At 71.5% G+C, this 57671-nt stretch carries 47 protein-coding genes and 2 tRNA genes (1 of these 49 cut by a window edge); 11 read left to right on the top strand and 38 right to left on the bottom strand.

Going from position 1 to position 57671, the window contains the following annotated elements; translation table 11 throughout:
* The 4 genes from hemW to lepA form a co-directional block, all read right to left on the bottom strand.
* Positions 1-155 carry the beginning of a radical SAM family heme chaperone HemW gene (gene hemW / locus ABZ876_RS25740; RefSeq protein ID WP_361785660.1) on the bottom strand. 1078 nt of this gene lie to the left of the window's left edge, so only the first 155 of its 1233 coding nucleotides appear in the window; the start codon lies at positions 153-155; the stop codon falls past the left edge of the window.
* 48 nt (positions 156-203) lie between these two features.
* Positions 204-2153 (bottom strand): SpoIIE family protein phosphatase, encoded by a 1950-nt coding sequence (locus tag ABZ876_RS25735; protein ID WP_361785657.1) that lies wholly within the window; start codon positions 2151-2153, stop codon positions 204-206.
* Positions 2154-2448: 295 nt separating this feature from the next.
* The gene (locus ABZ876_RS25730) at positions 2449-4323 is read right to left on the bottom strand and encodes an AMP-binding protein (RefSeq protein WP_361785654.1); all 1875 of its coding nucleotides are present in this window, start codon (positions 4321-4323) and stop codon (positions 2449-2451) included.
* Positions 4324-4558: 235 nt separating this feature from the next.
* The gene (gene lepA / locus ABZ876_RS25725; RefSeq protein ID WP_361785651.1) at positions 4559-6427 is read right to left on the bottom strand and encodes a translation elongation factor 4; all 1869 of its coding nucleotides are present in this window, start codon (positions 6425-6427) and stop codon (positions 4559-4561) included.
* A gap of 333 nt (positions 6428-6760) precedes the next feature.
* Here lepA and rpsT point away from each other — a divergent pair, with 333 nt between their 5' ends.
* Positions 6761-7027, top strand: coding sequence for a 30S ribosomal protein S20 (gene rpsT, locus ABZ876_RS25720; RefSeq protein ID WP_361785648.1), 267 nt, complete (start codon positions 6761-6763; stop codon positions 7025-7027).
* A 204-nt stretch (positions 7028-7231) separates the two neighbouring features.
* On the opposite strand, the gene holA is transcribed toward rpsT, so the two are convergent.
* From holA to leuS, 8 genes are all read right to left on the bottom strand, one after another.
* The gene (gene holA, locus ABZ876_RS25715; RefSeq protein WP_361785645.1) at positions 7232-8221 is read right to left on the bottom strand and encodes a DNA polymerase III subunit delta; all 990 of its coding nucleotides are present in this window, start codon (positions 8219-8221) and stop codon (positions 7232-7234) included.
* Positions 8222-8420: 199 nt separating this feature from the next.
* Entirely contained in the window at positions 8421-8666 is a 246-nt protein-coding gene (locus ABZ876_RS25710; protein ID WP_361785642.1) for a hypothetical protein, read from the bottom strand.
* Between the two features lie 148 nt (positions 8667-8814).
* A complete protein-coding gene (locus tag ABZ876_RS25705; RefSeq protein WP_361785639.1) occupies positions 8815-9651 on the bottom strand; it encodes an arylamine N-acetyltransferase in 837 nt (278 codons plus the stop codon).
* A gap of 4 nt (positions 9652-9655) precedes the next feature.
* A complete protein-coding gene (locus ABZ876_RS25700) occupies positions 9656-12316 on the bottom strand; it encodes a ComEC/Rec2 family competence protein (RefSeq protein ID WP_361785636.1) in 2661 nt (886 codons plus the stop codon).
* The gene (locus ABZ876_RS25695; protein ID WP_361785633.1) at positions 12313-13350 is read right to left on the bottom strand and encodes a ComEA family DNA-binding protein; all 1038 of its coding nucleotides are present in this window, start codon (positions 13348-13350) and stop codon (positions 12313-12315) included. Before ABZ876_RS25695 ends, ABZ876_RS25700 begins: the two co-directional genes overlap by 4 nt.
* 132 nt (positions 13351-13482) lie before the next feature.
* Entirely contained in the window at positions 13483-14328 is an 846-nt protein-coding gene (locus ABZ876_RS25690) for a DegV family protein (RefSeq protein ID WP_361785630.1), read from the bottom strand.
* 72 nt (positions 14329-14400) lie between these two features.
* Positions 14401-15153: a hypothetical protein gene (locus ABZ876_RS25685; RefSeq protein ID WP_361785627.1), complete on the bottom strand. Its 753-nt coding sequence runs from the start codon at positions 15151-15153 to the stop codon at positions 14401-14403.
* A gap of 142 nt (positions 15154-15295) precedes the next feature.
* The gene (leuS, locus tag ABZ876_RS25680; protein ID WP_361785624.1) at positions 15296-18178 is read right to left on the bottom strand and encodes a leucine--tRNA ligase; all 2883 of its coding nucleotides are present in this window, start codon (positions 18176-18178) and stop codon (positions 15296-15298) included.
* A 492-nt stretch (positions 18179-18670) separates the two neighbouring features.
* Between leuS and ABZ876_RS25675 the strand changes: the two genes are divergently transcribed.
* Positions 18671-19996 (top strand): cytochrome b/b6 domain-containing protein, encoded by a 1326-nt coding sequence (locus tag ABZ876_RS25675; protein WP_361785621.1) that lies wholly within the window; start codon positions 18671-18673, stop codon positions 19994-19996.
* Positions 19997-21613 (top strand): NADH-ubiquinone oxidoreductase-F iron-sulfur binding region domain-containing protein, encoded by a 1617-nt coding sequence (locus ABZ876_RS25670; RefSeq protein ID WP_361785618.1) that lies wholly within the window; start codon positions 19997-19999, stop codon positions 21611-21613.
* A 150-nt stretch (positions 21614-21763) separates the two neighbouring features.
* Here the strand turns inward: ABZ876_RS25670 and ABZ876_RS25665 are convergent.
* The 3 genes from ABZ876_RS25665 to ABZ876_RS25655 form a co-directional block, all read right to left on the bottom strand.
* Positions 21764-21836: transfer RNA gene (locus ABZ876_RS25665), tRNA-Ala, on the bottom strand.
* Positions 21837-21996: 160 nt separating this feature from the next.
* Positions 21997-22230: a hypothetical protein gene (locus ABZ876_RS25660; protein WP_016643127.1), complete on the bottom strand. Its 234-nt coding sequence runs from the start codon at positions 22228-22230 to the stop codon at positions 21997-21999.
* Between the two features lie 3 nt (positions 22231-22233).
* Positions 22234-22407, bottom strand: a complete 174-nt coding sequence (locus tag ABZ876_RS25655) for a hypothetical protein (protein WP_361785615.1) — start codon at positions 22405-22407, stop codon at positions 22234-22236.
* 579 nt (positions 22408-22986) lie between these two features.
* Between ABZ876_RS25655 and ABZ876_RS25650 the strand changes: the two genes are divergently transcribed.
* Together ABZ876_RS25650 and ABZ876_RS25645 are read left to right on the top strand one after the other, a co-directional pair.
* A complete protein-coding gene (locus tag ABZ876_RS25650; protein ID WP_361785612.1) occupies positions 22987-23364 on the top strand; it encodes a hypothetical protein in 378 nt (125 codons plus the stop codon).
* Positions 23365-23691: 327 nt separating this feature from the next.
* Positions 23692-24591, top strand: a complete 900-nt coding sequence (locus tag ABZ876_RS25645) for a beta-propeller fold lactonase family protein (RefSeq protein ID WP_361785609.1) — start codon at positions 23692-23694, stop codon at positions 24589-24591.
* Between the two features lie 104 nt (positions 24592-24695).
* Here the strand turns inward: ABZ876_RS25645 and ABZ876_RS25640 are convergent.
* From ABZ876_RS25640 to ABZ876_RS25610, 7 genes are all read right to left on the bottom strand, one after another.
* Positions 24696-24768: transfer RNA gene (locus ABZ876_RS25640), tRNA-Ala, on the bottom strand.
* A 119-nt stretch (positions 24769-24887) separates the two neighbouring features.
* Positions 24888-25556 carry a histidine phosphatase family protein gene (locus ABZ876_RS25635; RefSeq protein ID WP_361785607.1) on the bottom strand — a complete coding sequence of 223 codons (669 nt, stop codon included), beginning with the start codon at positions 25554-25556 and terminating at the stop codon, positions 24888-24890.
* Positions 25553-26011, bottom strand: coding sequence for a ribosome silencing factor (rsfS, locus tag ABZ876_RS25630; RefSeq protein ID WP_361785604.1), 459 nt, complete (start codon positions 26009-26011; stop codon positions 25553-25555). The genes ABZ876_RS25635 and rsfS overlap by 4 nt, the downstream gene beginning before the upstream one ends.
* 108 nt (positions 26012-26119) lie before the next feature.
* On the bottom strand, positions 26120-27898 hold the full coding sequence (locus ABZ876_RS25625) for a LytR C-terminal domain-containing protein (RefSeq protein WP_361785601.1): 1779 nt from the start codon (positions 27896-27898) through the stop codon (positions 26120-26122).
* 16 nt (positions 27899-27914) lie between these two features.
* Positions 27915-28577, bottom strand: a complete 663-nt coding sequence (gene nadD, locus ABZ876_RS25620; RefSeq protein WP_361785598.1) for a nicotinate-nucleotide adenylyltransferase — start codon at positions 28575-28577, stop codon at positions 27915-27917.
* Positions 28578-28659: 82 nt separating this feature from the next.
* Positions 28660-28815 carry a hypothetical protein gene (locus ABZ876_RS25615; RefSeq protein ID WP_311699005.1) on the bottom strand — a complete coding sequence of 52 codons (156 nt, stop codon included), beginning with the start codon at positions 28813-28815 and terminating at the stop codon, positions 28660-28662.
* Between the two features lie 148 nt (positions 28816-28963).
* Positions 28964-29116: a hypothetical protein gene (locus ABZ876_RS25610; protein WP_361785594.1), complete on the bottom strand. Its 153-nt coding sequence runs from the start codon at positions 29114-29116 to the stop codon at positions 28964-28966.
* Positions 29117-29226: 110 nt separating this feature from the next.
* Between ABZ876_RS25610 and ABZ876_RS25605 the strand changes: the two genes are divergently transcribed.
* Positions 29227-30414, top strand: a complete 1188-nt coding sequence (locus tag ABZ876_RS25605; RefSeq protein ID WP_361785591.1) for a M48 family metallopeptidase — start codon at positions 29227-29229, stop codon at positions 30412-30414.
* 5 nt (positions 30415-30419) lie between these two features.
* Here ABZ876_RS25605 and ABZ876_RS25600 read toward each other — a convergent pair whose 3' ends face one another.
* The 14 genes from ABZ876_RS25600 to ABZ876_RS25535 all read right to left on the bottom strand — a co-directional run bounded on the left by ABZ876_RS25600 (position 30420) and on the right by ABZ876_RS25535 (position 49776).
* Positions 30420-31487: a hypothetical protein gene (locus ABZ876_RS25600; protein WP_361785588.1), complete on the bottom strand. Its 1068-nt coding sequence runs from the start codon at positions 31485-31487 to the stop codon at positions 30420-30422.
* Between the two features lie 121 nt (positions 31488-31608).
* Entirely contained in the window at positions 31609-32247 is a 639-nt protein-coding gene (locus tag ABZ876_RS25595) for a hypothetical protein (protein WP_361785585.1), read from the bottom strand.
* Positions 32248-32340: 93 nt separating this feature from the next.
* Entirely contained in the window at positions 32341-33627 is a 1287-nt protein-coding gene (locus ABZ876_RS25590; protein ID WP_361785582.1) for a glutamate-5-semialdehyde dehydrogenase, read from the bottom strand.
* 60 nt (positions 33628-33687) lie between these two features.
* Positions 33688-34173: a hypothetical protein gene (locus ABZ876_RS25585; RefSeq protein WP_361785579.1), complete on the bottom strand. Its 486-nt coding sequence runs from the start codon at positions 34171-34173 to the stop codon at positions 33688-33690.
* 131 nt (positions 34174-34304) lie between these two features.
* Positions 34305-35411 (bottom strand): glutamate 5-kinase, encoded by a 1107-nt coding sequence (gene proB / locus ABZ876_RS25580; protein WP_361785576.1) that lies wholly within the window; start codon positions 35409-35411, stop codon positions 34305-34307.
* 198 nt (positions 35412-35609) lie between these two features.
* Positions 35610-36806, bottom strand: a complete 1197-nt coding sequence (locus tag ABZ876_RS25575; protein WP_361785573.1) for a glycosyltransferase — start codon at positions 36804-36806, stop codon at positions 35610-35612.
* Between the two features lie 217 nt (positions 36807-37023).
* Positions 37024-39123 (bottom strand): hypothetical protein, encoded by a 2100-nt coding sequence (locus ABZ876_RS25570; RefSeq protein WP_361785570.1) that lies wholly within the window; start codon positions 39121-39123, stop codon positions 37024-37026.
* Between the two features lie 204 nt (positions 39124-39327).
* Positions 39328-40827 carry a bifunctional cytidylyltransferase/SDR family oxidoreductase gene (locus tag ABZ876_RS25565; protein WP_361785567.1) on the bottom strand — a complete coding sequence of 500 codons (1500 nt, stop codon included), beginning with the start codon at positions 40825-40827 and terminating at the stop codon, positions 39328-39330.
* Between the two features lie 329 nt (positions 40828-41156).
* Positions 41157-42593: a GTPase ObgE gene (gene obgE / locus ABZ876_RS25560; protein ID WP_361785564.1), complete on the bottom strand. Its 1437-nt coding sequence runs from the start codon at positions 42591-42593 to the stop codon at positions 41157-41159.
* Between the two features lie 131 nt (positions 42594-42724).
* On the bottom strand, positions 42725-42979 hold the full coding sequence (gene rpmA, locus ABZ876_RS25555; protein WP_023550764.1) for a 50S ribosomal protein L27: 255 nt from the start codon (positions 42977-42979) through the stop codon (positions 42725-42727).
* 14 nt (positions 42980-42993) lie between these two features.
* Positions 42994-43314 (bottom strand): 50S ribosomal protein L21, encoded by a 321-nt coding sequence (gene rplU, locus ABZ876_RS25550; protein WP_028422127.1) that lies wholly within the window; start codon positions 43312-43314, stop codon positions 42994-42996.
* 362 nt (positions 43315-43676) lie between these two features.
* Positions 43677-47582 (bottom strand): Rne/Rng family ribonuclease, encoded by a 3906-nt coding sequence (locus ABZ876_RS25545; RefSeq protein WP_361785561.1) that lies wholly within the window; start codon positions 47580-47582, stop codon positions 43677-43679.
* Between the two features lie 259 nt (positions 47583-47841).
* A complete protein-coding gene (locus tag ABZ876_RS25540; RefSeq protein ID WP_361785558.1) occupies positions 47842-48618 on the bottom strand; it encodes a TIGR03936 family radical SAM-associated protein in 777 nt (258 codons plus the stop codon).
* Positions 48619-48666: 48 nt separating this feature from the next.
* Positions 48667-49776 (bottom strand): hypothetical protein, encoded by a 1110-nt coding sequence (locus ABZ876_RS25535; RefSeq protein WP_361785892.1) that lies wholly within the window; start codon positions 49774-49776, stop codon positions 48667-48669.
* 31 nt (positions 49777-49807) lie between these two features.
* On the opposite strand from ABZ876_RS25535, the gene ABZ876_RS25530 reads away from it, so the two are divergent.
* The 3 genes from ABZ876_RS25530 to ABZ876_RS25520 all read left to right on the top strand — a co-directional run bounded on the left by ABZ876_RS25530 (position 49808) and on the right by ABZ876_RS25520 (position 52645).
* A complete protein-coding gene (locus ABZ876_RS25530) occupies positions 49808-50134 on the top strand; it encodes a hypothetical protein (RefSeq protein ID WP_361785555.1) in 327 nt (108 codons plus the stop codon).
* Positions 50134-51465, top strand: a complete 1332-nt coding sequence (locus ABZ876_RS25525; RefSeq protein WP_361785552.1) for a GAF domain-containing SpoIIE family protein phosphatase — start codon at positions 50134-50136, stop codon at positions 51463-51465. The genes ABZ876_RS25530 and ABZ876_RS25525 overlap by 1 nt, the downstream gene beginning before the upstream one ends.
* Before the next feature lie 163 nt (positions 51466-51628).
* Positions 51629-52645: an MASE1 domain-containing protein gene (locus tag ABZ876_RS25520; protein WP_361785550.1), complete on the top strand. Its 1017-nt coding sequence runs from the start codon at positions 51629-51631 to the stop codon at positions 52643-52645.
* Between the two features lie 44 nt (positions 52646-52689).
* On the opposite strand, the gene ABZ876_RS25515 is transcribed toward ABZ876_RS25520, so the two are convergent.
* Entirely contained in the window at positions 52690-54183 is a 1494-nt protein-coding gene (locus tag ABZ876_RS25515; protein ID WP_361785548.1) for an alpha/beta hydrolase, read from the bottom strand.
* 262 nt (positions 54184-54445) lie between these two features.
* Positions 54446-55093: a hypothetical protein gene (locus ABZ876_RS25510; RefSeq protein ID WP_361785545.1), complete on the bottom strand. Its 648-nt coding sequence runs from the start codon at positions 55091-55093 to the stop codon at positions 54446-54448.
* A gap of 3 nt (positions 55094-55096) precedes the next feature.
* Here ABZ876_RS25510 and ABZ876_RS25505 point away from each other — a divergent pair, with 3 nt between their 5' ends.
* Both ABZ876_RS25505 and ABZ876_RS25500 read left to right on the top strand, forming a co-directional pair.
* Positions 55097-57355 carry a hypothetical protein gene (locus tag ABZ876_RS25505; RefSeq protein ID WP_361785542.1) on the top strand — a complete coding sequence of 753 codons (2259 nt, stop codon included), beginning with the start codon at positions 55097-55099 and terminating at the stop codon, positions 57353-57355.
* A gap of 69 nt (positions 57356-57424) precedes the next feature.
* Positions 57425-57671: hypothetical protein (locus ABZ876_RS25500; protein WP_361785539.1), on the top strand; the 247-nt coding region annotated here is incomplete at its 3' end.

Here is a 57671-nt window from a genome sequence, read left to right as displayed (position 1 = left end):
GTGTACGTGTTGAAGTCGCAGTAGCCGCAGCGCGTCGCGCAGTACGGCACGTGGAGGTAGAACCCGAGGGGGCGCTCGGCGGCCCCGGCGAGCGCGTGCGCGGGCAGTGCGCCGTCGTCGGGGACGGGCTCGCCGTCGGGGAGTGCGGAAGGCATGTCCTCCATTGTCCAGCACCGCGGAAGTGACCGTATTGGTCCGGCGCCTCACTCCGCGCGCAGCACCAGCAGCGCGAGATCGTCCTCCGGCGGCTGGCCCCCGAACTCGTGGACCAGCGTCCGGATCCGCTCCGCGATCATCTGGGCGCTCATCCCGGCGCAGCCGGCGAGCGCCGCCGCGAGCCCGTCCCCGTCGTCGAACTGGCGCGACCCGCTGCGCCGCTCGGTCACCCCGTCCGTGACGCACAGGAGCGTGTCGCCGGGGTGCAGCTCGAAGGTCTCGCACACGTACATGACGTCCTCGACGACGCCGAGGAGGGTCTGCGGCTGTGCCACGAACCGCACGTCGCCGTCCGGCCCCAGGAGCAGCGGCAGCGGGTGTCCGGCGGAGGCGAGTGTGCAGCGCACCCCGCCGTCGAAGGGGGCCAGCTCGCCGTAGAGCAGGGAGAGGAAACGCGCGTGGGGGCCGCCGTCGGCGACCGGCACCGGGGCGCCCGCCGCCACGAGCGCCCGCGCCGCCGCGTCCGCCGCCTCCGTCGCGTCGTCGAGGAGGAGCTGGTTGAGGCGGTCCAGGACGTCGGGGACCGCGTAGCCCTCGCGGGCCAGCAGCCGCAGCCAGGGGCGGGCCAGTCCGATCACGACCGCCGCCTCCGGGCCCTTGCCCTGGACGTCGCCGAGCGCGAAGCTCCACCGTCCGTGGCCGGCCGGGAAGAGGTCGTAGAAGTCGCCGCTGGGGCCTCCGCCCTTGTCGCACGGCTCGTACACGAGCGCACTGCTCACTCCGGGGATCTCGGCGACGGCCCCGGGCAGCAGTCCCCGTTGCAGCACCCTGCTGATGGTGGCCTGGCGCGCGTACTGCCGGGCCGCCCCGATGGCGAGCGCCACCCGGCGGCTGAGGTCCTCGACGAGCCCGGTGACCTCGTCGGGAAAACGCAGTAGTCCCGCCCGGCCGATCACGAGCGTGCCGAGCGGGCGGCCGCCGGCGATCAGCCGGTAGGCCAGTGCCGCACCGGTCGCGCCGCGCGGGCCGAGCGCCTCCCCGGGCCAGGGCACGGGCACCGCTCGGGACCGCACCGACTCCGGCAGCCGCGGCGGGTCCTTCTCCAGGGTCCGGCGCAGCTCCTCGATGCGGTTCTCGCTGCCGTGCCAGACCCGGGCGAGACGCGGCCCGGTGGCGACCGCCGTCTCGGGACCGTGCCAGCCGGTCGCCTCGTCCTCGAGCCACACCGCACACCAGTCGGCGAGCCGCGGCACGAGGAGCTGCCCGGTGAGCGCGGCGACCAGGTCCTCGTCGAGCTGTCCGGCGAGCAGATCGGACGCCTCGGCGAGGAAGGACAGGGCGCCGTGGCCCCGCCAGTCACGGTCGGGAACGCCGCGTCCGGGCTCGGCGAAGGCGGTGAGTTCGGGCCCCGGGATCTCGGCCGCGCTCGGCCCGCGGTCCAGGGCGCCCTCACCGGCGTACGCCTCGACGCCGCCACAGACGGCCGAGACGCCGTCGAGGGGCAGCTGTGCCCAGACGGTCTTGGTGGTGGTGCGGTAGGTGATGCCCCAGGCCGTGGCGAGTGTGGCGACCAGGCGCAGACCGCGGCCGTACTCGGGTATGCCGTAGGAGCCTTCGGTGACGTCGTCCCGTACCGCGCGCGAGGGGTGGTGGTCGGAGACCTCGACGACAAGGCCGGGCGGTTCGTCCTCCACGTCGTGGAGGCAGCAGACGATGTCGATGTCCGTACCCGCGTGCACGACCGCGTTGGTGACCAGTTCGCTGACCACGACCAAGGCGTCGTCGACCAGCCGCTCGGTGAAGGTGTCGGGTTCGGCCGCCTCGGCCCACGCGCGGAGGGCGGCGCGCACGAAACGGCGGGCGGCGCCCGGCGCGAGGGGGCCGCCGGGCAGCGTGGTACGCACCACCGTGTGCAGCCCCGCGCCCTCGTGCCCCTCGGGCACAGGGGTGTCAGGGGCACGGGAGATGGTCTCCCGTTGCGTGGGAATGGCCCCCATGGACGGCTCCCCGAGCATTCCGACGAACTCCGACGAATACGCCTCAGGCGATGCGGACAGAGTGACAGACCGGCCACGCTCATAAGCACGGAGTTACCGAAGTGGGCCGCCATGAGTGAGAACAGTGCTACAGATGTGCTCGAAGACGGACAGATTCGAGCAACGGATCTGCGTCCTGTGCTCGACCGCTGATCACCGCCCGGGGAGACGGCTTCGAAAGGGGTCGCCGGCGACGGGGAAAGCACGGTGGTCGCGGCCGGGGCTACGCCCCGCGGCCGCGACCACCGTGCACCGGCTACGCCTCGCGCGTGCCCGCGTACATCTCGTCGATGAGGTGCTTGTACTCCCGCTCCACCACCGGCCGCTTCAGCTTCAGGCTCGGGGTGATCTCACCGTGCTCCACATCGAGATCGCGCGGCAGCAGCCGGAACTTCTTGATGGTCTGCCATCGCTGGAGCCCGGCGTTGAGTTCCCGGACGTAGCCGTCGACCATCTCGACCGTGACGGGGGCGGCGACGACCTCGGCGTACGTCTTGCCCTCCAGACCGTTCTCCTTCGCCCACTCGAGAATCGCGATCTCGTCCAGGGCGATGAGCGCGGTGCAGAAGTTCCGGTCGGCGCCGTGCACCAGGATGTTGGAGACGTACGGGCACACCGCCTTGAACTGCCCCTCGACCTCGGCGGGCGCGATGTACTTGCCGCCGGAGGTCTTGATGAGGTCCTTCTTGCGGTCGGTGATGCGCAGATAGCCGTCCGGGGACAGCTCGCCGATGTCACCGGTGTGGAACCAGCCGTCAGCCTCCAGCACCTCGGCGGTCTTCTCCGGCAGCTTGTGGTAGCCCTCCATGATGCCGGGGCCGCGCAGCAGGATCTCGCCGTCGTCCGCGATACGCACCTCGGTGCCGGGCAGCGGCTTGCCGACCGTGCCCGTGCGGTACGACTCGCCCGGGTTCACGAACGAGGCCGCGGAGGACTCGGTGAGGCCGTAACCCTCCAGGACGTGGATGCCGGCGCCCGCGAAGAAGTAGCCGATCTCGGGCGCGAGGGCGGCCGAACCGGAGACACAGGCCCGCAGCCGGCCGCCGAACGCCTCGCGGATCTTGGCGTATACGAGGGTGTCGGCGACCTTGTGCCTGACGCCGAGGCCGAAGGGCACGGAGTGGGTGCCGGTGCGCCGGAAGTTGTCCTGGCTGACCTTGGCGTACTCGCGGGCGACCTCGGCGGCCCACTGGAAGATCTTGTACTTGGCCCCTCCGCCCGCGCGGGCCTTGGCGGCGACGCCGTTGTACACCTTCTCGAAGATGCGCGGCACGGCCGCCATGTACGTCGGCTGCACCACCGGAAGGTTCTCGATGATCTTGTCGACGCGGCCGTCGACCGCGGTGACATGTCCCACCTCGATCTGGCCGGAGGTGAGCACCTTGCCGAAGACATGCGCGAGGGGCAGCCACAGATACTGCACGTCGTCGCCGCCGACCAGCCCGGTCGCGGCGATCGCCTTCGCCATGTACGCCCAGTTGTCGTGCGGCAGACGCACGCCCTTGGGTCGGCCGGTGGTGCCGGAGGTGTAGATGAGGGTGGCGAGCTGGTCCTGGGTGATCGCGCCGACCCGCTCCTTGATCAGCTCGGGGTGCTTCTCCAGGTAGGCCGCGCCCCGGGTCTCCAGCTCGGCGAGGGTGAGGACCCAGTCCCCGGACTCGACGCCTGCCGGGTCGATGACGACGACGTGGTGGAGGTCGGGCAGCTCGGAGCGCTTCTCGAGGGCCTTGGCCAGCTGGTCGGCGTTCTCCGCGACGAGGACCTTGCTCCCGGAGTCGCAGAGGATGAAGGCCGACTCCTCGGCGTTGGTCTGCGGATAGATGGTGGTCGTGGCCGCGCCCGCGCACATGATGCCGAGGTCGGCGAGGATCCACTCGATACGGGTCGAGGAGGCGAGCGCGACGCGCTCCTCGGGCCGCACGCCCAGCTCGATCAGCCCCGCGGCTATCGCGTGGACCCGCTCGGCGGCCTGGCCCCAGCTCAGCGACCTCCACTCGTCGGAACCCTCACCGGAGGAGGCCGGGACGGGGTAGCGGTAGGCCTCGGCGTCCGGTGTGGCAGCCACACGCTCCAGGAAGAGGGCCGCGACAGACGGCGGACGGTTCTCGATCAAAGTCTGTGTGTGGCTCACGACATCCTCCGGGCCCGCGACGGTGCGGGTGGCTCATTTCTGCTGTTTCTACTCGCCGCTGTTGTTTAACTCGCGAGTAACCATCGAGCAGGCATCAGAGTAGAGCCCGACCAGCCGGTTTGTAAGAGGCGACGACCCTTTGCTTTGCACGCGATGCCACGCCACGTACGCGCCGGGGCCCGCCGCACTGCATGCGACGGACCCCATTGCTCCCGGTTTACCCTGCTCCCGGGGACTACTTCTTGCCCTTGGCCGACCCCGCGCTGTCATCGCTGGAGAGCACCGCGATGAATGCCTCCTGCGGAACTTCCACGGAACCCACCATCTTCATCCGCTTCTTGCCCTCCTTCTGCTTCTCCAGCAGCTTCCGCTTACGGGAGATGTCACCGCCGTAGCACTTGGCGAGGACGTCCTTGCGGATGGCGCGGATGGTCTCGCGGGCGATCACCCGGGAGCCGACCGCGGCCTGCACCGGCACCTCGAAGTTCTGCCGCGGGATGAGTTCCTTCAGCTTGGCGACGAGGCGGACGCCGTATGCGTACGCCTGGTCCTTGTGGGTGATCGCGGAGAACGCGTCCACCTTGTCGCCGTGCAGCAGGATGTCCACCTTGACCAGGCTGGAGGACTGTTCCCCGGTCGGCTCGTAGTCGAGCGAGGCGTAGCCGCGGGTCTTGGACTTCAGCTGGTCGAAGAAGTCGAAGACGATCTCCGCGAGGGGCAGGGTGTAGCGGATCTCGACCCGGTCCTCGGACAGGTAGTCCATGCCGAGCAGGGTGCCGCGGCGGGTCTGGCACAGCTCCATGATCGCGCCGATGAACTCGGTGGGCGCGAGGATCGTGGCCCGCACGACCGGCTCGTAGACCTCGGCGAGCTTGCCCTCGGGGAACTCGCTCGGGTTGGTGACCGTGTGCTCCTCGCCGTCCTCCATGATCACGCGGTAGACCACGTTGGGCGCGGTGGCGATCAGGTCGAGCCCGAACTCGCGCTCCAGCCGCTCGCGGACGACGTCGAGGTGGAGGAGGCCGAGGAAGCCGACCCGGAAGCCGAAGCCGAGGGCCGCGGAGGTCTCCGGCTCGTACACGAGCGCGGCGTCGTTGAGCTGGAGCTTGTCCAGGGCCTCGCGCAGGTCGGGGTAGTCGGAGCCGTCGAGCGGATACAGGCCCGAGAAGACCATCGGCTTCGGGTCCTTGTACCCGCCCAGGGGCTCTACGGCGCCCTTGGCCTGGCTGGTGATGGTGTCACCCACCTTGGACTGGCGGACGTCCTTCACACCCGTGATCAGATAGCCCACCTCGCCGACCCCGAGCCCGTCGGCCGGCAGCATCTCGGGCGAGCTGACGCCGATCTCCAGCAGCTCGTGGGTCGCGCCGGTGGACATCATCTTGATGCGCTCGCGCTTTTTCAGCTGTCCGTCGATGACACGGACATAGGTGACCACGCCGCGGTAGGAGTCGTACACGGAGTCGAAGATCATGGCCCGGGCGGGTGCGTCAGCGACGCCCACCGGCGCCGGGATCTGCTCGACCACCTTGTCCAGCAGCGCCTCGACGCCGAAACCGGTCTTGGCCGAGACCTTGAGCACGTCGCCGGGCTCGCACCCGATCAGGTTCGCGAGCTCCTCGGCGAACTTCTCGGGCTGCGCGGCCGGCAGGTCGATCTTGTTCAGTACGGGGATGATCGTGAGGTCGTTCTCCATCGCCAGGTAGAGGTTGGCGAGGGTCTGGGCCTCGATGCCCTGGGCGGCGTCGACGAGGAGGATGGTTCCCTCGCACGCGGCGAGCGACCGCGAGACCTCGTAGGTGAAGTCGACGTGCCCCGGGGTGTCGATCATGTTCAGGATGTGCGTGTTGCCCGGATCGTGGGTCGGGGCCCACGGCAGACGCACCGCCTGGGACTTGATCGTGATGCCGCGCTCGCGCTCGATGTCCATGCGGTCGAGGTACTGAGCGCGCATCTGCCGCTGCTCGACGACGCCGGTCAGCTGGAGCATCCGGTCGGCGAGCGTGGACTTGCCGTGGTCGATGTGCGCGATGATGCAGAAATTGCGGATCAGAGCCGGGTCGGTACGGCTCGGCTCGGGCACATGGCTAGGGATCGCGGGCACGCAGGGTCCTGATTCTTGAGGCGTCCGCAGCGTCTGCGGTCTCGGGTCGGATCGATACGTAGCCTCCATGGTCCCACGCGCGGGAGGCTGCGACCGGTACGGGCCGCACCGGAGCCGACCGGAGCGGCGTGTGGACGGGTGACCGCGCGGGCCGCCCCGGGTTCGCGCGGGGGCCTGGACGGGTTTGCCCGAGACCGGTTTGGGCGGGCCGGAAAGCGGCTGGTAGCCTGGGTGGCTGTGTCTCATGCCCTCTCAGCGCGAGACACGTCTTCAAGAAATCACCGGCGCGTGGAACAGCCCGTTTCGCGTGCCTGAACCTGTAAAGGCTCATTCGTGGCGAACATCAAGTCCCAGATCAAGCGGAACAAGACGAACGAGAAGGCGCGCCTGCGCAACAAGGCCGTCAAGTCCTCGCTTCGCACCGCGATCCGCAAGGCTCGTGAGGCCGCCGCCGCGGGTGACGCCGAGAAGGCCACCGAGCTGCAGCGCGCCGCCGCGCGTCAGCTCGACAAGGCCGTCTCGAAGGGCGTCATCCACAAGAACGCGGCTGCCAACAAGAAGTCGGCGCTGGCTTCCAAGGTCGGTGCCCTCAAGGGCTGACACTTGATTTGACGCCGGAGGGAACCGAGCGGGCCCTCTCTCATCCGCTCCCAGCCGGCACCCCGGGTTCGTACGCGGCCTGCGTTCGCCACGCGGGTACGAACCCACGAGCTTGATTCGAAGGCCCCGCCTCCCGACCTTCCCCAGGACGGACGGCGGGGCCTTCGGCGTGCACGGCATGTGCCCGCGAAAGGACTCGTCGCCCTACGCCCGGCCCCTGAACCGGGCCGCCCTCGCGACCGTGACGACCGCCTTCTCCAGGGCGTACTCGGGGTCGTCACCACCGCCCTTCACACCCGCGTCGGCCTCGGCCACCGCCCGCAGCGCGACCGCCACGCCCTCCGGCGTCCATCCCCGCATCTGCTGCCGCACCCGGTCGATCTTCCACGGTGGCATGCCCAGCTCCCGGGCGAGATCCGCGGGACGCCCGCCGCGGGCCGACGACAGCTTCCCGATCGCCCGCACCCCCTGCGCGAGCGCACTCGTGATCATCACCGGCGCCACCCCCGTGGCCAGCGACCAGCGCAGCGCCTCCAGGGCCTCCGCGGCACGTCCCTCGACCGCCCGGTCCGCGACGGTGAAGCTCGACGCCTCGGCCCGTCCGGTGTAGTACCGCCCGACCACCGCCTCGTCGATCGTGCCCTCGACGTCCGCGACGAGCTGTGACACCGCGGACGCCAGCTCCCGCAGATCGCTGCCGATCGCGTCGACCAGCGTCTGGCACGCCTCGGGCGTCGCCGAACGCCCCTGGGCGCGGAACTCCCCCCGCACGAACGCCAGCCGGTCCGCCGGCTTGGTCATCTTCGGGCAGGCCACCTCGCGCGCCCCCGCCTTGCGGGCGGCGTCGAGCAGGCCCTTGCCCTTGGCGCCGCCCGCGTGCAGCAGCACGAGGGTGATCTCCTCGGCGGGCGAGGCGAAGTAGCCCTTCAGGTCCTTGATCGTGTCGGCCGCCAGGTCGTGCGCATTGCGCACGACCACGACCTTGCGCTCGGCGAAGAGCGACGGACTCGTCAGCTCGGCGAGCGTGCCGGGCTGCAACTGGTCCGAGGTCAGGTCCCGTACGTCCGTGTCGGCGTCGGCGGCCCGGGCGGCGGCCACCACTTCCTGCACGGCACGGTCGAGCAGCAGGTCTTCCTGGCCCACGGCAAGGGTGACGGGGGCGAGAGGGTCGTCATGCGCGGTCTTCTTGGCCATCACGGAAAGCATCGCACGCGCCGCTGACATCGCGGTCCCGTCGCCGCCCCGCACGACCCCGACCCCAGGATCACCGCACGGCCAACCTCCGGATCACCGCACGCCGACTCCCGCATCACCGCACGGCCAACCCCCGGATCACCGCACGCCGACTCCCGCATCACCGCACGGCCAACCCCCGGATCACCGCACGGACGGGCTACGGCTCCTCCCGCCAGCCGTCCCACTCCCCCACGAACGCGTCCAGCGCCTCCGGGTCGAGCAGTTCCTGCTCGTCCCGCAGCACCACCAGCCACTGCGCATCCTCGGCGTCGTCCTCACCGGCCAGCGCGTCCCGTACGATCCGCGGCACCTCGTCGAGGTCGAACCGCTCCCCGAGCGCCTCCGCCGCCTCTTCCGCGGCGTCGCGGTCGGGCAGCACCAGCACATGTCTCACATCGCTCACGGAGACATCTTCCGCTACGCCGGACACCGCCGACGCCTCGGCACCACCCCGCAGTTCCGGCACGCCCGTGCCGCCGCCGCTCACACCGTGCCGCGCGGGGAACGCGCCGCCGCCCGTGCGTTCCCGGCTCCGCGAACCCGCCTCCCGGTCAGCCGTTCGGGCCGCCCTGCCGCACCGTCGGCACCCGGTCCAGGACGATTCCGAACCGCTCCCGGTACATCTCCAGCACCTCCTCGTCACTCGCCAGGTCCGACACCTCCTTCCGCCCGTCCGGGGTCGTCATCGTGACCCGGCGGCCGCTGAGCGTGATCCGCCCTCCGTCCTCGGTGACCCGGGAACAGACCAACGACCGTACGAAGTGCGAGACCGGCGAGGTGGTGTTCCACCAGGCCCCGGCCACGAAGTCCTCGAGCGTCCGCGGGCGCGTCTCCAGCCGGTACTGCGGTGTGCCGTCCCGCAGCACATCGAGGTCTCCGTAGGCCGCACCCCCGCCTTTTCGGGCCCCCGCCACGTCCGCCCCGGCCTCGATCACCCGGAACGCACCGCCCGGGTCGGGCTGCTCGCCCCGCTCCCCGAACGCCAGCGGATAGTGGCTGTGCGCCCCGAACCCCACATCCACCAGCCAGTCGCCCCCGTCCACCGTCCGCACCCGCAGCGCGAGATGGTCGTACGGCACCCCGAGCCGCCCCTCCTCTCCATACACCCGGGCCGCGAGCAGCGTGACATCGAAGCCGAGCGCCGCCAGCAACGCGCCGAACGCACCGTTGAGTTCGTAGCAGAAGCCGCCCCGGCGAGCCCCGACGATCTTGTCGTACAGCCGCTTCTCCTCCAGCACGATCTCCTCGCCGCGATGGATCGACAGGTTCTCGAACGGGACGGTCTTCAGATGACGGAGTTGCAGCTCGCGCAGCACATCGATGGTGGGCCACGCGGGATGGTCCGCCCCGATTCTGTCGAGGTACGCGTCAACCTGTGCGGAATTCACGACCTCAGTCTCTCGCGGCCCTCAGGTCGCCGCCCGCTCCGGCGACCGCGATCGCCCCGTCCCGGTCCGTCCGCAGCACCAGCGCGCCCTCGCCCCGCAAGGCCGCGACCGTGCTCGGCGCCGGATGGCCGTAGGGGTTGTCCCGGCCGCACGAGATCAGCGCGAGCCTCGGCGCGGCCCTCCGTATCAGCTCGGGATCCTGGTACGCCGACCCGTGGTGGGCGACCTTGAGGACATCCACCGGGCCCAGCCCGGCGCCCGCGGGTGATTCCAACAGCTCCTCCTGCGCGGCGGGTTCCAGGTCACCCAGCAGGAGCAGGGTCAGCCCCGCCGACCGTACGAGCAGGGCGACGCTCGCGTCGTTCGGACCGTCCGGCAAGGGCGCCGGGTCCGGCGGAGGCCACAGCACCCGCCACTCGAGGGCCTCGAGGCGGCGGCGCTCCCCGGCCATGGCGCGCGTCAGCGGAATGTGCCGGGCGGCCGCCCGGGCGCGGACGAACGCCACCTGTTCCGGTGGCTCCTCGAACCCGGTCGTCTCGATAGCGCCCACCGAGCGACCGCGCAGCACCCCCGGCAGCCCCGCCACATGGTCGGCGTGGAAGTGGGTCAGCACAAGCAGCGGGATCCGGGTGACACCGAGCGCGGTGAGGCATCGGTCGACCGGCACCGGGTCGGGACCCGTGTCCACGACCACCGCCGTGCCGTGGCCCGCCGCCAGCACGGTCGCGTCCCCCTGCCCCACGTCGCACATGGCGAACCGCCAGCCGGGCGGCGGCCAGCCGGTGATCACCCGCGTCAGGGGCGGTGGCTGTACCACCACGAGCAGCAGCACGACGACGCAGACCCCGGCCGGCCAGGGGTGCCGGAGAAGCCGCCGCCCGGTGAGGACGACGACCGCCGTCACGGCCGCCAGCAGCATCGCCCCGGCCCAGCTGCCGGGCCAGTCCACCGCACCGCCCGGCAGCGATGCCCCGGTACGCGCGATGCCGGCGATCCACTCGGCAGGCCAACTCGCGCACCACGCCAGCCCCTTGGCGACCGGCATCGCCATCTGCGCCGTCGTCAGCGCGGCGAACCCGAGCACGGTGGCCGGTGCCACGGCGAGCTCCGCGAGCAGGTTGCACGGCACCGCGACAAGACTCACACGCGACGACAGCACCGCGACGACCGGCGCGCACAGCGCCTGGGCGGCGGCCGCGGCGGCCGATGCCTCGGCCAGTCGCGGCGGCACACCGCGCAGCCGCAATGCCGCGCTCCAGCGCGGGGCGACCGTGAGCAGGGCACCGGTCGCCAGCACGGAGAGCAGGAAACCGTAACTCCGGGCGAGCCAGGGGTCCCAGAGCACGAGCAGCAGCACCGCCGTGGCCAGCGCGGGAATCAGGGACCGGCGGCGCCCGGTCGCGAGGGCGAGCAGGGTGATCGCCCCGCAGGCCGCGGCCCGCAGCACACTCGGGTCGGGCCGGCACACGACCACGAACCCGAGCGTGAGCGCACCGCCGAGCAGCGCCGTGCCCCGCAGCGGGATACCGAGCCGAGGCGCCAGTCCGCGCCGCTCGGCGCGCTGCGCCAGACCGGCCGGGCCGACGACCAGGGCCAGGAGGATAGTGAAGTTGCCCCCGCTCACCGCGAGCAGATGCGCGAGGTCCGTCCGCTTGAAGGCGTCGTCCAGCTCGGGCGGAACCCGCGAGATGTCCCCGACGACCAGTCCGGGCAGCAGCGCCCGCGCGTCCGGGCCGAGCCCGTCACTGGCCGCACGCAGCCCGGCCCGCATCCGTCCCGCCCACCGTTGCGTCCCGGGCGGGCCGCCCACCACCTGGGGCGGTGCCCCGGCCCGTACGCGCACCACGGCGGCGATGTGATCACCTCCGGTCAGCGCCGGTGCCAGCCGGGCGGCCACCCGTACCCGAGTGGAGGGCAGCAGGGCCAGCCACGGCGACCGCGCGGCTCCCTCGGCGACACCCACCGAACCGCCTGGGCCCGCACGGGTGTTCAGGTCGACGACCATCAGCACCGGCGTCCGGACCGTCATCACGGTCCCGTCCGCCTTGGTCAACCGCCGCACCTCCCCGTCGAGCAGCACGGCGGTCGGAGCCGTGTGGTCCCCCGTGATCCCGGGTCTGCTGAGCCGTGGGTCGGAGGTGACCTCGATGTCCGCGGTGACCTGCGCGCGCTGACCCGCAAGGGCGGGAACGGGCCCTCGTCGCAGATCCGCACCCTGCAAGCCTGCGGAGGCCGCCGCGGCCGCCACGCACAGCAGCGTCGCGGCCGCGGACACCGTCGACCACGGGCCCCGGGGCCGAGGCCCGTCCCCGGCCTGACTCCGTCGCCCCGCCAGCAACGCTCCGGCCACCACCAGGGCGACGACCACCGCACCGGTGACCTGGTCGGCCGGGGCGCCCAGAGCCCAGGCGGCCGCTACCCAGGCCCCCACCGCGGGCGCCACCAGCCGCAGGTCCACCGGCCCCTCCTGCCGGGCATGCGTCTCTCCGAGCCCCCCACGGGCCGCATCGCGCACGGCCGAGGATGCGGGGCCGTCCGGCTCTGGTGACGCCGTCCCCGGACCGGCCGTGGCCGGGTCGCTCGGCGGCGCGCTTGGGACGGCCGGTGCGCGTTCGCTCGGCGGTGTCCTCCGACCGCGTGTGCCGTGGTCTTCCGGGGGCGTCATGGCCGGACGAGATTCCGCAGGTCGGCGAAGCGGCGCTCGCCGATGCCGTTGACGTTGCGGAGTTCGTCGACCGAGCGGAAACCGCCGTGCTGGGAGCGGTAGTCGATGATGTGCTGCGCCAGCACGGGTCCCACCCCGGGCAGTGTGTCGAGCTGGTCCACGGTCGCCGTGCCGAGGGAGACCGGATCTGCGGGTGCCGCCGCCGTGGCGGAGCGACCGGCGCCCGGGGCCGCCGGGCCCGTGCCCGGCGCGGGTGCGGGGCCGCCCACGACGATCTGCTCTCCGTCCACCAGCAGACGGGCTCGGTTGAGGGCGTCGGTGTCCGTGCCCGGGCGCGCTCCGCCCGCCGCCCGCAGGGCGTCCGCGACCCGGGACCCGGCCGGGAGCCTCAGCAGCCCGGGCCTGCGCACCTTGCCGGTGACATCCACGACGACCGCCGCGCCCGCCGCCCCGGCACCGCCCGCAGGGCGGGGACCGGGCGAAGCTCCGGGTGCCGTCGGCCGCTTGGCTTCGAGCGCGCCCGGCGCTCCGTACCGCGCCGCCGCCCGTACCACCTCCGGAGCCCGCACCTGTTGCGGGCGGCCGGACCAGAAGTGCTGCGCGGCGAAGAGCACGGCCACCACGAGCAGCACCCCCAGCGCGGCCACGCTCCTGCGCTCCAGACCGCACCTCGACTGCATCCACAGCGGCATCCGCTCCCGCAGGACCGGCCCGACCCGCTTCCGCCACGCCACGCCGGCCACCGCGCGCTCAGGGGCCGCCGCAGGGCCGTCGCCCTCGCGGATGTCCCGCGGAATGTCCGCGTCCCGGCCCACCCCCGGCGGCCCGTTTCCCCAAGCCTTGCCATCCGTGGGCCCTGGAGCGAAGAGTGCCTCGGCGCGCAGGCGCAGTGCGTCGGCCGACGGGGTCCTGTGGTGCCGTCGTGGATGTCCCCGCGTACGGCGCAGCCGGTGGCGTGTGCGGCCGTCGGAACCGGGGCTGCGGCCCGGCCCACTGGTGGAGACAGCTGTGCGTGAACGTGATCGAAGTGCCATGCGCCGAGGATCGGGCAAACCACCACCCTCGCGATGATCTTGGTCAATACCCGGGGAAAACCTGCCGGTTGTGGATAACTCCGTCACCCACAGGAGGAGCAGTCACCAACGATCGCCCACGCGAGCGCAAAGTCACCGCGGCGACACCACGGCCCCGAGCAGTCCGGGCCCCGTGTGCGCCCCGATCACCGCACCGACCTCGCTGACATGCAGATCGGCCAGCCCGGGAACCCGTGCCCGCAGACGGTCCGCGAGGGCCGACGCCCGTTCGGGGGCGGCGAGATGGTGGACCGCGATGTCGACCTGTCCCCTGCCCGCGCGCTCCGCCACGATCTCCTCGAGGCGGGCGATCGCCTTGGACGCCGTGCGCACCTTCTCCAGCAGTTCGATACGTCCGCCGTTCAGCTGGAGCAGCGGCTTCACCGCGAGGGCGGAGCCCAGCAGCGCCTGTGCGGCCCCGATCCGGCCGCCCCGCCGCAGATAGTCCAGCGTGTCGACGTAGAAGTAGGCGGAGGTGTCCGCGGCTCTCTTCTGCGCGGCGGTGACCGCGTCGTCGACCGTACCGCCGGCCTCCGCGGTCTCCGCTGCGGCCAGCGCACAGAAGCCGAGGGCCATCGCCACCATCCCGGTGTCCACCACCCGCACCGGCACCGGGGCGTCACGGCCGGCGAGCACGGCGGCGTCGTACGTACCGGAGAACTCGGAGGACAGGTGCAGCGAGACGATGTCGCTCGCGCCTCGCTCGGCCACCTGGCGATAGGTTTCGGCGAACTGCTCGGGGCTGGGCCGGGAAGTGGTGACGGACCGTCGCTTCTGCAGGGCCTCGGCGAGGGAGCGGGCCGAGATCTCGGTCCCCTCCTCGAGCGCCTGGTCACCCAGTACCACGGTGAGCGGCACCGCGGTGATGCCGTGGCGCTCCATCGTCCGCGGCGGCAGGTAGGCCGTTGAATCGGTGACGATAGCGACATGGCGGGACATGAGCTGGAGGTTACCTGCCGGAACGCGCGCGCGGCAGCCCGGCCCCTCCGAGCTGGTCGTACCTTGGCGTAATCATGTGGTGCTCTCGGGTCGGGGCTTCTTCTGCCAGGGGTACGCGGCCCGCTGTCCGGGCGGGCTCAGAGACGGCCTGGAGGGCGGGGCCGCATCGTGCGCCGCACGGGACTCGGGCGTCTCCGGCCAGGCCTGGCCGTCGGCGGCCGCGGGCTCGGGCGCCGGCGCCGGCGCCTGCGGCCAGGGCGAAGCCGACGGCGTCGGCCGCTCCTTGGTCCAATGGCGCAGAGCACCCGCCTCCACGTCGATCTGCGCGCTCAGGGTGTCCAGGTCGTCGTCCGCGAACCTGCGTGCCCGGTCGTGTGCCGCCCACCGCAGCGCGTCCGCGGACCGGGTGATCCGCTCGGTGCGCTCGCGCAGATCGGGCAGGCGGGCGGCGAGCGTGCCCCGGTCCGGCTCGGTCTCCAGGCGCCGTAGCTCGGCGTCCAGTTCGTGTCCGTGGGCGCCGAGGCGCTCGAAGAGGCCCAGCGACTCCTTCAGCGACTCGTCCTCGGCGACACCCGCGTGCAGCGCGTCCTGCGTGGCCCGCATGGACGTGCGCAGCGTCAGGCGGAGCTGGGCGAGTTCACCGGCGGGACCCGGCTGGGCGAGGGTCCTGGCACGCAGGGTGGTGTCCTCGACCGTGCGGCGGGCCTGCGCGATCGTCCGGTCCACGCCGCGTTTGGCCGCACGGACCGCCTTCACCGTCGCATACACCCCGAGGGCGACGCTCAGCAGGAACAGGAGCGCGATGACGGTCAAGACGGCTTCCACGACGCTCCTCCTCCGGCCGGCCATGACGGTGGCTGCACCGTTCTTCCACGGTAAACGCAGCGGGCAGGCCCAGGGTTCCGTCGGAACCCCGAACCTGCCCGTAGGGGACTACCCCGACCTCGGCGACACAGCCGCCCAGGCGCTACGCCGTGACGATGTTCACCAGCTTCGGCGCGCGCACGATCACCTTGCGGATCGCGGCACCACCCAGCGCGGCGACCACCTTCTCGTCGGCCAGCGCCGCCTTCTCCAGCTCCTCCTCCACGATCGAGGGGGAAACCTCCAGGCGCGCCTTGACCTTGCCCTTGACCTGGACCACGCAGGTCACGGTCTCGTCCACGACGTACGCCGGGTCGGCGACCGGGAAGTCCCGGTGGACGACCGAGTCGGTGTGGCCCAGCCTGCTCCACAGCTCCTCGGCGATGTGCGGGGCCAGCGGCGCGATCAGCAGCACCAGGGTCTCGGCGACCGGACGCGGCACCGGGCCGCCCGCCTTCGTCAGGTGGTTGTTCAGCTCGGTGATCTTGGCGATGGCCGTGTTGAACCGCAGGCAATCCAGATCCTGGCGCACGCCGTCGATCGCCTTGTGCAGGGCGCGCAGGGTGTCCTCGTCGGGCTCGGCGCCGGCGACGGTGACCTCGCCGGTGGCCTCGTCGACGATGTTGCGCCACAGTCGCTGGAGCAGCCGGAACTGGCCCACGACGGCGCGCGTGTCCCACGGCCGAGACACGTCCAGCGGGCCCATCGCCATCTCGTACAGGCGCAGCGTGTCGGCACCGTACTCGGCGCAGATCTCGTCCGGCGTGACGGCGTTCTTCAGGGACTTGCCCATCTTGCCCAGCAGACGGGAGACCTTCTCGCCCTGGTAGTAGTACGCCCCGTCGCGCTCCTCCACCTCGGCCGCCGGCACCGCGATGCCGCGGCTGTCGCGGTAGACGTAGGCCTGGATCATGCCCTGGTTGAACAGCTTGTGGAACGGCTCGGGCGACGAGATGTGGCCCAGGTCGAACAGGACCTTGGACCAGAAGCGCGCGTACAGCAGGTGCAGCACGGCGTGCTCGGCGCCGCCGACGTACAGGTCGACGCCGCCGTGCGGCATGCCCTCGCGCGGGCCCATCCAGTAGCGCTCGGTCTCCGGGTCGACCAGCTTCTCGCTGTTGTGCGGGTCCAGGTAGCGCAGTTCGTACCAGCAGGAACCGGCCCAGTTGGGCATGGTGTTGGTCTCGCGGCGGTACTTCTTCGGCCCGTCGCCCAGGTCCAGGGTGACGTTGACCCACTCCTCGTTGCGCGACAGCGGGGTCTCGGGCCGGGTGTCCGCGTCGTCCGGGTCGAAGGTGCGCGGCGAGTAGTCCTCGACCTCGGGCAGCTCCAGCGGCAGCATCGACTCGGGCAGCGCATGGGCGACGCCGTCCTCGTCGTAGACGATCGGGAAGGGCTCGCCCCAGTAGCGCTGGCGGCTGAACAGCCAGTCGCGCAGGCGGAAGTTGACGGTGCCCTGGCCGATGCCCTTGCGCTCCAGCCATTCGGTGATGCGCGCCTTGGCGTCGGCGACGTTCAGGCCGTCCAGGGACACGCTCTCACCGGAGGAGTTCACGATCTTCGCCTCGTACGCGACGAAGGCGTCGTCCCAGGTCGCGGGGTCGGTGCCGCGGCCGTCAGTGGGTTCGACGACACAGCGCATCGGCAGCTCGAAGGCGCGCGCGAAGGCGAAGTCGCGGCTGTCGTGCGCCGGGACGGCCATGATCGCGCCGGTGCCGTAGCCCATCAGCACATAGTCGGCGATGAAGACGGGGATCTTCTCGCCGCTGACCGGGTTGGTGGCGTACGCGCCCGTGAAGACGCCGGTCTTGTCCTTGGCCTCGGCCTGCCGCTCGACATCGGACTTCGAGGCGGCCTGGGCACGGTAGGCGGCGACGGCCTCGGCGGGCGTGGCGTGGCCGCCGGTCCACACCTCGTGCGTGCCCTCGGGCCACGCCTCGGGGGTGAACTTCTCGACCAGCGGGTGCTCCGGCGCCAGCACCATGTAGGTGGCGCCGAACAGGGTGTCCTGGCGCGTGGTGAAGATCGTGACGGCTTCGCCGTCGATCGGGAAGTCGACGCGGGCGCCCTCGGAGCGGCCGATCCAGTTGCGCTGCTGGAGCTTGATGGCCTCGGGCCAGTCCAGCCCGTCCAGGTCCTCCAGCAGCCGGTCGGCGTAGGCCGTGATGCGCATGTTCCACTGGCGCAGGTTGGCCTTGAAGACGGGGAAGTTGCCGCGCTCGGAGCGGCCGTCGGCGGTGACCTCCTCGTTCGCCAGGACGGTGCCCAGGCCGGGGCACCAGTTGACGGGCGAGTCGGAGGCGTAGGCCAGGCGGTACTCGCTCAGGATGTCGGCGCGCTCGGCGGCGCTCAGCTCGTTCCACGCCCGCGTGGTGCCCGGGACCGCGCGCTCACCCGACTCGAACTGGGCGATCAGCGCGGAGATCGGGCGGGCCTTGCGGGCCTCCTCGTCGTACCAGGAGTTGAAGATCTGCAGGAAGATCCACTGGGTCCACTTGTAGTAGTCCGGGTCGATCGTGGCGAACGACCGGCGCTTGTCGTGCCCCAGACCCAGCCGGCGCAGCTGCGCCTTCATGTTCTCGATGTTGGCCTCGGTGGACACGCGCGGGTGCGTGCCGGTCTGCACGGCGTACTGCTCGGCGGGCAGGCCGAAGGCGTCGAAGCCCAGGGTGTGCAGGACGTTGTGGCCGGTCATGCGCTGGAACCGGGCGAAGACGTCGGTGGCGATGTACCCCAGGGGGTGGCCGACGTGCAGGCCCGCGCCGGACGGGTACGGGAACATGTCCATGATGTACTTCTTGGGCCGCGCCACCAGCTCGGGGTCGCCGGCCAGGTCACCCTCGGGGTTCGGCGCCTCGTAGGTGCCATCCGCGTCCCAGAAGTCCTGCCAGCGTGCCTCGATGTCGGCCGCCATGGCGGCCGTGTAGCGGTGCGGCGCTGCCTCCGCCGACGCGGCGGCGGTGGCAGCGGGGTTCGTCTCGCTCATGATCCTCAAAGCTCCATCGATCGTCTCTGCCGGCGGCTGCGACATCCAAGAAACGAAAAATCCCCTCGCACAGGAGGGGACGCCGCGCCGATGCCGACCGTCCGGTGCACCGGCGGTCGGGACTGATCAGCGCGGCCCGCTAAGCAGAAGGCGTACGGCACGCATGGCGTCAGGGTACCCCAGCGTCCGAGCGTGTCGCGACGGACTTCGGACGGCGCCCCCGGCGGCGAAGCGGCACACCCGGGCGCGAAGGCGACTGAACCCAACGCGGTGCGAAACCGTACTCACTTACCGACGGTCGAGTTGTGAAGGTCCAGAAAAGCTGAACAACGTTCAATGTTACTTCGCGTAACAACAGCTAATCGGACATCACGACCGCCCCGTTGCCCTCAGATAACAACCCAATAACTCAAACCTCGTACCGCTCGGTTTGGAGCCCCTTTAGAGTGCGGCAGCGGGACCGCCTTCCCGAAACTGTTCGGAGTTGCCCCCATGAACCCTCCACGTAGTAACAGCTCGCTCCCCAAGCCGGGCCGCTCGGCCTACGGCGTGGCGTCGGCTGTGGTACTGCTGCTCATACCCGTCATCGTGCTCGCCGGCGGAAACGCAGTCCGGGACTTCCTCAACTTCGGAGCGGGTGTCCTCTCGCTCGTCTCCCTCAGCTGCTCGGTGATCTGGGGGCTCGTCGCCCAGGACCGGATCTTCCTCAACATCCGCCAGCGGATCGTGGCGCAGGCCGTGCACCGGACGACCGCGGTGGCCTCGATCGCGTTCCTCCTGGTGCACATCACGGTCAAGCTGGCACTCGGCCACACCGTGCTGATCGCCGCGCTGATCCCCTTCAGCCTGGGCGTCAGCGGCTCGGCCGGACTCATCGGCCTGGGCTCCCTGGCGGGACTCCTCATGATCTTCGTGGGCGTCACCGGCGCCCTGCGGAGCAACTTCGCCTCCCCGGCACCGGTCGCCGCGCGCTGGCGGGCGATGCACATGCTGGCCTACCCGTCCTGGTGCGCGGCGCTGATCCACGGCCTGTTCGCGGGACGCGCGGCGAAGCCGTTCTTCATGGTGTCGTACGAGCTGTGCCTGCTCGGGGTCATGGTGGCGCTGGGACTGCGCGCGGCCCCGCGCCCGTTCAAGCGCAAGGTGGCCGACCGCGTCTTCGCGGTCATCGGGACCGGCGACCGGCCGGGGCGTGACGAGCTGGAGGCCAGCCGCGCCCGTAACGCGGAGGCCGCGGCCGCCCTGGCGGGCTTCGGAGCGCGCTCTGCGGGCCGCGGTGGCACCGATGCGGGCCTGATCCCTCCGCAGCCCTCCTCGCCCCGCTATGAGGCCCCTGGGGCCCGCACCATGACCCCCGAGCCGGGCAACGGCTTCGCGGCCGCCTACCGGGCCGTGTCGGGCACCACGCGCGCGCAGGGCCCGATGACACCCGACGCGACCCGGCGCATGGACCTGCCCCTGGACATGCAGGCCACCGAGGCGATGCCCCGGGTCGACGGCGCCGGCAGCACCTCCGGCAGCTGGCCGATCCCCTCGCCGCCGCCCGTGGGCGAGGCGCCCCCCTCGGCGTACGACCCGTTCCAGGACACCGGCTACACCGCCCCGGTCAACGGCTACACCGCCCCGGCCTACGGCAATTCGGGATACAACGCGTACGGCGCGAGTGACATGTACGACACAGGTGAGACGAACGCCGCCTACGGCACGTACAACTCGAACAACACGTACAACAGCGGTCCCGCGACGGAAACGCTTCCTGGCGCCTACGAGACGCCGGGAACCGGCGAACCCTGGAACGCGCCTTCCGGAGGCTTTTAAGTGAACGAGGCCCTGCCCGACGTCCCAGAGGTCCGCGTGGTCGGGCTTCCGCAGCTCACGTCGGGCTTCGACCTTGTCGAGAGACTCGACCTGCCGATGCACCTCAAGGTGCACGGCCCCCTCGAGCCCATGGGCGGCGAGCAGCTCGCACAGCTGGCCGAGCAGATCTCCCTGAAGGGGCGCGGCGGCGCCGGCTTCCCCTTCCACAAGAAGCTGCGGTCGGTCGCCGAATCGGCGATCCGCCGTGGCGTCCGGCCCGTGGTGGTCGTCAACGGAAGCGAGGACGAGCCGGCCTGCCGCAAGGACACGGTGCTGATCAACCGTGCCCCGCACCTCATCCTGGACGGTGCCCTGCTGGTCGCCGAAGCCCTCGGCGCACGCCAGCTCGTGGTGGGCGTGACCCGGGCCTCCACGGAGCGCTCGATGGAGCAGGCGCTGGCCGAGCGCGGTCTGAGCGACCGGCGTGGCGCGCCCATACGCGCGCGTGTGCAGCGCAACCCGGTGCGCATGGTCACCGGCGCCGCCGCCTCGCTGATCCGTTCCATCGACGGTGGGCCGGCCATCCCGCCCGGACGCAAGACCAGCGCCTCGCAGAGCGGTGTGGGCGGCGCGCCCACGCTGCTGTCGAACGCCGAGACGTTCGCCCAGCTGGCGATCGCCGCCCGCATCGGCGCCGAGCGCTACGGCAACACGGGTCTGTACGACGAGCCCGGCACCGTCATGCTCACCGTCTCCGGCGCCGTCAACCGCCCCATGGTGATCGAGGTCCCGACGGGTGTGCCGCTGCGGTACGTGCTCCAGCTGGCGGGCGCCCCGCCGGTCCCACAGGGCGTGCTGACCGGTGGCTACCACGGCAAGTGGATCGACGCGCAGACGGTCAACGAGGCGATCGTCTCGCGCAACTCCCTGGACGCCGTCGGCGGCTCGCTCGGTGCCGGCGCGATCCTGCCCATCAGCCAGGAGACCTGCCCGCTCGGTGAGTCCCTGCAGGTGGCCAAGTGGCTGGCCGAGGAGAGCGCGGGCCAGTGCGGTCCCTGCTACCTCGGACTGCCCGCCGCGGCACGCGGCATGGAGGACATCCTCAACGGCGGCGGTCCGGCCGCCCTGGAGGCCCTCAAGCAGGTCGCCAAGGCCGTGAAAAGGCGTGGAGCCTGCTCACACCCGGACGGCTCGGCGATGTTCCTGGAATCGACCATCAAGGCCTTCACGGACGACCTGGCGGCGCATGTCCTCGGCAACGGCTGTGGCAGACCCGTGGAGGGCGTGCTGCCGCTCTTCGAGGGCGGTCGGGCCCCCACGGGGATCCCGGGCGGCGGCCAGGCCGAGCCCGAGGCGGGCGCCAGCCGGCAGAAGATCTACGTCGACTGGACGCTGTGCCGCGGTCACGGACTGTGTGCGGACATCCTTCCGGAGGTGTTCGAACTGGGCGCCGACGGCTTCCCGACGGTCGCGCAGGCCGCGGTGCCGCTGTATGCGGAGGCGAAGGCTCTACGGGCCGTGCGCCGCTGTCCCGCGCTGGCGCTGCGGATCGAGGAGGACACCCGATCCTCCGCGCCGTCCCGCAGCAACCTCCCGGTGCTGTCGCAGGGCCGCGGGCGCCGGGCCCTCGGCCGCTGAGGCGTCGGCTCGGCCACCGACCGAGACATCGACGGCGGGCCACCCCCCTCGGGGCGGCCCGCCGTCGGCGCTTGTGTGAGTCCCCAGGCCTTGCAGGGCCCGTACGACGAAGGCGGTCCATCCGATCGGATGGACCGCCTTCAAGTCCTGTGGAGCTAAGGAGAATTGAACTCCTGACCTCCTGCATGCCATGCAGGCGCTCTACCAACTGAGCTATAGCCCCTTGCGGCCACGCGGCAGAGCCGCATGCTGACCGTGTCGCCCGGTTTCCCCGGCGGCGACGCCAACATTACACGGTCCACCGGGTGAAACACCAAATCGTTTCCCCCGGCACGCGGACGGCCGCCCCCGGGCCACCTCCGCGCTTGTACCGAGGCCCAGGGTCAGGCCGTGGCGAACGAGTAGAAGCGCTTGAGCGTGCAGTGCTCGTCGAGGAGGCGGCCGTAGATCGGCTCGCCCTCCAGCTCCCGGTAGGTCTCGATCGGGTCGCCTTTTATGATCAGCGCCCGCGCGCATTCCTCGCACCAGTACTGGTAGTCCGGGTTGACCGGTTCCATGTCCCGGACGATCGGTGTGCCGCTGCCACACCAGTCGCACTTTCGCCTGTGTGCACCCATCGATCAGCTCCAGCTGTGGCCGCAGGCCGTGCACACGTAGGAGATGCCGCCGTTGTCGCCGAGGACCTGGGCGACGTGGGACGAGCCGCAGGAAGGGCAGTCGAGGAGGATGCCATTCCGACGTGTCACCGCCACTGCGAGGACATCGTGGACCTCCCGGCGGATGCTCCAAGGCATCGCTACTCCCTCCCGTCGGGCCGCGCCCCCTTCCGGCCGTTTGATTCTGCCACGGCCGGACCAATACGGTCAGCGACGCCTTCGTACCAGTCCGGACACGGGCCCCCGGCATGGCCGTCGAGGCCAGCGCGTACATGCACAGGGGGAGCGCGTCCGAAGAGGTATACGCCGTGGGGGCCCCAAGTGACTCAAGCGGGTCGAAGAACAGTGTGCCGCAGACCACGAGTCCGATGCCCGGGTGGCGCAGCATCAACTTCCCCGGATCCGCGATGAGTCGGCAGGCCGGCGAAGCCGCCGTGAACCGCGCGGGCCGAGGGACTGCCGCCACGGCACGGATTACTCTATTCGGTGACATAAAGTGCGAATAGTTCGCTATAGCTATATATCGTGCACCCGTGACAAGCGGCAGAAGTGCAGTGCCCCTGGCGGTGGGCGCCCTCCTCACGGCCGGGACGATCACCGCGCTCGGCGCCGCACCGGCCGGCGCGCGGGACGCCGCGGACAGCACGGACACCCGGGTGAGGTTCGAGGTGATCGCGCCGGGAGGCCTGTACGTGTCCGCCCCCCCGTGCGGCCCTGTTGTCCGACGCACGTCCGGGAACCACGACGGCCGGCCGCCTCGGCGAGGTGCGCGTCACCGACGAGCGTGCCGCACGGGATGCCGACTGGATCGCCACCGTCACTCTGAGCCAGGACTTCAGGGCCGGTTCACGAGGCCCGCACGGGAGGATCTCGGGAGGCCACGTGGTGTACCGCCCCGGAGCGGCCATCGACCAGTCCAGCGGGCCGTTCACTCCGGGTGACCCCGGGACTCTCGCCACCTTCCGTACGGCATTCAGCCATCCCGACGGCTCCGGCAGCAACTCCGTCGCCTGGAACCCCACCTTGAAAGTCCACGTGCCCACAGCCGCAGTGGCCGGTTTCTATCGGGGCGTGGTGACGCATTCAGTAGCTTGATCCCCGCGGGCGCGCCCATGTTCCGGACTTCCGGAAAATGGGAAATTTATTTCCGGACCGCCAAAAAAGCGGGAATCGATTGCACATGCAATAAGAATGCGACACGCGCGATTTCACTTTCGGATATCACGCCGGCGTAGTGACAATGCCCCTGAATCGATCTTCGAGTCATCGCAGGTGATCTTGGCGTCTTGGCGCACGCCGGGCGTCTTCATCTCAGACGCGGAGGTCTCCGTGCTCGGATATCTGGCTTGTCGGCCGGAAGTGGGTGGCCGCTCCGAAAGGCAGCCTGGCAGACGGCCTGCCGGATGGTTCAGACGGCGGTCCGTGGTGGGTCTGGTGGCGCTGGTCTCGCTGACCCTGCCCGTGGTCGCCGCACCTTCCGCAGTCGCCGATCCCTCGGACTTTCTCTACGTGGCCAATTCCACCGACGGCACCGTTTCGGTGATCAACACCACGAACGACACTGTCGGTGGCACAACCATCAGCGTGGGCGCCAACCCCCGAGGGGTGGCCGTGGCTCCCAACGGCACCAAGGCCTATGTCAGCAACAACGGCTCCAACAACGTGTCGGTGATCAACACCGCCGACAACACGGTCAGCGCCAACATCGCCGTCGGCAACGGCCCCCGAGGGGTGGCCGTCACCCCCGACGGCGCGAAAGCCTATGTGGTCAATTCCGATGACGGCAATGTCTCGGTGATCAACACCGCGACGGACAGCGTCACCGGCACCATCACCGTCGGCACGACCCCCGTCGGGGTGGCCGTGACTCCCGACGGGACCAGGGCCTACGTCGCCAACCTCAGCGGCAACAGCGTGTCGGTGATCGACACCGCGACCGACACGGTCAGCAGCACCGTCACCGTCGGCAGCAACCCCTCCACGGTGGCCGTGACCCCCAATGGCGCCAAGGCCTACGTCACGAACAACACGTCGAAGGGCGTATCGGTGACCAATACCGCCACCAACGCGGTCAGCACCACCATCAGCGTGGGCGCCAACCCCCGAGGGGTGGCCGTGGCTCCCAACGGCGCCAAGGCCTATGTCGTGAACAACGGCGCGAACAGCGTGTCGGTGACCAACACCACCACCGACGCCGTCTCGTCCACCATCACCACCAACATCGGCACCGGACCGAGTGGGGTGGCCTTCGCCGGGAAAGGCCCTTGCCTTGCGGGGAGGAGCGCCTGGAGACCCGGGCGGACGCCTTGCGCGGTTGGCTGACGTCAACTGCCCAAGGCGGCAAGGCACTCCGGCATGAAAAAATCCCGCCCCTCGAGGGACGGGATCTTCTGTATCGATCGGTGACACCCGAGAGTGTCGACCCGTGGAGCTAAGGAGAATTGAACTCCTGACCTCCTGCATGCCATGCAGGCGCTCTACCAACTGAGCTATAGCCCCTTGCGCCACGCGGCGGAGCCGCATGGTTTTTCGCCCCGCTCGGCGGGGCGAACAAGAAGAACTTTAGCCTGCGACCTGCCAGAAAGTGAAATCCGGGTCCGGCACCTCGTGAGGAGGTGTCAGTCGTCGTCGCCGAGGACCGGTTCCGGCAGGGTGCCCGCGTTGTGTTCCAGGAGGCGCCAGCCGCGCGCGCCTTCGCCGAGGACCGACCAGCAGCAGTTCGAGAGACCGCCGAGGCTCTCCCAGTGGCGGGCCTCCAGGCCGAGCAGACGGCCGATGGTCGTACGGATCGTGCCGCCGTGGCTGACGACCACGAGGGTGCCGTCCTCGGGGAGCTTCTCGGCATGTCGCAGCACCACGGGGGCGGCGCGGTCGGCGACCTCGGTCTCCAGTTCGCCGCCGCCGCGGCGGACGGGCTCGCCGCGCTTCCAGGCGGCGTACTCCTCTCCGTACCGGGAGATGATCTCCTCGTGGGTCAGCCCCTGCCAGACGCCCGCGTACGTCTCCCGCAGGGCCTCGTCCAGGACGACCTCCAGCCCGGTGAGGGCGGCCAGCTCGGCGGCCGTGCGGGCGGCTCGTTTGAGATCGGAGGCGACGATGGCGTCCGGCTTCAGGGAGGCGAGCAGGCGGGCGGAACGGCGGGCCTGGCCCACGCCGGTCTCGGTCAGATCGACGTCCGTGGAGCCCTGGAAGCGGCGCTCCACGTTCCACGACGTCTGGCCGTGGCGCCACAGGATGATGCGGCGGCCCCGGCCCTTTCCCCCGGCCTCGGCGCCCGGGGCGGTCACCGCAGCTCCCCGCCCAGCTCGGCGTTCAGCTCTGCGGCGTCCCCGGCGGCCTGGAGCCGGGCGTGCTCCTCGGCCTTGCCGCGGGTGGCCTTGGCGTCGGCGGGCAGCTCCAGCTCGGGGCAGTCCTTCCACAGCCGCTCCAGGGCGTAGAAGACGCGCTCCTCGCTGTGCTGGACGTGCACGACGATGTCGACGTAGTCCAGCAGGACCCAGCGGGCCTCGCGGTCGCCCTCGCGGCGGACCGGCTTGGCGCCGAGTTCCTTGAGCAGCCGCTCCTCGATCTCGTCGACGATCGACTTGACCTGGCGGTCGTTGGGTGCGGAGGCCAGCAGGAAGGCGTCCGTGATCGACAGCACGTCGCTGACGTCGTAGGCGATGATGTCGTGCGCGAGCTTGTCGGCGGCCGCCTGGGCGGCGGTGTTGATGAGCTTGAGAGAGCGGTCCGTGGCGGTCACTACAAGGCTTTCGGTCGGCGGTCGGTGATACCTCAAGGGTCTCACGGACCGCCGACGGCACCCCATGTGATTAACGGGGCACTCCTCGCGCGCGGTGTGTGGCCCGTGTCACGAGGTCGCCCTGTAGTTCTGGCCCAGCAGGACGGAGACGTTGGCGTTCGAGGTGACCTTGCCCTTCTGCACGGCGCCGGCGGGCAGGCCCAGGGTCTTGGCGACCTCGATCGCGTTCTCCTTGTCACCGTCGTCGGCGTAGGTGATCCGGGACAGCGCCTGGGCGGCCGCGCTGCCGGCGTCGATAAAGGTGTAGCCGCCGTTGACGAGGACGACGCGGGCCTGTTCCGCGGCGGCCTTGGAGCCGGTGGCGTTCTGGATGCCGACCCGCACGGCGTCGCCTGCCTGGGGGCTCTTCACGGTGCCGCCGAGCAGGGTCCTGACCACGGTGTCGGTGGCCTTCTCGCCGACGGTGCCGTCGGACTGGACCGGCATCAGCGCGGTCTTGTAGGCGCCCTCCTTGGCACGGTCGGCGAGTTTGGCGAGGAAGCTGCCGAGGTCCTTGTCGTTCAGGGGAGGGTCGAGGATCTGGGCGAGCGTCTGCACGGTGGTCGTCGCGGCCTGCGGGTCCGAGGACATCTTGCGCAGCACGCCCTGCATCACCTGGCCGAACCGCTCCAGCTGGGCGTCCTGGGACTCGCCGGGGGCGCGGTAGGTGGCGTAGGCGACGGCCATCTTGCCGCTGAGGGTCTGGTCCTGCCCCTTGTGGACGAGGGGGGTGCCGCCCTTCTTCTTGGCGGCGGGGTCGGGGACGTCGGTGTCGGTGGTGACCTCGATGTTGCCGACGAGTTCGACGAGATTGTTGAGGTAGGGCGTGTCGAGACGCCAGGAGCCCTCGATCCTGGTGCCGAGGACGGAGTCGATGGCGTCGCTGGTGCCGGAGGAGCCGTCGTCGGAGACCGACTTGGCGAGGGTGGTCGTGGTGCCGTCGTCGGAGGTCAGCGCGAGGGAGTTGGGCAGCAGGACGGTGGCGCCCTGCTTGAGGGTGGTGTTGTCGACGAGCAGGGCGGTGGAGGTGCCGCCGCCCTTGGTGTTGTGCAGGTGGACGACGAGCACGTCGCGGCTCTGGGCGGCCGTGGCCGGGGTCGTGGCGGACTTGCCGCCGGAGGAGGTGCCGGGCAGCTTGCCCGCGTACCAGAGGTAGCCGACGCCGCCGACGGCCGCCAGGGCGAGGACGACGGCGAGGGCGACGATCCGGCTGCGGGCGCGGCGCTTGGCCTCCTCGCGGCGCTCGGTGCGGTTCTCGGTGAACTTCAGCCAGTCGATGACGTCTTCGGAGTCGCCGTCGGGCTCCTCGACGAAGGCGAACTGCTCGGTGTGGTAGTCGCGGTCGCCGTGCGGCCCCTGCGGGGCGGTCCCGGTCCGTCCCGCCTTGTCGGCGTCGGCGGCACCGGACGGGGCGCCGGCGTGGCCGGTGCCGCCGTCGGCCGGCCTCGCCTGCTGGGGGATGTAGGCGGTCTGTTCGGCAACGCGCGGCGGGTGTCCGGAGGTTGAGGTCCGGCCGTACGGGTCGTAGCCGCCGGCCGTCGTGGTGCCGTACGGGGCGTAGGGGTCGTACGGGGCGGCGGGGGGCTGGGTACCGGTGTCGTGAGAGGACACGGGCTGGTGCTGACCGGTGTGATACGGCGGCACGGGCTGCTGCTGTTGGCCGCTTCCGTAGGGGTCGTAGCCATAGCCCTGGGGCTGCTGGTGCTGTTGCGCGCCGTAGGGGTCGTAGCCCTGCGGGGTGCGCTGCGCCGGCACCTGCCGGTACACAGGCTGCCCGAACTCGTCGTAGCCGACGAGTTCGTACGAGTCGCTGTCGCCGCCCGCGTATCCGTCGTATCGGTCGTTCACCGGTGCCCCTCTCGGCTCACTCGCCGCGGTACAGCTGCCGCTTGTCGATGTACCGCACCACACCGTCCGGCACCAGATACCAGACGGGTTCGCCCTTGGCGACTCTCGCACGGCAGTCTGTGGACGAGATGGCCAGCGCAGGAACCTCGACCAGCGAGACGCCGCCCTCGGGAAGGCCGGGGTCGGTCAGTGTGTGGCCGGGGCGGGTGACACCGATGAAGTGGGCGAGGGAGAACAACTCGTCCGTGTAGCGCCAGGTGAGGATCTGGCTCAGCGCGTCGGCGCCGGTGATGAAGAAGAGGTCGGTGTCCGGGTTCAGGGCCTTGAGATCGCGCAGGGTGTCCGTGGTGTAGGTGGGGCCGCCGCGGTCGATGTCGATGCGGCTGACCGAGAACTGCGGGTTCTCGGCGGTCGCGATGACCGTCATCAGGTAGCGGTCCTCGGCCGCGGAGACCTTGCGGTTCGTCTTCTGCCACGGCTGGCCGGTGGGCACGAACACCACCTCGTCGAGGTGGAACTGCGCGGCGACCTCACTGGCCGCGACGAGGTGCCCGTGGTGGATCGGGTCGAATGTCCCGCCCATGACGCCGAGGCGGCGTTTGCCCGGGTTCGACGGCCCGTTCCCGGGGCCGGTACGCGTGCCCTGCGCCGGACCGGTGGGCATGTGCTGCTCTCCCATGCGTGCAGACCCTACCGGCCCGGTCGGGGGACACCGGCCGACAGCCCCTCGCGGGCGGCCGGGGCCGGGCCCGGTGCCGGGCTCAGCGGTCGCGGTTGAAGCGGGTGGTGATCCACAGCAGCAGAAGGAGGATGACGAGGGCGCCGCCGCCCGTCATGAAGGGGCTGATGCTCGCATGGCGCTCGGTCTCGCCCTCGGCGAGCGTGGCCAACTGGGCAGCGGTGCTGTGGAAGCTCATCTTCGGCAGTACCTATCCGGTGTGGGCGGGATAAAGACGTCGGCTCATCGTATGCGGGTGCCGTCGCGCCGATCACGCCGACTCCGCCGTTTGCGCCCTCCCGCTGCCGGGGGGCGTGGCGGGCCGGGAGCCGGCCGTCCCCCGCCGGTCACTTGCGCTTGTAGCCGCGCAGCAGGAACCAGGCGGCCAGGGCGCAGCCGACGACCATGACGACCAGCACGACACGGAGCAGATTGCCCGGGCCCTGTCGGTCGGCGGCCAGCGCGGCCTCCGTGAGCCACGTGGCGGAAATGTGCTCCATGGGATCGCTCCTTACGGTGTGCTGCCCTGCCACGGTATCTCCGCCTAGGCTGGACCCCGCTTCGGGGGCACTCCATCACGCGGTGAGCCATCAGACACATGGGGGACCACATGTCCGACGACGGTCTTGAGCAGAACGCGTTCGACCACGGGCACGGCAGCGTGCCGAGCAGGCGGCGCAGGCGCTTTCCGGGGATCTCCTCGCGGGCGTACGAACACCCGGCGGACCGTTCGGCCCTGGTGGCCCTGCGCAAGCTCAGCGGCTTCGACACGGTCTTCAAGGCGCTCAGCGGTCTGCTGCCCGAGCGGAGCCTGCGGCTGCTGTTCCTCTCCGACTCGGTGCGGGTCTCGGACGCGCAGTTCACCCACCTCAACGACATGCTGCGGGACGCGTGTTACATCCTGGACGTGGAGAAGGTCCCGCCGATGTACGTGACGCAGGACCCGCAGCCGAACGCGATGTGCATCGGGCTGGACGAGCCGATCGTCGTCGTGACCACCGGGCTCGTGGAGCTTCTCGACGAGGAGGAGATGCGGGCGGTCGTCGGCCACGAGGTCGGGCACGCGCTGTCCGGCCACGCCGTCTACCGGACCATCCTGCTGTTCCTGACCAACCTCGCGGTGCGGGTCGCGTGGATCCCGCTGGGCAACCTCGCGATCATGGCGATCGTGACCGCGCTGCGGGAGTGGTTCCGCAAGTCGGAGCTGTCGGCCGACCGGGCAGGTCTTCTGGTCGGGCAGGACCTCCAGGCCTCGATGCGCGGACTGATGAAGATCGCCGGCGGCAACCATCTGCACGAGATGAACGTGGACGCGTTCCTGGAGCAGGCCGAGGAGTACGAGGCCGGGGGCGATCTGCGCGACTCCGTGCTGAAGATCCTGAACGTCCTGCCGCGTACGCATCCCTTCGCCGCGGTCCGCGCGGCCGAGCTGAGGAAGTGGGCCGGCTCCCGCGACCACCGGCGGATCATGGACGGTCACTACGCGCGGCGCAACGAGGACAAGGACACCTCGGTGTCGGACTCCTTCCGGCAGTCGGCGGCCCACTACGCGAACGATGTGAAGCAGTCCAAGGACCCGCTGATGAAGCTGGTCAGCGACATAGCGGACGGTGCCGGCGACCTCGGGGGCCGGGTGCGGCGCGGCTTCGCGGGCTTCACGAGCGGTGCCTCCAAGGACACGCCGCGCGACCACGGCGACGGCCACCCCGGCAGCCCCCGTCCGGGCGACGACGGTCCCGGCGGCGCCCGCCCGGACGAAGGCCGCCCGGACGACGAAGCCCCGGAGAACAACGGCTGAGACCGTCAGACCTTCGGTTCCGCGCTCGACGACAGGGTGCCGCACAGGGCCGTGGCGCTGTCCGACGCGTACGGATCCGTACCGGCCGGTCCGCCCGCCTTGGCGGTCTGCCCCGCGAGCAGCGGTCGGAGGTGGTCGGAGGTGTCGTCGGCGCAGGACAGCGGACCCGCCTGGACATAGGAGGCGACCAGCTCGGCCTGGTGCATCCGCAGGTCGTCGCGGTCGAAGCGGAAGGTCAGCTCGCGCCGCACGGTGAAGAGCGAGGCCTTCGCCCTCGCGTCGGCGCCGGCCGGCTTCAGCGCATAGACCAGGGTGTGGTCGGCGGTGACCTCCAGCGCGCCGGAGGTGGACTCCACCGCCTGAAGGGTGCCCTCGACACGGATCTGCCGGTCGGCCAGCTGCACCTGTGACGGGTCGAAGCGGATCAGCCAGCCGGTGGGCGAGTGCCGCCCGTCCGCGGTCGGGCGGTAGAAGCTCTGGTCGAACTGATCGAGCTGCTGCGGTGCGACCAGGAGACGTACCGCGCGCACGGCGTCGCCGGTGAGGACTCCCGGGTCGAGCGAGGAGGCGACGAGGTAGTCCTTCGCGATGGTGACGGCGGCGACGATCTGGCTCTCGGAGAAGTGGGCGGTGCGCCGGGCGGCGGGAATGGTGAAGCCGAGGGCACCGATGCGGAACTGCGCGGCGGGGCTGTGCGCGTACAGGGCCTCGGGGTCCGTGGAGCCGGGTACGGCGGACTGGGGGGCGAGCGGTATCACCGTCATGCGCACCGGCTCGACGAGCTGGGCCTTGGGGGTCTCGTAGGGGTGGCGTACGCCCATGTAGATGGCGGTGCCGAAGGCCAGCGCTATCAGCAGGACCAGGATCAGCGCCTGGCGGGACAATCCGCGGTGCAGGGCGGGGCGGCGGCGTACGGCCGGGGCGTGGTCGGCCATCCGCTCCCGTGCGGAGTACTCCTGGAGGCGGGCAGCCCGGACGAACGACTCGTCGAACACGACGGATCGGTACTCGTCCTCGCCACCACCGGGAGCACCCTCGGGCGTCCCCTCAGGTGGGTCTCCAGGCCCGCCCATACTTTCAGAGTAGGTCTCGCCGAGCCCGGGTAAACGCCCTGGTACACGACAACTTCTGACAGGTTCTCACCAAGTTGTCGAACGGATGCCGAAAGGACCCGGGACCTCGTCGAGAGGGGGCTCAGGGTGTCCGCGGCACGGCCGAGAACACTGGAGGCGAGGAGTCCGCCGAGACCGAGGGGGCCGTGCCGGCGCCGGCCTCCTGGCCCTGCTCCAGCCCCGTGGTGGCGGGCGGCGGGATTTCCTGGCGGCCCGAGGACCCGCCCCGGTAGACCGCGGTGAAGGCCAGCGCGACCATGCCTATGCCCATCACGAGGGCAAGCATCCAGGCGACCGGGCGGTGCCAGCGGGCACCCCTGCGATAGGGCCTGTTCCAGGCGCCCGAGGTGCCGTAGTGGCCCTCCAGGACGTCCATGTCATCCAGGTCGTCCGGATCCCGGTGGTGGCCGAACGCGCCGTCCCCGTCGGGGCCGAAGCCGCCCTCGTAGAGATCGTCGTCCCCGCGTGCGCGGCGGCGGTGCGCCCGGCGGGCCTCGGCCTCCTGGGCCTCCGCGCGGGCCTGGGCCGCGGCGAGGAGTCTCTCCACGGCAGTCGGCTCGTGGACCACGGCCGCCTGTACGAAGGCCTCGTCGAAGACCACGGAGGCGAACTCTTCGTCCCTGCCTCCGCGGTCGCGGTCGTCGTCGGGCTCCCGGCCGTCAGCGAACGGCGTGCCCCCCACGTCCTCCGGCACGGCTCCAGAGTAGACCTGGGGGGTCAATTTGGGCAGACGGTAAGGAAATTCATCCGCCTGGCGAGACGGGTTTCACAGATGGTTGCCGGGGGCGACGGACGGCCGCCCCCGAGCGCCCGCTCAGCGCCGTACGTGCCCGTCGCCGGTGACGATGTACTTCGTGCTGGTCAGCTCGGGCAGGCCCATGGGACCCCTGGCGTGCAGCTTCTGCGTGGAGATCCCGATCTCCGCGCCGAAGCCGAACTGCCCTCCGTCGGTGAACCGTGTCGAGGCGTTCACGGCGACCGTGGTCGAGTCGACCAGTCGGGTGAATCGGCGGGCGGCCTGCTGCGAGGTGGTGACGATCGCCTCGGTGTGCCCGGAGCTCCACAGCCGGATGTGCTGCACGGCCTTGTCCAGGGAGTCCACGACCGCGGCGGCGATGTCGTACGAGAGGTACTCGGTGTCCCAGTCCTCCGGCGTGGCCTCCACCACCGTGGCCCGGGAGTCCTTGGCGTAGGCCGTCACCCGCTCGTCGGCGTGGACCGTGACCCCGGCGTCCGCGAGCGCGTCCAGGGCGCGCGGCAGGAACTCGGGGGCGATGTCCTGGTGGACCAGGAGCGTCTCGGCGGCGTTGCAGACGCTCACGCGCTGCGCCTTGGAGTTGATCAGGATGTCGATCGCCATGTCGATGTCGGCCTGGGCGTCGACGTAGACGTGGCAGTTGCCGGTGCCGGTCTCGATCACCGGGACCGTGGACTCCTCCACCACCGTGCGGATCAGGGAGGCCCCGCCGCGCGGGATGAGCACGTCGACCAGGCCCCGGGCACGCATCAGCTCGCGCACCGACTCGCGGCTCTCACCGGGCACCAGCTGGACGGCGTCGGCCGGCAGCCCGGAGCCGCCCACCGCGTCGCGCAGGACCCGTACGAGGGCGGTGTTCGACTCGTACGCGGAGGACGAGCCGCGCAGCAGCACCGCGTTTCCGGACTTCAGGCACAGGGCGGCGGCGTCGACCGTCACGTTCGGCCGGGCCTCGTAGATGATGCCGACGACGCCGAGCGGGACCCGGACCTGGCGCAGGTCGATGCCGTTGGGGAGGGTGGAACCGCGGACGACCTCGCCGACCGGGTCGGGCAGGGCGACGACGTCCCGTACGTCGGAGGCGATGGCGCGGATCCGCTCGGGTGTGAGGGTGAGCCGGTCGATGATCGCCTCGCTGGTGCCGGCCTCGCGGGCCTTGGCGATGTCCTTGGCGTTGGCCTCGACGATCTCACTCGTGCGGACCTCCAGCGCGTCCGCGATGGCGAGCAGCGCGTCGTCCTTCTCGGCCCGGGGCAGCGGCGCGAGGTCGGCGGCGGCGGCCTGGGCGCGGTAGGCGGCCTGGGCGACCGGGGACATGGAGTCGTACGGCGAGAGCGTGGTCATGGAGGAAGGGTAGTGCGCCGGGCGCGAGGGGCCGGCGTACGTCCCACACCCCGAGACGGTTCAAAACGGGTGAACTCCGACAGGTGTCGCCCGCGGCGGCCCGCCCCCCTCGGCGACCCGCTGGTGATAGGTGTCGCGGTCGATGACCTCCAGGCCGACGATCTCCCAGGGCGGGAGTCCCGCGGTCCGGCGGTGCTCGCCCCACAGGCGCAGCGCGACCGCGGCGGCGTCGTGCAGGTCGCGGGCCTCCTCCCAGTAGCGGATCTCCGCGTGGTCGCGGGCGTAGCGGCTGGTCAGCAGGAAGGGATGGTCGTGCGCGAGCTGTTCGAGGGCGCGCCGCACCTCCGTCAGAGGTGCCTCGTCGCCGGAGACGCTGAGCGTGACGTGCCACAGGCGGGGGACGTCGCCGGGCCCCTCGTAGGCGTCACCGGCCGCGACACTGGTCAGTCCGCGCTCCTCGCCCGCCGCACGGGGGCTGCCGCCGCGAGCGGCGCCGGAGGTGCCACGGCCGCGGGGCGTCGCGGCCCCAGGGCGCACTCGTCTCACGGCGGCCTCCTTTGCAGTGCTCGTGCGGTATCGGTACCCGAGACAAAGTTGAGCAGGCCGGACGGGTCCGCGGGGCGGTTTTACGGAACGTCCCCCACCGGACGCGCCCTCTGGGCGGGCCTTTCCGGCCGTTACGGGTGCAGGACGACCAGGTCGTCCCGGTGGACGACCTCGCGTTCGTAGGCGGAGCCCAGTTCGCGTGCCAGTTCCCTGGTCGAGCGGCCGAGCAGCCGGGGGAGCTCCTTGGCGTCGAAGTTCACGAGCCCGCGCGCGACCGCCCGGCCCTGGCTGTCGCGCAGTTCCACGGGGTCGCCGGCGGAGAACTCGCCCTCGACCGCCGCGATGCCGGCGGGCAGCAGCGACTTGCGGCGTTCGACGACCGCACGGACTGCCCCGTCGTCGAGCGTGAGTGCGCCCTGCGGGGTGGAGGCGTGCTGGAGCCACAGCAGCCGGTCGGCGGAGCGTTTGCCGGTGGGGTGGAAGTACGTACCGGTGTCACGGCCCGCGAGGGCGTCGGCGGCGTGCACGGCGGAGGTGAGCACCACGGGGATGCCGGCCGCCGCCGCGATACGGGCCGCCTCGACCTTGGTGACCATGCCGCCGGTGCCGACGCCCGCCTTGCCGGCTCTGCCGATCTCCACGTGTGCGAGGTCTCCCGGCCCCCGCACCTCCGCTATGCGCGAGGTGCCGGGCTTGCTCGGGTCCCCGTCGTAGACGCCGTCCACGTCCGACAGCAGGACCAGCAGGTCGGCGTGGACGAGGTGGGCGACGAGCGCGGCGAGCCGGTCGTTGTCGCCGAAGCGGATCTCGTCCGTGGCGACCGTGTCGTTCTCGTTGACGACCGGCAGCGCGCCCATCGCCAGGAGTTTGTCGAGGGTGCGGGAGGCGTTGCGGTGGTGGGCTCGGCGGCTGGTGTCGTCGGAGGTGAGCAGCACCTGGCCGACGCGGATGCCGTGGCGGGCGCAGGACGCCGTGTAGCGGGCCACCAGCAGGCCCTGGCCGACGCTGGCGGCGGCCTGCTGCCGGGCCAGGTCCCGGGGACGGCGGCGCAGCCCGAGCGGGGCGAGACCGGCGGCGATGGCGCCGGAGGAGACGAGGACGATCTCCTTCTCTCCCCCGCTGCGGTGCTTGGCGAGGACGTCCACGAGGGCGTCGACGCGGTCGGCGTCGAGCCCGCCCGCGGCCGTGGTCAGCGAGGACGAACCCACCTTGACGACGATCCTGTGGGCCTCGCTCACGGCCTGCCTTGCCCCTGCCACCTTGCCTTCTGCCCCTCGCGTCGATGCGGCTGCCCCGCCCCGCAATCTACGCGAAGGGGGCCGGGCGGCGCGCACCGGTCCAGTCCGCGGACCGTCGGGGAGTGACCGGGTGCTCACGCAACACACACGGTCCGGGAGGGCCGACTCCGGCAGCCACCGGGAGTCGGCGGCCGGTGCTCAGGCCGCGCGGCGGAGCTTGAGCACCTTGCGGGCGGCCTTGCGCAGACGCGGGAAGTGGGCCGACGCCACCGGCTTGAACGCCTCGATCGTGACCGTCTCGCGGGTCGTCGGCACGAACCAGTCGTCCGGGAGGCCCGCCGTACGGTCGCGGAAGTGCGGGTAGGCCAGATAGGCCTTGCCGGCCCGCGGATCCAGATGGGCGGTCGGGGCCTTGTTCGCCTTGAGGAACCGCAGGACGTCGGCGAGCAGATCGGCACGGCCCTGCGCCACCAGGTGGAAGCGCAGCCGCTCGTTGACCTTCAGCCGCCGGGCGATGCCCTCGTGCCAGTGCGCGTCCATCAGCGGCTTGGCCAGCTCGAGCTTGTGGGCGCGGACCTCCTCGCTGTCCGTCAGGAAGACCGGGCCGAACTGCGGGAGCAGGGTGATCAGGAAGGGACGGAGCATCAGGGAGTCGCGGCGCGGCCCGGCCGGCACCTGCTCGGCGATCAGCCGCATGAGGGCGCGGGCGGAGTCGAAGCGCAGAGTGTAGCTGCCGCTCTTGGTGACGTGCTTTCCGTCGTCGCGGCCGACCAGGTAGTAGCAGGTGTAGTCGGAGATCACGGAGATGCCGTCCGCGCGGAGGTACGCCTCCATCGTGAACAGCGCGTCCTCGCCGGTCTTGAGCGACTCGTCGAACCGCATGCCGTGGCGGGTGAGCAGCTCGTGACGGAAGAGCTTCTGCGCGCTCAGCGTGAACTTGATCTGCGAGGAGAAGACGTCGGTCCGGGTCAGGGTCTTGCCCCACATCGACTTGGGGGCGTTGCGGTTGACACCGACGACCTTGCCGAGGACGACATCCGTCTTGTGCTCGTCGGCCATGGCGACCATGCGTTCCAGCGCCTCGGTGCCGAGCCGGTCGTCCGCGTCGAGGAAGAAGACGTACCGCCCGCGCGCCTTGGCGAGGCCGGCGTTGCGGGGGGCGCTGGGGCCGCCCGAGTTCTCCTGATGGACGACGGTGACCGTCATGGGGGCACGCTCGGCGAACTCGTCCAGGTAGTCACCCGTACCGTCCGTCGAACCGTCGTCGACCGCGATCACTTCGATGCGCGACGGGTCGAGGGTCTGGGCCTCGACGGACCGCAGACATTCGACCAGGTACGGCATCGCCTCGTACGCCCCGATGATCACACTCACATCAGGCTGCGCAACGGTCACGCTTCCCCCTTGGCACGGAATATCCCCGCATCGCATCAATCGCTTGGCCAGAGGACAGGCCGCGGGGTGCGGGGGTTGCCTCCGCCTCGCGTTTTGTGGCGGAGGTCACATGGTGAACAGACTGCAAACACCGTATGCGGCTTCGGTAAGAGACAGGAAAGGGCCCGGTGGCCGAGGAACCCCTCGGCCACCGGGCCCGGCGGCTTGCCCGCCGCGGTCAGCCCGTGACCGAGCCGTTCGCCTGGTCGGCCGGTGCGGTGCGCTGGCCGGGCACTCCGTTCACGGGGTGGGCGACGCCGGCCCGGGCGCCGGCCTCCTGGCCGCGGTTGCGGGCCTCGGACTTCTGCGCCAGATGGCGTACCGCGGTGTTGAACTGCTCCATGGACGTGGGCTCGTCCGGTCCGAGCAGATACCGCTTGAGTTCCTGGCGCTCGGCTGCCAGCGGGTCGGACTCCGGGGCGCGCACGGCGGCCAGCAGCTCGGGCAGCTCGCGCGCCGAGTTCGACAGGATCACGGCCGCCCGCACGGCGGTGTTCTGAAGCTTGAACTCCTCGGCGCCCAGCTCCGCGGAGTCGGTGACGGCGTACGGCTTGCCGCTGGCGATGAAGTCGGAGACCACGCTGGAGATGTCCGACACCATCGCCTCGGAGACATTGAAGCAGTCGTACAGGCGCGGCTCGGCGCCCGTGATGACGCGGTGCTCCCAGCCGGGGAAGGAGCTCCAGTAGGCGTCGTTCCACTCGGCGCGCAGCCGGGCGATCTCCTCGTGCCTCGCGACGTCGACCACGCCTTCACGGGTCGCCTCGGCCTCGTCGCCCTTGTCCCCGGCGGGCCCGGCCAGCTCGGCGAGACGGGCCTCGATGCGGAGCAGCTCGGCCTTGGCCTGCGCCTGGGCCCCGGCATCCGGCCGGAAGCGCGAGTCGGCGGCGCGCTCGACGGCGGCCTTCTCGATCAGGGCGGTGATCCGCTGGTGGGCGGCGGCCGCCTTGGCGCTGCGGGTGCCGGTGAACGGGTGCGGCTTGTACAGGACGCGGACCGGGGGGTCGGCCTGGACCAGGGTGCGCACGATGTTCTCGCCGGCCAGCAGGATCGAGGTGTTACCCGGGTTGTCGTCCCAGCCCTCCCAGGTGGGGGCGTAGAGGATCGTCGGCATGCGGTCCCCGGGCACGCCCCCCGCGGGCTGGATGGGGGCGAGCTGCGGGCGGCCGACCTCGACGATGTCGTCGTCGCGGACACCCACGTCGGCGATGGCGTAGCGGTCGCGGCCCGCGCGGCCCGCGGTCCACACCTCGTCGTACACCTTGCTGAACGGGTTGACGCTGGCGAGCTTGTCGCTGTCGCCGTGGCCGATGAAGACGTGCTTCATGGTGGGCACGCGCAGCATGTGGATGTTCTTGCCCACGTTCGCCGCGTACAGCGCGACCCGCACCGTGGACAGGTCCAGGTTCATCAGGTGCACCCCTCCGGGCACGCAGATGACGGGAACCGTGGTGGGCGCGAGGTTCTGGAGGATGACGCGCTCACGGAGGAGGATCAGCGGACGGGTCTGAAGCTGCTCCATCGTCTCCAGCCACATGTTCACCTGGTACGCGGAGTCCTTGGACCCGGAGAAGTACAGCACCGTCTCGGGCCGGTACTCGCGCAGCCAGCCGTCCACGGCCGCGAGCACCGTCTCCGGCTTCGGCGGGGACTGCTTGCCGCGGGCGTAGGGGATGAGTACGGCGACGTAGAGGAAGGCCAGCGCCAGGGTGGCCGCGGCGCCCGCGAAGCCGTAGACCGACTCGCCCGTGGCCGCCGTGACGAGCAGACCGGCGACCGCCACGAGGTCGAGGTGGAGCATCTTCTCCGCGGCGCGGTGCAGCAGACGCTTCGGCGGGGCGTCCGTGATGCGGATCCGCGAGCCCAGGTCGACGTTGCGGGTGGCGACCGGCATCCGGCGGCGGTTGCGGATCAGCGTCACGAGCGCGCCGTGCGGGGCCTGGAAGGCGTAGAAGGCCAGGAAGCACGCGATCGCCACATAGAAGACCAGGTCCGCGAGCGGGGCCCGGGCCAGGAGCAGGACCAGCAGCAGCTGGCGGATCAGGAACCGGATGGACAGGCCGGCCCGCACCTTGCTGAGTCGGCTGACCAGATAGCTGCCGCGCCGGTGCAGATAGTGGTCCGCCAGGTACGTCACTGCGGCCGCGGCCGCGAAGGCACCGACGCTCGGAAGGAGCGCGGCCAGCATGAGCGCGGGGTAGCCCAGCATCATGAGGGCCGCCGCGGCCAGCTCGGCCGCGCTGCCCACCCGGGCAACGCGTATAGCGGTGGAAATCACGGAGGAACCTGCTCTTGGAGGGGGAGTGCCGGTGTAAGTACGGTAAATCGCTTAGAAAAGCGGCGGAAAAGAAACGGAAAGAGACTCGGAACGGAACAGGGCGGTTCTTGTGAACGATCCGCAGTTTTACGGGTCAGGCCCCTGTGCCCGCGCATTCGTCGCGCGATCACAGAGGCCTGAATTCCGGAAAACCACTGAACCGCTTTACGCCACGCCGTCCTGACGGTCCAGGACGGCGGCCAGGGCGGCCTCGAAGCCGGACGCCCGGCCCGCACCGGCGGTGGGGTCCTGCTGGCGTACGTCGATGACGTGGCCGGTGAGTTCGGAGACGAGGACGTCGAGCGAGGCGCGCGCCACGGCCTCGGAGGACAGCAGCGTGCCCGTGGGCTCCTGGCCGAAGGCCTTGGTGCGCATCGGGGTGGCGGTGCGCTCGGGGTTGATGCAGTTGACGCGGATGCCGTCGGCGGCCCACTCGTCGGACAGGGCCTGGGTGAGGTTCACCATGGCGGCCTTGGTCGAGGAGTAGAGGCTGTACTCGGCGCGGCCGCGGGTGTAGCTGCTGGAGGTGTACAGCAGCAGCTGGCCGCGGGTCTCGGCGAGGTACTTGTAGGAGGAGCGGGCGATCTGCACCGGGGCCAGGTAGTTGACCTTCAGTGCCTCCTCGATGGTCGCGTTGTCGGTCTCCGCGAGCCTGCCGATGCGCAGCACGCCGGCGGTGTTGACGACGTAGTCGATGCGCCCGGTCTCGGCGTACGCCTTGGACAGCGCGTCGTCGACCTCCTCCGGGTTCTCCACGTGCGTGCCGGTGGTGGAGCGGCCCAGCGCGTAGACCGTGGCGCCGTAGGACCGGGCGAGTTCGGCGATGTCCTGGCCGATGCCGTACGAGCCGCCGAAGACGACGACGGTCTTGCCGGTGAGAAGTTCACGGTAGGCCTCCTCGCCGTTCTGCTCCGGCGCGGTGGTGGAGGCGAGCTGGAACAGCTTGTCGGCGATGAAGACGTCGACGGGCTGGGTGACCTTCATGTTGTATTCGTCGCCCGCCACGACGTGAATCGGCACGTCCGGGAGGTACTTGAGTACGACACTGCAGTCGTCGGTGGCCTGGAAGTTGGGGTCGCCGGCGGCGACCTCGTAGGCGCGGCGGATCGTGGACAGCTTGAACGCCTGCGGGGTCTGGCCGCGGCGCAGCCGGGAGCGGTCCGGGATCTCGGTGATGAACTCGCCGTCCTCGCCGTGCGTGCGGGTGACGATGATGGTGTCCGCGGAGGGGATGGCGACGTCGACGGCCTGGTAACGGTCCAGGGCCGCGACGCAGTCGTCGATGACCCGCTGCGACAGCAGGGGGCGTACGGCGTCGTGGAACAGGACGTTGCGGTCCTCGCCCTCGGCCAGGCCCTCGCCGAGCAGGGCGATGGCGCGCTCGGTGGTCTCGTTGCGCGTCGAGCCGCCCTCGATGATGTGCGTCACCTTGCCGAAGCCCGCCTTGGCGACGATCTTCTCGACGTCCGGCACATAGCCCTGCGCCATCAGCACGATGACGTCGTCGATGGAGTCGGCGTTCTCGAAGGTGGTCAGCGTGTGCTCGATCACCGCCTTGCCGGCGATCTTCAGCAGCTGCTTCGGAATCGACAGACCCACGCGCTGACCGGTGCCACCAGCCAGGATCACTGCGGTGGTACGGGGCTTGGCTATGCGCTCAGACACAGGTGACCTACCTCGGGCTTCAGGGAACCCGGGAATGGTCCCACTTTCGGTAAGCGAAGTGCAAGGTGAGCGCCGTCTGATGCATATGTAGGCGCAACCTGTTATTCACCTTGCACCCTCGGTCATTACCGAGATCCGAGGGTAAATTGTCCGGATTTGCTGTGAGTAACTCCACACGTTTCTCGTGCGTTATCAGCGCGCTTTACCGCGTGTTGCATTCCGGTCACAACGGCCGGGCGCCGGGTCGGCTCACCGACCGCGCATTCGCCTGAGCGCTCGGTGACCGAGGGCCCGGGCGGGTACACCGGGCCCCACTCCCCCGCCGCCCGTCAGAACGGCTCGAAGTCGTCGAAGTCCCGCTGCGCCTCGTCCCGTTCCGCCTGGCGTTCCCGGCGCCGCTGCGCAGCGGGCCGCGCCGCCTCGAACCGGTGGTCCTCACCGCGCCGGCCGAGCATCTCCGCGCCCGCCGTCACCGTCGGCTCCCAGTCGAAGACGACCGCGTTCTCCTCCGGTCCGATGGCGACGCCGTCGCCGGTCCGGGCGCCCGCCTTCATCAGCTCCGCCTCGACACCGAGGCGGTTGAGCCGGTCGGCGAGGTAGCCGACGGCCTCGTCGTTGTTGAAGTCGGTCTGCCGCACCCAGCGCTCGGGCTTCTCGCCGCGCACCCGGAACAGCCCGTCGTCCTCGCGCGTCACCGTGAAGCCCGCGTCGTCCACGGCCTTCGGCCGGATGACGATCCGGGTCGCCTCCTCCTTCGGCCGGGCGGCGCGTGCCTTCGCGACCAGGTCGGCGAGGGCGAACGACAGCTCCTTCAGCCCGAGATGGGCCACGGCGGACACCTCGAAGACGCGGTAGCCGCGCGCCTGAAGGTCCGGCCGCACCATCTCGGCCAGGTCCTTGCCGTCCGGTACGTCGATCTTGTTGAGGACCACGATCCGCGGACGGCCCTCGAGGCCGCCGTACTGCCTCAGCTCCTCCTCGATGACGTCGAGGTCGGAGACGGGGTCGCGGTCGGACTCCAGGGTGGCCGTGTCCAGCACGTGCACCAGCACGCTGCACCGCTCCACGTGCCGCAGGAACTCCAGGCCGAGCCCCTTGCCCTGGCTGGCGCCCGGGATGAGCCCCGGCACATCGGCGATGGTGTAGACGGTCGCGCCCGCGGTGACCACGCCCAGGTTCGGGACGAGGGTGGTGAACGGATAGTCGGCGATCTTCGGCTTGGCCGCGGACAGCACGGAGATCAGCGACGACTTGCCCGCGCTCGGGTAGCCGACGAGCGCCACGTCCGCGACCGTCTTCAGCTCCAGCACGATGTCCTGGAGATCACCGGGCACGCCGAGCAGGGCGAAGCCGGGCGCCTTGCGGCGGGCGGAGGCCAGCGCCGCGTTGCCGAGGCCGCCGCGACCGCCCTGGGCGGCGACGTACGACGTCCCGTGCCCGACCAGGTCGGCCAGCACATTGCCCGCCTTGTCGAGCACGACCGTGCCGTCGGGCACCGGCAGAACCAGGTCCTGGCCGTCCTTGCCGGAGCGGAAGCCGCCCTCGCCGGGCTTGCCGTTGGTGGCCTTGCGGTGCGGGGAGTGGTGGTAGTCGAGAAGCGTGGTGACGGACTGGTCGACGGTGAGGATCACGTCGCCGCCGCGGCCGCCGTTGCCCCCGTCGGGGCCGCCGAGCGGCTTGAACTTCTCGCGGTGTACGGAGGCACAGCCGTGGCCTCCGCTACCCGCGGCGACGTGCAGTTCGACGCGGTCCACGAAGGTGGTCATGGTTCAGTGCCTCCAGAAGCAAGCGGGATGTGCTGTGAATAACAAGCGAAAGGCGGACCCGCCTTCCCGTCCGGGAAGTGAGGTCCGCCTCGCGAAACGCCCTACGGCGCCTGAGTCCGAAAGGGACTGCCTCAGGCGACCGGAACGATGTTCACGACCTTGCGGCCGCGGTGGGTACCGAACTCCACCGCACCGGCCTGCAGCGCGAACAGCGTGTCGTCGCCGCCGCGGCCGACGCCCGCGCCCGGGTGGAAGTGGGTGCCGCGCTGGCGGACCAGGATCTCACCCGCGTTCACGACCTGACCGCCGAAGCGCTTCACGCCGAGCCGCTGGGCGTTGGAGTCGCGACCGTTCCGAGTGGACGATGCGCCCTTCTTGTGTGCCATCTGTTCTCAGTCCCTTACTTCGCAGCCGTGGGGATCGACGTGACCTTGATCGCCGTGTACTGCTGGCGGTGGCCCTGCCGACGGCGGTAGCCGGTCTTGTTCTTGTAGCGCAGAATGTCGATCTTCTGGCCCTTGTGGTGGTCCACGACCTCGGCCTGGACCTTGATGCCGGCCAGCACCCACGGGTCGCTGGTCACGGAGTCGCCGTCGACCACGAGCAGGGTCGAGAGCTCGACCGTGTCGCCAACCTTGGCAGTGGAAATCTTGTCAACCTCAACGATGTCGCCGACAGCAACCTTGTGCTGGCGACCACCGCTGCGCACGATGGCGTACACGCGGATCTCACTCTCTGTCACTCGGGAACGGCACCCCCGCAGTCCAGCCGCCCGGCACCGCGGACGGCCTCTTCCGGGGCGCCCGGCGCCCGGAAGGAAGAGGTTTACGGGGATGTGGCGGGTCAGTGGACACGCCGACGGTCAAGGTTACGGGGGCCGGCCTGACGGGTCAAACCGGGCTCGGCCGCCCACGCGCGAAGCGCCCCGGCGGCCGCGACGGCACGGACCGCACGGCCGGGGAAGCGGCTGTACAGCCTGGCCGGACGGCTGTACGGCGGCGGCCCGCCCCGCAGGACCGGGACGGGCCGCCGCCGTGTGTGGCGCCACGAGCCGGGTGGACCTGGCGGAACACCCGGGAGGGGTCAGTCCTCCGTGCTCACCGAGACCGTCGGCTGAGCCGTCTGCTCGGCGGCCGCCGTCTTCTTGGCCGCCGCCTTCTTGGCGGTGGTCTTCTTCGCGGCGGTCTTCTTGGCAGCCGTCTTCTTGGCCGCCGCCTTCTTCGTGGCGGCCTTCTTCGCCGTCGCCGTCTTGGCGGTCTTGCGGGCCACCTTCTTGGCGGGCGCGGACACCTCCGCCTCGCCCTCCGCCGGAGCCTCGGCCTCGGCCTCGGCCACCTGGACCGGTGCCTCGGCTGCCTCTGCCGGTTCCTCGGCCGCCGACGGGACGACCACGACGGCCGCGTCCTCGGAGGACGTGGGCGCGGTGGCCTTGCGCACGGCACGGCGGCGCGGACGGGCCGGAGCCGCTGCCTCGACGGGCGCCTCGGCCGTCTGGACCGCCTCGGCAGGCGCCTCCTCGGCCGCGAGAACCGCCTCGGCGGGTGCCTCGGCCTGCTGCGCGGGCTCGCCGACCGTCACCGCGGCCTCCGCGGGGGAACCGGCCGGAGCCGACACCCTGCGAGTCGCGCGGCGACGCGTACGGCCCTTGGGCGCGGCCTCCTCCTCGACCGGTGCGGGCGCCTCGACGACCGGGTCCTCGGCCGCCGCCGGCTCCGCCTCGGCGTCCTGCCGCGACTTCGGAGCGCGCTCGTCCTTACGGGACTTCGGCGCCCGCTCCTCGGTCCGCGGCGCACCCGCCGGAGCCGACGCCCGCCGGGTCACCCGGCGCCGCGTACGGCCCCGGGTGGCGGCGGCCTCGGCCTCGGCGACGCTGCTGTAGAGCTCCTCGTCCGGCGCGAACGCCGGCTCCGGCAGCGCGGCCGGGACCGCCACCTCGGCGGCCGGCTCGGCCTCGGTCTCCGCGGCGGCCGGAACGGCCTCGGCGGCCTCCTCGACCTCCGCGGCCACCGCCTCGTGCGTCTCGGGCTCGGCCTCGGCACCGCCCCGGCCGCGCTTCTTGCGCTTGCCGCCGGCGGGCGCGGTCGCCTGGTCCATGTGCACGACCACGCCGCGGCCGTTGCAGTGGACGCAGGTCTCCGAGAAGGACTCCAGCAGGCCCTGGCCGACCCGCTTGCGGGTCATCTGCACCAGGCCCAGCGAGGTGACCTCGGCGACCTGGTGCTTCGTACGGTCCCGGCCCAGGCACTCCAGCAGACGCCGCAGGACGAGGTCCCGGTTGGACTCGAGCACCATGTCGATGAAGTCGATGACGATGATGCCGCCGAGGTCGCGCAGCCTGAGCTGGCGGACGATCTCCTCGGCCGCCTCCAGGTTGTTCCTGGTGACGGTCTCCTCGAGGTTTCCGCCCTGACCGGTGAACTTGCCGGTGTTGACGTCGACGACGACCATCGCCTCGGTCCGGTCGATCACCAGCGAACCGCCGCTGGGCAGCCAGACCTTGCGGTCCAGCGCCTTGGCGAGCTGCTCGTCGATCCGGTACGTGGCGAAGACGTCGACCTCGCTGGTCCACCGCTGGAGACGCTCGGCCAGGTCGGGGGCGACGTGGGAGACGTATCCGTGGATGGTTCCCCATGCGTCGTCACCGCTGACGATGACCTTGGAGAAGTCCTCGTTGAAGATGTCGCGCACGACCCGGACGGTCATGTCCGGCTCGCCGTACAGCAGCGACGGCGCGCTGCCGCTCTTCGCCTTCTTCTGGATGGTCTCCCACTGCGCCTGAAGCCGCTCGACGTCCCGGCGCAGCTCGTCCTCGCTCGCGCCCTCGGCGGCGGTGCGCACGATGACACCCGCGTCCTGGGGGACGATCTTCTTGAGAATCGTCTTCAGGCGCGCCCGCTCGGTGTCGGGCAGCTTGCGGCTGATACCGGTCATCGAGCCCTCGGGCACGTAGACCAGGTAGCGGCCGGGCAGCGAGACCTGGCTGGTCAGGCGGGCGCCCTTGTGACCGATCGGGTCCTTGGTGACCTGGACGAGCACGGACTGCCCGGACTTCAGCGCGGACTCGATGCGGCGCGGCCCGTTGGCCATCCCGAGCGCCTCGAAGTTGACCTCACCGGCGTACAGGACGGCGTTCCTGCCCTTGCCGATGTCGATGAAGGCGGCCTCCATCGACGGCAGTACGTTCTGCACCTTGCCGAGGTAGACGTTGCCGACGTACGAGGTCGACTGCTCCTTGTTGACGTAGTGCTCGACGAGCACGCCGTCCTCCAGGACGCCGATCTGCGTACGCTCACCGCTCTGGCGCACGACCATCACACGCTCGACGGCCTCGCGCCGGGCCAGGAACTCGGCTTCGGTGATGATCGGGACCCGGCGGCGGCCCTGCTCGCGCCCCTCGCGGCGGCGCTGCTTCTTGGCCTCGAGGCGGGTCGAGCCCTTGATGGACTGCACCTCGTCGGTGCCGTCACCGGCCCGCTCGTCCTTCTTGCGCGGCTCGCGGACCTTGACCACGGTGCGCTCGGGGTCGTCGGACGTCGGCTCGGTGTCGACGGCGGTGTCACCGGCACGGCGGCGGCGCCGACGGCGCCGACGGCTGCTGCTGGTGCCGGCGGCCGCCGACTCGCCGTACTGCTCGTCGGCGTCCTCGGCGTCCTCCTCCAGCTGCTCCGCGGTGTCCTCGGCGTCCTGCTCGGCCTGCTCGGCGGCGAGTTCCTCGGCCTCCTCGCCCTCGGCTGCCTCACCACGGCGACGGCGACGGCCGCCGCGACGGCGACGACGGCGCGAACCGGCCTCCTCGGCCTCCTCGCCCCCGGCGGACTCCTCCGGCTCCTCGGCCTCCTCGGCCTCGTCGGTGGCCTCGGGCGTCACGGCCACGGGCTCCTCGTCGCCGGCGCGGCGACGGCGGCGGCGCTGGCCGGCCGGCTCCTCCTCGACGGTCTCCTCGTGCTCCACGGCCTGGGCGGCAGCGGCAGCGGCGGCCCGCTCCGGGGTCTGGAACATCGGCTCGGCGAACACCGGCGCCTGGAAGACGGCCACGGTGGGCCGGGCGGGCCGCTGCGCGGTGTCGGACGTCTCCTCGGCCTCGCTCCGGGCGGGCTCCGAGAAGCCGCCGGCGGCCTTGCGGGCGACGCGACGACGGGCGCGGCGCGGGGCGGCCTCCTCGGCGGCCGGCTCGGGCTGCGACGGGGCGGCCGCCGGCGTCCCGGGAGCCTCGGCGACGGCTCGTTCGGTCTCTTCGGGGGCGGTCACGGGCGCCTCCACGTGCGCTGCGGCAGTCTCCTCCGCGGGCGCCGACACCCGACGGGTGGCCCGGCGACGGGTGCGGCGGGGGGCGGCTTCCTCGGCGGCGGGCGTCTCGGCGACCGGAGCCTCGGCGGCAGGCGTCTCGGCGGGCTCCGCCTCGGCCTCGCTCATCGGAGTCCCGGCGACCGGGGCGGCCGGTTGGGCCTCGGGAGTCTCGACGGTCTCGGCTGACGCGGGCGCCCCGGCGGGCGTGGACACCCGGCGCGTGGCACGACGACGCGTACGACGCGGAGCAGCCTCCTCGGCCACCGGCTCCGCCTCGGCGGCAACGGCAGCCACGGGCTCCTCGGCGCCCTCCGTAACGGCCGGCACCACGACCTCCACGGCCTCCGCGGACGCGGGCGCCCCGGCAGGCGTGGACACCCGGCGCGTGGCACGACGACGGGCACGACGCGGAGCAGCCTCCTCGGCCACCGGCTCCGCCTCGGCCGCAACAGCAGCCGCGGCGACCGCTTCGGTCCCTTCGGTCTCTTCTGCCCCGGTGGCCTCGATCGCCTCCGTGGCCGGTATGGCCGCTGCCACCCCGGTCACGGACTCGGTCTCCGTGGCTTCGGGGGTCTCGGTCTCGGCCGCGACCGTGGGCGGGCCTGCCGGACGCGACGCGGCGCGACGGCTGCGACGCGGCGGCAGGGTGTCGCTGGGGGTGTAGTTCTCAGAGCCCTCGGCGGGCTCGATCGGTTCGAGCATGCGGGCGTTTCTCCCGTCAGGCTCCCGGGCGCCGCACCTGGTCCGGCATCGCCGGTGACGTCCGCGGCTCGCGCGATGCGCGGTGCCGCCGTCCGGGGCGCGGGCGCCGCACGGGAGCTCTCTGTGTCCTGTCTCGTCGGTTCCGTACGCCATGTACGTACGGCCTGGCGAAAGTCTTCTGGTCGATGCGCTGCCCGACCCAGGTGGCTCCCGAGTACGAGGGCGGCACTACGACGTCCGTCCCTACGCGGAACCTTCCTTACTCCGGCGCAGTCGCGGCGGCAGTCGCGACGGCCGTGGCCGGCGCGGTCGCTGCTGCCTCGCGGTCGGGCGCGAGCGGGTCGGTCACCGTGCCGGTCTCTTCATCGAACAGCCCCTGCGCCAGCCTGGTCACCGCTGCGGGGACCGGCGGCGCCAGGTCGGCCACGGCGCGGAGACCGGACAGGACGTCGTCGGGTCGTACGGCAGGCGTCACGTGCCGAACAACCAGCCGCAGTATCGCACAGGGCTGGTCGGTCGGCCTATCGGCATGCGAACTGTGTGTGTCCGCACTCTCCAGGCTCACGACCGCGGCACGGGTGTCGAAGGTGCGCACGCCGTTCTTGGTCATGCGCTGGACCTCGACGGTCCCGGCCGCTGTGAAGGCCGCGACCGCTCGCTCGGCGTCCGCGGGCGCCACGCCGTCCAGGCGCAGCTCCCACACCGACGCCTCGAGTCGGTCGGCGAGCCCGGACGTACGGACCTCGACCGCCTCGACGACATCGAGCCCCGCGGGCAGCGACTCGTCGAGGAGCTCGCGCAGCTTGTCCGGGTCGCGCGCCTCGGTGAGCGCGATTTCCAGGTACTCCGCCTCACTGCCCGTGCCGGTGGGTGCGGCATTGGCGTACGACACCTTCGGATGCGGCGTGAACCCCGCCGAGTACGCCATCGGCACCTCGGCACGGCGCAGCGCACGCTCGAAGGCGCGCTGGAAGTCACGGTGGCTGGTGAACCGGAGGCGGCCGCGCTTGGTGTAGCGCAGTCGGATGCGCTGCACCGCGGGTGCGGGCGGCGGGCCTTCGGGCTGTCGCTTGCCCAGTGTCGTTCAGTCCTTCGTGAGAGCGGTCGTCCTGCTACCTAGAGTACGTGTCTCACGGCCGATGGGTTCCCTCCGGGAGACCTCCCGCGGCCTGCCGGAGTCACCGAAGAGCATGCGGCGGAGGTCGGCGCGGGCCTGCCGGGCGGTCTCGCGCACGAGGGCAGACGTCCGCCGGACGACCCTGCCCACGCCGCGCGCGGCGTGGGCGGCGGGACGCAGGACCGTGTCGCGCAGTACGTGCCCGACCGGCGTCAGCACCGTTTGGTACACCCAGCGCGCCGGCGCCACGAACATCCACCGGAAGAGGGTGCTCAGGAACCGCCCCGCCGCGAGCGAGATGTGCCCGGCGACGCGCCACGCGTGGCGGAACGCGGCGCCGAGTTCACGCCCGAGGACCACGAGGGCGCGCCCGGCCGGGGCGAGGATCCACCGCCACACGGCCGACGCGGGCACCACGAACAGCAGGTTCAGCAGCCCCAGCAGGCCGGCTCCGCAGACACGGGCCACCACGCCGACGAGCCCGGCGAGCCCGCGCGCCAGCCAGGCGATCCCGTGCCCGAGCGGCCTCAGGACATGCCGGTGCAGCCGACGGGCCGGTACGACGACCAGATACCGCACGAGCCACGCCACCACCGCATACGCCCCTCCCCCGAGGGCGGCGAGGACGTACCCGATGCCCTTCAGCAGCAGGGCGAGAGCGCGCCCGACGGGCGTCAGGACGCGCGCGTGCAGACGGACGAGGCCGGCAGCGATGGCGCGCAGCACCCGGGCCGCGGCCCGTCCGAGGGGCGTCAGCACGGTCCTGTACGCCCACCCGGCCGGCACGGCGACCAGGGCGCGCCCCAGCCATGCGAGCCCTGCCCCCAGCGGCACGAGGCCGTATCGCCACAGCGCCGTCCACGGCCATACGAACACCGCCCAGGCCGACCACAGCAGCGCCCGGCCCACCGGCCTCAGCACGGCGTCCCGCAGCACACGCCCACCGGCGGCCAGAGCGTCCCACACCATGCGCACCGGCACGACCAGGACGAGCACGACGATCCGCACCGGCAGACGGATCGCGACGACGAGGCACCCTTCGACGGGCCGCGGCGACGGCGGCTTCTCCAAATCCATGCCGAGAGAGACGCTCAAGGTGTTCGGATGGATGCGGAAACAGGCGGCGGCCGTGGTCAGCACCGCTCATGAGGCGCTCGGTGCGGCGGGTGAGGTGAAGGCCGGGGAGCGTGAGGGTACCCGCTCGGTCAGCAGCGCCCTGGTGGCGACTGGGCGCCTGCCGCCGCCCGGTCCGCGTCCGGTGCCGGACATGAGCGAGTACGGCCGGCTGCCGAGGCCGGCCACCCAGCACCACGTCGGAGAAGGACACGAAGGACACAAGCGCATGAGCCCCGTACGGACCGCACCCGCCGACATGGACACCGAGGGCGGCTTCGCGTACGCCGAGAACGACTACCGGTCCACCGGGCGATCGTGATGGCCGGCGACAAGGAGGGGAGAGGGCCGAAGCGGCCGGAAGGTCCTGATCTGCTGCTGCGTCTGGATGCCGAGCTGGGCCGGATCGAGGAGGAGTTGCGCGCCCTGGCCGCCGCCAAGGCCCGGTTGCAGGGGCTGCTGGAAGCGGTGGTGGCCATCACCCGGGAAGTGGAGTTGCCGGCGGTGCTGTACCGCGTCGTGACCACCGGCATGGACCTGGTCGGCGTCCGCTACGGGGCACTCGGGGTACTCGACGAGTCCGGCGAACACCTGGAGCAGTTCATCACGGCCGGCTTGACCGAGCAGGAACGGGCCGCTTTGTCCGAGGTCGGGTTCCCCCGCGGCCTGGGTGTGCTCGGGCATCTGATCCGCCACCCGGAGCCCCTGCGGATCGACGTCATCTCCTCCCACCCCGCCTCGGTCGGGTTCCCGTCCGGCCACCCGCGCCTGGGCACCCTGCTCGGCGTCGCCATCAGCGTCCGCGGCGAGATCTACGGCGACCTCTACCTGTCCGAGCGGCTCGACGGACAGCCCTTCGACGTCCACGACGAACAGATCCTGGTTGCCCTGGCCAGCGCCGCCGGTATCGCGATCGACAACGTGCGCCTCTTCGAGCAGGTTCGTACCAGTTCCGAGGAATTTCAGCGGCTTTTGCTGCCGACCCTGCCCGACCTGCGGCCCTTCGCCGCCGCGGCCGTCTACCGGCCCGCCGCCGAGCCCAGCGCCCTGGGCGGGGACTGGTACGACGCCATCCCGCTGCCCGACGGCGCGGTGGCGGTCGTCATCGGCGACGTGGTCGGCCACGACCTGCATGCCGCGGCCGCCATGGCCTCGACCCGCAACATGCTGCGCGCTCTGCTGTTCGACCTGCGCAACCCTCCCAGCGCGGTCCTCACCCATCTCGACCACACCTTGCAGGCCATCACCGACAATCCCGTCACCACCACCAGCCTGGCCCGCATCGAACCCGCAGGGTCCGCCTGGAGGCTGTGCTGGAGCACCGCGGGCCATGTCCCCCCTCTGCTGATCACCCCGGACCGGCGAGTGGAATACCTGTTCGCCGAGCCCGGACTGCCGCTGAACGTCACCGCCGGGCAGCCACGCCCCGATCACTGCCGCCCCCTGCCCCGGGGTGCCACCGTGGTCTTCTTCACCGACGGGCTCATCGAACACCCCGGCCACGCCATCGACGAGAGCCTGGACGAACTCGCCGAACTCGCCGCCGCCCACTCGGCCCTGCCCCTGGACGACTTCGTGCAGGCCCTGGCCGACCATCACCCCAGCGACGGACACGACGACATGGCCATCCTCGCCCTGCGGGCCCCGCACTGAACCGGCCGACGGGCGCGGCCGAGCCGCACCGGCGGATCCGCCATGGACCGGCGGCGGCGTGGTGGAACCGGGGGGATCGACGGACGATGGACTACGGGGTCAGGCCGAGGAAAAGGACCTCCCGATGACTGTCGCACGCCGTGACAGGCTCCGGAGCGGTGGCATGACCGCCCTCGAGATCTGCGCCGTCGCCGCCCTGTACTACGCCTTCGGCAGGCTGGGGCTGCTCCAGCAGCTCGTACGCGGCCAGGTCACACCGCTGTGGCCACCGACCGGCATCGCCGTGGCCGGCCTGCTCCTCCTCGGCCCGCGGGTTTGGCCCGGGATCGCCCTCGGCGCCTTCCTGATCAACATCTCGCTCGGGCCGTCGATGCCCGCCGTGCTCGCGATCATGGTGGGCAACACACTCGCCCCGCTCTGCTCCTACGCCCTCCTTCGCCGCGCCGGGTTCCGCACCCAGATCAACCGCTTCCGGGACGCGCTCGCCCTGGTCTTCCTCGGTGCGTTCACCGGCACGCTCATCAGCGCGACGGTGGGCACCGGCACCCTGCAGCTCGCTCGGGCGCTGCCCGGCGGGTTCTGGCAGACGTGGTGGATCTGGTGGACCGGGGACGCGATGGGCGTCCTGGTGGTCACCCCTGTGCTGCTCCTCCTCCTTCGCTCGCCGTGCTGGCCGAGGGACGCTCCACGCTCCCGATGGGTGGAAGGTTCGCTGCTGGTCGTGGCCACCATCGGCGTCGGTTTCCTGGAGAACGCGCCCGTACCGCTGATCTTCCTTGCCTTCCCGCTGCTGATCTGGGCGGCCTTCCGCTTCCAGCGCGCCGGAGCCACGCCCTGCGCGCTGGTCGTGTCCACCTTCGCGATCCTCGCCGCCACCCGCAGAACAGGCCCATTCACCGGTCACTCCCTGCTCACCAACATGGTGGCGCTCCAGGCGTTCAACGGCGCCGCCGCACTGACCGCCCTGCTGCTCGCCACGGCCATCACCGAGCGGAACGAGACCCAGGAGAAGATCGAGCAGGCCTGCCATCGGCTCGCCGGGATGGTGGCGAGGATCGCGCCGGACACCGGCGCCCCACCGGCGTTCGGCGACGGCGGCCGGGGCGGTGAGGAGAGCCAGGGGGGCCCGGGGGGCCAGGGGCGCCAGGAAAAGAACGGCGGGCGGAGCGGACCGTCCTGAGGAACGGGGCCGAAGCGCACCGCTTGTGCGCAGTGAGTGTCCTCTTATGCGCAGTAGGTGTCCTCGTCGGGCCGCTCCCCGGTCGCCAGGAAGCGAGAGACGGTGCGGTCGCCGCACGCGTTTCCGTTGGCGAGGTAGGAACCGTGGCCGGTGGAGTCCACGGTCACCATGACTGCGCGCGCACCGAGAGCGTCGCGAAGCTTCCGGGCACCGCTCAGCGGGGTGGCGACATCGCGTTCGTTCTGCACCAGCAGGACGTTGGACGGCCCGTGGGACGTGATGCGTACCGGCGCGTGCTCGGGCGGGTAGGGCCAGGCGGCGCAGACCATGGCGTTTCGGGGCATGCCCGCCGTCAGCGGGTGTTCCTCGCGGCTCTCGGTGACCCCTCTGCTGTACTCGGCCGCCGACCTGGGCCATGCGACGTCATTGCAGATGGTCGCCGCGGCGACCGCGGTGACGTTCTGCTGCACCGGCTCCGGGGGCGCCGCGGGCGCCGGCGGCACGGTGCCGTCCAGTGCCGCCCGCATCAGTCTCGCCAGGGTGGGGAAGCGGCCGGGTGCGTAGAGGCTGTCCAGCATGGTCTGGCGCAGCACATTGCCGTTCAGCTCCTCGGGGTTGGCGCCGGGCCAGGGGATCGGTGCCCGGTCGAGGCGCACGGCGAGGCGCAGGAACAGGGGCCGTACCTCGGCCGCCGTGCTGGCCACACGGTCCGGGTTGCCGGGCGCCGAGGCCCACGCGGCGAACTCGGGGAAGGTGTCCTCGACCCCGGCCTCGTACGCCTCGAGCCAGCCTCTGGAGCCCCGGTCGGGGGCGTCGTTGCTGTCGAGCACCATGCGGTCGGTGCGGTGGGGGAACAACTGGCTGTAGACGGCGCCGACATATGTGCCGTACGAGACGCCCCATGCCGAGAGTCTCCGCTCGCCGAGCGCGGCCCGGATGCGGTCGATGTCGCGGGCCTCGTCGACCGTGTCCATGTGCCGGATCAGTGCACCGCCGTTGCGGGCGCAGGCGGCGGCCATCCGGCGGGCGGTGGCCATGTTCCGGTCGATGGATCCGTCCGGGGCGGGCCAGGGCCGCAGCTTGGAGACGGCGAGGTCGCCGTGGTCGAGGCCGCAGCTGACGGAGGTGGAGGGCGCCAGGCCGCGGGGGGCGAAGCCGATCAGGTCGTAGGTGTCCCGTACGGCCTGCGGCAACTTCTGCCCCTTCCCCGAGGGGTCGGCCAGGCTGGAACCGCCGGGGCCGCCGGGGATCAGGAGCAGCGCCCCCCGGCGGGTGGCCGGCTTCTCGCTGGGAATGCGGGAGATGACGACGTCTATCTGCCGGCCGTCCGGGGCGGCGTAGTCCATCGGCACCTCGACGGACGCACACTCCTGACGCGGGTCGAGTCCGCTGCCCGCGCAGCGGGTCCAGTGCAGGGAGGAGGCCGGGGCGTGAGTCGCCGCGGATGCGGGTGCGGAGGCGGCGAAGGGGGCGGCAATGCCGAGGACTGCGGCGGAGACGGCCGTCCAGGCGGCCCTTGTGCGAGTGGTCTGCTTCATGCACACGAGCCTCGCGGATCGCGCCCGCCCTTCCCATCCGGCCAACATCCCTGTTCCCGCGGGGGTTTCCCCCACCTCGCAGCCTGCATCCCGCCGGGGCCGTGCCGGAGCAGAACGGCAGGTCCGGCGGACGCGCCGGCGGCAGGAGAACATGCCGCCGAGCCCCCTCACCGTCAAGGAGGGGGCTCGGCAGCACACCGCGGTCACGGCGGTGTGGTCCTGCTGCCGCCGGGGGCAGGCGCGGCGTTCCCGGCTGTCGGCGTCACGGCCGGCAGATCGCGTAGACCACCGTGCTGTTGCCACCGCTGACGCCGCTTCCGACCTGCGACTGGTAGCCGGTGGGAGGCGAGCCGATCGGGCGAGCCAGTCCCTGGAAGTTCACAGCCACTCCGCTGGTCGAGTTGATGTTGTAGGCACCTCCACCCGTGGCAAAGGTGCCCGCGGGGCATGTGACCGTGTTGAACGTCGTGGCGCCTTGCGGGCCGGCAAGGGTGTTGGAGACCACCACGCTCTGCGCTCCGGTCGAACCGGCTCCCTGGGCTCCTTGAGCTCCCTGCGCTCCGGTGGACCCCTGGACGCCCTGCGTGCCCTGGGCTCCGGTGGAGCCCTGGGACCCGATGGCCCCCTGCGGTCCGGTCGAGCCCTGGACACCCTGCGCACCCGTCGCGCCCTGAGTACCCGTCGCCCCCTGCGCGCCGGCGGAGCCCTGAGCCCCCGTCGAGCCCTGGACGCCCTGCGTGCCCTGAGTGCCCGTCGAGCCCTGGGCGCCGGTCGCGCCCTGGGCACCCGTGGCACCCTGCGGTCCGGTCGAACCCTGGAAACCCTGAGCACCCTGCGCACCCGTCGCGCCTTGAGCACCCGTCGCCCCCTGGGCGCCCGTCGAGCCCTGCGGACCGGTGGAGCCCTGCACACCTTGAGCCCCCGTCGAGCCCTGGAATCCCTGCGCGCCTTGAACACCTGTCGCACCCTGGGCCCCCGTAGTGCCCTGGAAGCCCTGGGAGCCCTGGGAGCCCTGAGAACCCGTCGCTCCCTGGGTGCCTTGTGCGCCGGTCGCGCCCTGCGCACCGGTCGTGCCCTGGAGGCCCTGAGGGCCGGTGACACCCTGGAAACCCTGCGGGCCCTGGACACCGGTCGCGCCCTGAGCACCGGTGGAGCCCTGCGGGCCGGTGTCGCCCTGAGCCCCGGTCGTGCCCTGGTTTCCCTGGACGCCCTGCGTGCCCGTCGTGCCCTGGAAGCCCTGCGCTCCTTGAGCGCCTTGAGCGCCCTGGACTCCCGTAGTGCCCTGGAAGCCCTGGGAGCCCTGAGTACCCGTCGCTCCCTGGGCACCCGCGGAGCCCTGGGCACCCGTCGCGCCCTGAGCGCCGGCCGAGCCCTGGACTCCCTGAGAGCCCTGGGCGCCCGTCGCGCCCTGAGCACCCGTCGCACCCTGTGCACCCGTCGCACCCTGCGTACCCGTGGCGCCCTGCGTCCCCTGCGGGCCGGTGGACCCCTGGAAACCCTGAGCGCCCTGAGAACCCGTCGCTCCCTGGACGCCCGCGGAGCCCTGGGCACCCGTCGAACCCTGGGGTCCGGCCGTGCCCTGGGCGCCGGTGAGACCCTGCGCTCCCGTGGTGCCCTGCGGGCCGGCGTCGCCCTGCGGGCCGGTCGAACCCTGTGGTCCGGTCACACCTTGAAAGCCCTGGGTTCCTTGCGCACCGTCGGCCCCCTGCGCACCGGTCGGGCCCTGAGTGCCGGTGGCGCCCTGTGGTCCGGTGGAGCCCTGGAAGCCCTGGGCTCCCTGCGCGCCCGTACCACCCTGCGCGCCACTGGAACCCTGCGCACCCGTATCGCCCTGAGCGCCCGTCGTGCCCTGGAAGCCCTGCGCGCCCTGCACGCCCGCCACGCCCTGGAAGCCCTGGGCGCCTTGAACACCCGTGTCTCCCTGAACCCCGGTGGCACCCTGAGCGCCCTGAGTGCCCTGGGCACCCGTGTCCCCCTGAACCCCGGCGGCACCCTGAGCGCCGGTGGCACCCTGCGGGCCGGTGGAGCCCTGGAAGCCCTGCGCGCCCGTGGCACCCGTATCGCCCTGAGCGCCATCGGACCCCTGAGCACCCGTGGCACCCTGAGCACCCGTCGTGCCCTGGAAACCCTGCGCACCCTGCACGCCCGTATCACCCTGCGCACCGGTCGCGCCCTGAACGCCCGTGGCACCCTGCGCCCCGGTCGCCCCCTGAACGCCCGTGGCACCCTGAGCGCCCGTCGTCCCCTGGAAGCCCTGCGCGCCCGTCGCACCCGTGGCACCCTGAGCCCCATCGGACCCCTGAGCACCCGTGGCACCCTGAGCACCAGACGTGCCCTGGAAGCCCTGCGCGCCCGTCGCACCCGTGGCACCCTGCGCACCGGTCGCGCCCTGAACGCCCGTGGCACCCTGAGCACCCGACGTGCCCTGGAAACCCTGCGCGCCCGTCGCACCCGTATCACCCTGAGCGCCCGCGGAGCCCTGCGGTCCGGGGGAACCCTGCGGGCCCGACGTGCCCTGGAAACCCTGCGCGCCCTGCACGCCCGTATCACCCTGCGCACCGGTCGCGCCCTGAACGCCCGTGGCACCCTGAGCACCCGACGTGCCCTGGAAGCCCTGCGCGCCCGTCGCACCCGTGGCACCCTGAGCGCCCGTGGAGCCCTGCGGTCCGGGGGAACCCTGCGGGCCCGACGTGCCCTGGAAACCCTGGGGGCCTGCGACGCCAGTGGCGCCCTGGACCCCGCTGGAGCCCTGGGAACCGGCGAAGCCCTGCGGGCCGATGAAGCCCTGCGCGCCCGCCGCACCCTGAGCCCCGGTCGTGCCCTGAGCACCGGTGGAACCCTGGAAACCCTGCGGACCCTGTGTACCGTCGGCACCCTGAACTCCCTGGGGACCACCGGCTGGTCCCTGAGTTCCTGGCTCCCCCTGCGGGCCCTGCGGACCACCGGAGGGTCCCTGAGCACCCGTCACGCCCTGCGGACCCGCCGCACCTTGAGCGCCGGTCTCCCCCTGGAATCCCTGGAAGCCCTGGGGGCCATCGGAACCCTGCGGGCCGGCGACACCCTGGGCACCGGTGGAACCCTGGAAGCCCTGCCCACCAGCCACGCCTTGGGCGCCGGTCGTGCCCTGGGGCCCGGAGGCACCCTGGGAGCCCTGCGTGCCCTGAGTCCCTGACGCGCCCTGCACGCCGGTGGAGCCCTGTGGCCCGTCCGAGCCCTGGCTTCCGGGAGATCCCTGGAAGCCTTGCGCGCCCTGGATGCCAGCGTCACCCTGCGCGCCGCTGGAACCCTGAGCACCGCTGGAACCCTGCGGCCCGGCGGCACCCTGGAAACCCTGCGGACCCGCAGCCCCCGCCTCACCCTGAGCCCCACTGGAACCCTGCACCCCATCCGAGCCCTGCGGCCCGGCGGCACCCTGGAAACCCTGCGCCCCCACAACACCCGCTTCACCCTGAGCGCCACTGGAACCCTGAGCACCGCTGGAACCCTGC

It is taken from the genome of Streptomyces sp. NPDC046931 (genome assembly GCF_040644655.1).
In the GTDB taxonomy this organism is placed as follows: domain Bacteria; phylum Actinomycetota; class Actinomycetes; order Streptomycetales; family Streptomycetaceae; genus Streptomyces.
The sequence above is the reverse complement of the archived record's forward strand: the minus strand, read 5'-3'. Positions and strand labels throughout refer to the sequence as shown.

Excerpts from the sequence above, each read along its gene's own strand:
- ABZ876_RS25675 (WP_361785621.1), top strand. The coding sequence starts at position 18,671 with ATGAACCCTCCACGTAGTAACAGCTCGCTCCCCAAGCCGGGCCGCTCG.
- ABZ876_RS25535 (WP_361785892.1), bottom strand. The coding sequence starts at position 49,776 with ATGGATTTGGAGAAGCCGCCGTCGCCGCGGCCCGTCGAAGGGTGCCTC.
- ABZ876_RS25695 (WP_361785633.1), bottom strand. The coding sequence starts at position 13,350 with ATGGCACTTCGATCACGTTCACGCACAGCTGTCTCCACCAGTGGGCCG.
- ABZ876_RS25615 (WP_311699005.1), bottom strand. The coding sequence starts at position 28,815 with ATGAGCTTCCACAGCACCGCTGCCCAGTTGGCCACGCTCGCCGAGGGC.
- ABZ876_RS25525 (WP_361785552.1), top strand. The coding sequence starts at position 50,134 with ATGGCCGGCGACAAGGAGGGGAGAGGGCCGAAGCGGCCGGAAGGTCCT.
- ABZ876_RS25600 (WP_361785588.1), bottom strand. The coding sequence starts at position 31,487 with ATGGGCGGGCCTGGAGACCCACCTGAGGGGACGCCCGAGGGTGCTCCC.
- ABZ876_RS25700 (WP_361785636.1), bottom strand. The coding sequence starts at position 12,316 with ATGACGCCCCCGGAAGACCACGGCACACGCGGTCGGAGGACACCGCCG.
- holA (WP_361785645.1), bottom strand. The coding sequence starts at position 8,221 with ATGGCCAAGAAGACCGCGCATGACGACCCTCTCGCCCCCGTCACCCTT.
- ABZ876_RS25590 (WP_361785582.1), bottom strand. The coding sequence starts at position 33,627 with ATGACCACGCTCTCGCCGTACGACTCCATGTCCCCGGTCGCCCAGGCC.
- leuS (WP_361785624.1), bottom strand. The coding sequence starts at position 18,178 with ATGAGCGAGACGAACCCCGCTGCCACCGCCGCCGCGTCGGCGGAGGCA.
- ABZ876_RS25655 (WP_361785615.1), bottom strand. The coding sequence starts at position 22,407 with ATGCCTTGGAGCATCCGCCGGGAGGTCCACGATGTCCTCGCAGTGGCG.
- rpmA (WP_023550764.1), bottom strand. The coding sequence starts at position 42,979 with ATGGCACACAAGAAGGGCGCATCGTCCACTCGGAACGGTCGCGACTCC.
- ABZ876_RS25530 (WP_361785555.1), top strand. The coding sequence starts at position 49,808 with ATGCGGAAACAGGCGGCGGCCGTGGTCAGCACCGCTCATGAGGCGCTC.
- ABZ876_RS25660 (WP_016643127.1), bottom strand. The coding sequence starts at position 22,230 with ATGGGTGCACACAGGCGAAAGTGCGACTGGTGTGGCAGCGGCACACCG.
- ABZ876_RS25545 (WP_361785561.1), bottom strand. The coding sequence starts at position 47,582 with ATGCTCGAACCGATCGAGCCCGCCGAGGGCTCTGAGAACTACACCCCC.
- ABZ876_RS25605 (WP_361785591.1), top strand. The coding sequence starts at position 29,227 with ATGTCCGACGACGGTCTTGAGCAGAACGCGTTCGACCACGGGCACGGC.
- ABZ876_RS25690 (WP_361785630.1), bottom strand. The coding sequence starts at position 14,328 with ATGTCCCGCCATGTCGCTATCGTCACCGATTCAACGGCCTACCTGCCG.
- ABZ876_RS25610 (WP_361785594.1), bottom strand. The coding sequence starts at position 29,116 with ATGGAGCACATTTCCGCCACGTGGCTCACGGAGGCCGCGCTGGCCGCC.
- obgE (WP_361785564.1), bottom strand. The coding sequence starts at position 42,593 with ATGACCACCTTCGTGGACCGCGTCGAACTGCACGTCGCCGCGGGTAGC.
- ABZ876_RS25515 (WP_361785548.1), bottom strand. The coding sequence starts at position 54,183 with ATGAAGCAGACCACTCGCACAAGGGCCGCCTGGACGGCCGTCTCCGCC.
- nadD (WP_361785598.1), bottom strand. The coding sequence starts at position 28,577 with ATGGGAGAGCAGCACATGCCCACCGGTCCGGCGCAGGGCACGCGTACC.
- ABZ876_RS25735 (WP_361785657.1), bottom strand. The coding sequence starts at position 2,153 with ATGGGGGCCATTCCCACGCAACGGGAGACCATCTCCCGTGCCCCTGAC.
- ABZ876_RS25520 (WP_361785550.1), top strand. The coding sequence starts at position 51,629 with ATGACCGCCCTCGAGATCTGCGCCGTCGCCGCCCTGTACTACGCCTTC.